Consider the following 57,671-nt stretch of genomic DNA (forward strand, 5'->3'; position numbering starts at 1 on the left):
GACCGCGGCGTGGGGGACGGGGGCGTCCTCGGCACCGCGGATGTGACCGCGAACCGGCACCCCGCCACCGCTGCTGCCCGGGGCGGGAGCGTCGTGCTCCAGCGTCGCCACCGCAGCCAGCCGCTGGGCACCCTGCTGCTCCTGCCCGGCGGGCGAGGTGGCCGCGGTCTCGGAGACCGTGACCTGCTCCCGGGTCTCGGCGACGGCCGGGGCCGCAGCCGTGTCCGCCGGGGCGGACTCACTGCTGGCTGCCTGAGCCAGCGCACCCTGCGTACGCAGCGGAACCTCCTTGATGAACAGAGTGATGAGGAAGGCGACCGCGGCCAGCGCGGAAGCGATCAGGAAGATGTCGGCGATGCCGTGACCGTAGGCGCTCTTCATGACCACGCGCAGCGGCGCGGGCAGGGAGCTCAGGTCCGGCAGGCTGCTCGAGCCGGCGTCGGACCCGGAGGCGAGCTGCGCGTACTTCGGGCCGAGGTCCGCCAGACCGTCCTTGACGTAGTGGGTGATCCGGTTGGCCATGACCGCGCCCAGCGCGGAGACGCCGACCGCACCGCCCAGGGAGCGGAAGAAGGTGACCGTGGAGCTGGCGGCGCCGAGGTCCTTCGGGTCCACCTGGTTCTGGGTGCAGAGCACCAGGTTCTGCATCATCATGCCGATGCCGAGACCCAGCACGGCCATGTAGATGGCGATCTTCCAGTAGTCCGTGTCGTACCGGAGGGAGCCCAGCAGGCCGAGGCCGGCCACGACCAGCAGGCCACCGCTGACCAGCCACGCCTTCCAGCGGCCGGTACGGGTGATGACCTGACCGGAGACGGTGGAGGAGACGAACAGGCCGGCGATCATCGGGATCGTCATGACGCCCGACATGGTCGGGGACTTCTCGCGGGCCAGCTGGAAGTACTGGCTGAAGAAGACGGTGCCGCTGAACATGGCGATACCGACGAAGAGCGAGGCCAGGGACGCCAGCGAGATGGTGCGGTTGCGGAACAGGCGCAGCGGGATGATCGGCTCGGAGGCCTTGGCCTCCGCCAGCACGAACAGCAGGGCGAGGACGACGGAGCCGCCCACCATCACACCGGTCTGCCACGACAGCCAGTCGTACTTGTCACCGGCGAAGGTCACCCAGATCAGCAGCAGGCAGACGGCCGCGGAGATCAGGAACGCGCCGAGCCAGTCGACCTTGACCTTCCGCTTGGTGACCGGCAGGTGCAGGGTCTTCTGCAGCACGATCAGCGCGATCACCGCGAAGGGCACGCCGACGTAGAAGCACCAGCGCCAGCCCAGCCAGCTGGTGTCGGTGATGACACCGCCGAGCAGCGGGCCGCCCACGGTCGCGACCGCGAACGTCGCGCCGAGGTAACCGGAGTACCGGCCACGCTCACGCGGGGAGATCATCGCGGCCATGATGATCTGAGCCAGAGCGGTCAGACCACCGGCGCCGATGCCCTGGACCACACGGCAGGCGATGAGCATGCCGGGGTTCTGCGACAGACCGGCCGTCATCGACGCGAGGACGAAGATGATCAGGGCTATCTGGACGAGCGCCTTCTTGCTGTACAGGTCGGCGAGCTTGCCCCACAGGGGAGTGGCCGCGGTCATCGACAGCAGGGCGGCGGTGACCACCCAGGTGTAGGCGGACTGGCCGCCTCCCAGGTCACCGATGATCCTCGGCAGGGCGTTGGAGACGATCGTGGACGACAGGATCGCCACGAACATACCGAGCAGCAGCCCGGAGAGAGCCTCCATGATCTGCCGGTGCGTCATCGCAGCACCGCCCGGGGCACTGTCCCCGTGCTTGGCGTGAGCCCGCACACCGGCTGGTGTGGTCGTTGCCATGGGCTTCCTTTACTTACGTATGTCTGCGGGTGTACGGGTGGTCTCTTCGGCTACGGGAGCGGCCGCGCGGGCGGTTCCGGTCTCGGCAGCGGCCGTCGTGGCGTAGGCCCGGGCCGTCTGGGACCGGCAGTCGCCGAAGCTGTCGCGCAGCCGCGTCATCAGATGGATGAGCTGGCCGACCTCGTCGTCGCTCCAGTCGCTGAGCCGTTCGGCGAGCAGGCGGGTGGTGCGCCGGGACAGATCACCGAGCCGGTCCAGGCCGGCGGGGGTCAGATGCAGGATGCGCGAGCGCTTGTCCGCGGGGTCCGGCAGTCGGTCGATCCAGCCGCGCTCGGCGGCGTGGGCGACGTGCCGGCTGGTGACCGACATGTCCACGGCGAGTAGTTCGGCGAGCTTGCTCATGCGCATGTCACCGTGTCGACCGAGGGTCGTCAGGACGGCCGCCGAGCCGGCCGGGCAATCGGCCGGCAGGATCCGCCCCAGGTCTCTTTTCACGGCTCCGACGGCACTGAGCTGGCGCGCCAGCTCTTCGTACTGCGCCTGCCCGGCCATCGCACCTCCCGTAGTCGTTGCTTGAGGCAACCATACATGAAACTTGGTTGCCGAAGACAAGCAAACGGGGGGTGTGGGGGCAAAGACTTGGCAAAGGCAAGCATTGCGGCTGTGAACGCCGAGTGTGAGGCGGCCTGCCGTACCGGACGCGGTTCACACCGGCACGCGAACGGCCCCCGGACCCGAGGTGAACGACCCATCGGCGGTCCGGCGACGCGTAGATCGCCCGGCCAACCGGCCGGGGACGGTTCAGTCCTGGGCCCGTTCTCCGGTGGCCGCACGTCGGCCTCCGAACGAGGCGACCAAGGCGTCGGCGACCGCTGCCGCGTCTGTGTCCGCCACGTCTTCCGGGTACTCCGGCAGCAGGTCGTCCCAGACGGGCAGCCACGAGCCGCGCAGCTGGGGCTGGCCCTCGGGGCGGGCGTAGAACCAGAGGTGCAGGTGGGCGGCTCCGTCCCCGGTCCGGTAGACGTGGGCTCGGGAGATGTGCGGCCGTGCTTGGACGTGGCGGACGATGTGCGTGGTGAGCACGCCGAGTTCGGCGGCCGGCTCGTCCGGCAGGTCCGCCAGGTCGTAGTGGTCCCGGGGGAACAGGACCAGAACCAGAGGCACACCGACGCCGCGGACCCGGGCCAGTCTCCAGTGGTCGTCGAACCAGATACCCTCGTCACGGGCGCGGCAGATGTCGCAGTGCGCCGGGTCCTCGCCGTGCCGTTCCGGCTCGGGCAGCACCGGTGGGCGCAGCGGCGCGGCCTTGAGTCCTTGGCGCTCGAACGGGCTGATGTCCCACCTCGTCAACCGCGTGAGCGGAAGACGGAGTTCGCTGTCGGCGGCCGCGCGCGCGTGGTCGTAGAAGTCCTCCGGTCGCAGGGCCATGGCCGGAGGATAGCCCCGAGCCGGCGGTTCCGGACCGTGCCGGTGGGGCGGCGACGGGAAACGCGCACCGGCGGACCGGTGCGCGAGGTCAGGATCCCAGGTCCAGCAGGAGGGCCATCACGCCCACCAGGGTGGCGCTGCTGACGATCTCGCGTCGGCCGATCATGCCGCGGATGCTGCTCAGCGGGATCCACTCCAGGCGGTCGGACTCGTTGCGTTCCGCGGGTTCCGACACGTGCCGCGCGCCGTCCGCGCGGAAGACGAAGTGGCGGGAGTCGGTGATGCCCGCGGCGGGCTGGGCGTGGATCAGTTCCCGCACGGTCTGCGGGCGCCAGCCCGTCTCCTCCTCCAGTTCCCGGGCGGCCGCGTCCGCCGGTGTCTCGCCGTCCTCGACCAGGCCCATGGGCAGCTCCCAGGCCCAGGTGTCGGTGACGAAGCGGTGGCGCCACATCATCAGCACGCGATGGTGTTCGTCCACCGCCGCGGCCACGGCGAGGTCCCGCAGCCGCACGACGTGGTAGTCGGTGCGGGCGCCGTCCGGCTGTTCCACGTCCAGGGAGCGCAGCCGCACCCAGGGGGTGTCGTAGAGGGTGTGTTCGCCGTGGACGGTCCAGCGCATCTCGTGCCTTCTCTCTTCTTCAGGGTTTCCAGGTCTCCAGGGGGCCTCCGGATGCCGCGCCAGCCGTGCCGATACCCATGCGGTGCGGGCGTCCATGCCTGGACCGAACTCGGCCGCGAAGCGGCGTGCATGCCACGTGGTTCGAGGTGCGAGCGCCCAGCGCGCGAGTGCGAAACGTACGCGGCCGAGGCTGGCCCGGGTCCCATCTGCTGGGTCGGTGCCTTCGTCCGGGGAGGAACAGCCGCGCGGCGTCGTGTGCCGTTCAGCGGTGCTGTACTCGGAAGTCGCTAGACGGACAGCGTGGCGCTCACTCCGAGCAACACCTCAAGCTCGGCTACCGTTGCGGCTTCATCCGTCGCGAGGACGGTGGTGATACCCAAAGCTTCGGCAGGTGGCAGGTTCCGAGGGTGGTCGTCGACGAACACGCACGCCCGCGCAGGAAGCCCGAGACGCTCCAACGTCAGCTCATAGATGGCAGGGTCGGGTTTCGCCATGCGGACCTGCTCGGAAATGACGTGCACATCGAACAAGCCCCACACGCCTGTGTGCTCGTACGGGTTGAAGGGATCCGTGCCGAAGCTGTTCGACAGGAGAGCGAGACGGTACCCCGCACTCTTGGCAGCTCGTGCGAGCGCGGCCATGCGCCGAGCTGGGGGCACCGCGGCCCAGGCGCGCCCCATCAGGTTGTCCGGTGCGACTTGCGTACCGAGAAGAGCCGCAGTACGCCTGTTCCACTCCGTCTGGTCGATCTCACCGACTTCCAGCGCCGCATACAACCGCCGGCCTTCAGGGTGGTCGCTGAGAGTGGCACGCCATGCTTCTGGGGGAAGCCCTTCAGACTCGCACCAAGCGCGGTGTGTGGGACGCGGATCTGCGGTCAACACCCCGGCGAAGTCGAGGATGAGCCCATGCTCGGCTTAACGGTCCGTGGCGCCCATGGGTTGCAGCATGCTGCGTGCTCCCTACCTTCGGCCTCACACCAAGACGCTACCGCGCACCGAGTACCGTCAAGCCTCGCACTTCGTCCGACGACTCCGGCCCAACTGACACGTCCCTGGCCGTGCTCCGAGCTGCGGGATGTACACACGCCACTGGCGGGAGTCGTTCACGTACGTCGCAACCGGTCCGGTGCGTCACTGTGCAAGCCGCCCAATCACCCTTTCGTGCTTCCCGGAACGACCACCGGCGTGTCCGGCATGAGAGATCATTTGATGACATGAGTCAGAGTGAGTCGCATGGCTAAGCGCCAACGCCGTCGCCAGCGGGAACAGGCACAGAAGAAGCTGACTGCTCCCTCACCGCTGATCATCGAGTTCCCGCCCGGCGAGCCGCGCATCCGTGCCGTCATCAAGGCCGACTGTCCCAAGCAGGTACAGGAAGTTGCCGTCCAGTACTGGGAGATCACCGAGGAAGGCACCTGGGCCCGCACGGTAGGCAGCATGGGTGACCAGCAATGGGTTGCAGCGACGGCCACGTCCGTCTCCCACGCCGTTCTGCTCAAGTCGCTCTGCCGGAACTGTGATGAGCCCATCCGTGTCAGCAACCGGTCGTGGGCCGTCAAGGTCGGCGGCAAGTACTTGGACCGGCGCAACGACAGGTACCTCTGTCCAGAGTGCAGCGACGTCCAGCGGCAGGACGAGGAACGTGAGCGCGAGCGGAGACTGCAGGCGGCGCGCGCCGAGAAGGAACGGGAGAAGCTGAAGGCCGAGGAAGAGATGCGGCTCATCGCCGAGGCCCTCGCCGACGAAATGGCGAAGGACGGATCAACGAGCCGTCTGCCCTACGGCCGTCCGACCGCTCTGGCCCTGTACCTCGTCCTGGTCAATCACGCCGCCTACAACCCTGGCAAGCCCCTGCCCAGCGTGGCCGATCTGGGCTCGCTCGGATGGACAGGCGACACCGAAAGGGACACAGAGGCCCTTCTCGATCTGTACCGTGCCCACCTGGTCGCCATCGCCTCGCAGACGCCGAGGGAGGCATTCGACGTCTCCGAGGAGGACGGCGAACTCCGCTTCTCCGGCGCGGAGGTGAAATGGCGCCTGGTGGGCGCACATCCGACGGCCACAGCCAACGCGCGGGCTGTCAGGGCACACTTCATGACCGCTCCCGGCCAGGAAGCTCACGACGATCGTCAGGCACTGGCCGAGCTCGTCGACCGCATGGAGGTCATCAACGTCATCTCCTACCTCGACGGGCTTCTGACCAAGAAGTACGACTACCCAGCCGTGCCTGAACGCCGGCGCCAGGAGCTGGCCGACATCGTCAGGAAGGGATTCACGGCGGGATACACGTCGGGGCAAATGATCTGTTTCGCCTGGCGGGCAGCGGACTCGGCGGCGGCTTGGAAAGAACGCAATGCGCACATGGGCCCGCCCGAGGCGTCCTCTGGTGCGGTCACCATCCTCAATAACAAGATCGACACCGCGATCGAGGTCCACCACGCCATCCCGGAGTACGACCCGCCGCGCTGGCACCAACAGCCGCCTGCGCTGGCAGTGCTCAGGCAGTTGAACGCTGAGGTCAAGCGAGTGCGGGACCGCTCCATGATCATCGCCTGCCCCGAGTGCGACCACCAGGGGCTGCGCGAGACGGACACGGGGGCCATGGTCCGCTGTGTTCACACGGCGACCGTCCCTGAGCGGCCTGAATCACAGGAGGATCCGGCCGAAGCCTGATCAGCGCAGACGCGTCTGGGGCCGCGGCGACGAGCACCAGGACCAGCTGCATGGATCCGCCCTCGCCCACCGAGGGGGACGGGAACCGCGGTGGCTCACCATAGGTGGGCACCTGCGCACTCGGCCTTCGCGCGAGCGACTGGCTCACCGCTTGCGCGAGGCGTGCTGCACGTCACATGGAATCGATCTCGCCATGTGGGATGGTGAGGGGGTGAGCGGTCCGATGCGGCACCTGGGTGGCGTGCAAGGCGCTGCTTTTTCGTGACTCAGGGCACGCGGAGGGCACGCCACCCTCACATTGGACTGGGCAACAAACAAACCCCAGGTCACTGACCTGGGGCTTCTCTCTGGAGCGGGTGACGAGAATCGAACTCGCGCTCTCAGCTTGGGAAGCTGATGTTCTACCATTAAACTACACCCGCGCAAGACGCCGACCGAAGTCGGTGCTCGTCGCTCACTGTACCTCATCAACGGCCCCCGGTGCTCATGCCGTGGGGTCTTTGTTGGTTCGCAGCGGGGAGCGGGCCTTACTGGGGCCGGAGTTGGGGCGTACGGTGAGGGGGTGCAGCGGGGGCCCGGCGGGCCGGAGCGTCGCCTGGAGTGTCGTCTCTTTGATCCCGTACTGTGTGCTTTTGTCGTCAGGCGGCAGAGGCCAGACGCGGTTCTGGGGAAGGGACTTTGGGCTTGATGGAGCGCACCGTCGTCCGTTGTGCCGAGGGGCACGTGTTCAGCACCGCTTCGTTCCCGATGCAGCAGGCCGAGCGGCTCGGCCCTGGTCGGCTCCTGCGGTGCCCTCGGTGTGCGCGGCTCCGCAGCGCGGTGCCCGTGAGCGTGGCGAAGCGGTAACAGCAGGCAGCGGAAGCGCTGCCTGGGCGCGTGGGGTCGTCCTGATTGTGGGGGCTCCACGCGCCTTGCGTATCCTCGGGGCGTGCTTCTCTCAGACAAGGACATCCGGGCCGAGATCGACGCCGGGCGGGTGCGGATCGATCCCTTCGACGCGTCCATGGTGCAGCCGTCGAGCATCGACGTGCGCCTGGACCGCTACTTCCGGGTGTTCGAGAATCACCGCTACCCGCACATCGACCCCTCGGTCGAGCAGCCGGACCTGACCCGGCTCGTCCAGCCTGAGGGGGATGAGCCGTTCATCCTGCATCCCGGCGAGTTCGTTCTCGCCTCGACCTATGAGGTCATCACACTTCCCGACGATCTCGCCTCCCGGCTGGAGGGGAAGAGTTCGCTGGGACGGCTCGGCCTGGTCACGCACTCCACCGCCGGGTTCATCGACCCGGGGTTCTCCGGACACGTGACCTTGGAGCTGTCGAATCTCGCCACCCTGCCGATCAAGCTCTGGCCCGGTATGAAGATCGGGCAGTTGTGCCTGTTCCGGCTCAGCTCGCGGGCCGAGGCTCCGTACGGCAGTGAGCGCTACGGCTCCCGTTACCAGGGGCAGCGCGGGCCCACTCCCTCGCGGTCCTACCTGAACTTCCACCGGACCCAGGTGTGAGGGGCACCACCGACATGAGCGACGTACGAGAGAACCTCACCTACGAGCAGTTCGGCACCGCCGTCCGCGAGCTGGCCCAGACCATCGCCGACGACGGCTACGAGCCCGACATAGTGCTCAGCATCGCGCGCGGCGGCGTGTTCGTCGCCGGCGGGCTCGCCTACGCCCTGGACTGCAAGAACATCCACCTGGTGAACGTGGAGTTCTACACCGGTGTGGGGACCACCCTCGAGATGCCGGTCATGCTCGCGCCGGTGCCCAACCTCATCGACTTCTCCGACAAGAAGGTCCTGATCACCGACGACGTCGCCGACACCGGCAAGACGCTCAAGCTGGTCCGCGACTTCTGCATCGACACCGTCGCCGAGGTGCGCACCGCGGTGATCTACGAGAAGTCCCACTCCCTCGTGAAGTGCGAGTACGTCTGGAAGCGCACCGACGACTGGATCGACTTCCCGTGGAGTGTTCAGCCGCCGGTGGTGCAGCGGCGCGGTCAGGTGCTCGACGCCTGAGGTGAGCGGGGCCAGGGCCACCGGGGCCACGGGTGTACGTCGGCCGGGGCTGACGGAAAACGACTGCGGGGCAGGAGGCGGTGGTCGCCTCCTGCCCCGCGGACGTCGTGAGGGCTGGTTGCCGCCTGACGGCTAGACCGTCCCCAGCTTCACGATCGACAGCAGGGCGATCAGCTGGATCGCCGACGCGCCGAGCGCCTTCGGCCAGGGCAGGTCGTGGGAGCGGCTGACCATGAGGGTGAGCAGGGCACCGCAGGCGACCCAGGTGATCCACCCGAGCAGCTGGACGAAGCTCGCGTCGCCGCCGAAGAACATCGCGACCAGCAGACGGGGTGCGTCCGTCAGCGACATGATCAGCATGGACAGGCCGACCGTGGGCTGCCAGGCGCCGTCGCCGCCCAGCTGGCGGGCCAGGGTGTGGGTGACCACGCCCAGGACGAACGAGCTGATCACCATGGCCACGGCCGTGATGGCGACGATCGGTATCGCGTTGGACAGGGTGGCGTTGATCGCGTCCTTGCGGGCGCCGTCGAAGCCGAAGACGGCGAGCAGGCCGTACAGGAAGGTCACGATGAGGGCGGGGCCCCACATCGTGTAGTCCCGCATCTGCAGGAAGGTCCGGTTGGGGGACACGATGATCCCCTTCAGCAGGTCCTTCCAGGCCAGGCGCGGGCCTACCGGGCCCGCCGGGGCGGTGCCGGCGCGGTAGGTCTCGCCATCTCCGTACGGGGCCTCGCCGAGCGCGAAGGCCTGGGTGTGACCGGGGTTGTCGGCCATGTACCGGTCGGGTGCCGGTCCGGTCGTTCCGGGGCCGGGTACGCCGGGGTTGGCCACGGTGGGGCCCGTCGCACCGGGTCCGGGCATGCCGGGGCCGGGCACGCCGGCCGGGCCGCCGTCGCCGAAGTACTCCGGCTCGCCCTCGCCCCCGTAGCCGCCGTGCGGGCCGGGGGCGGCCTGCTGGACCGGGGGCCACTGGGAGGCGCCGGTGCCGGACCGGCCGCCGTACGGCGGTTGCTGCTGCGGGTAGGGCTGCGGCGCAGACGGGTAGCCGTACGACGGCGTCCGGGGCGCCTGCTGCCCGTACGGGGGTTGTTGGGGGCGCGCTTGCGGGGCGCGGGCGTCCCGGCCGCCGCGTCCGATCCTGAATCCAGCCACGTCGTCGAACGTACCCGGTCCGGCGGGTCGTTGTGCCGGGGCCCCGGGTCAGGGGGCCGCTTTTGCGGCCGAGCTGTGACATCCCCTAGGGGGAAGCGTCACTGGAGTCTCCTCCGTGAGTCACAGGGTCTCCTCCGGGGGTTCCTCCGTGAGGAGGGTGGGAGGGGTCTGGGAGAGGGGTCCGGGAGAGGCGGGAGGAGGGGGCGGGTGGGCCGCCGGGGGAGCCGTACGGGGGTGTCCCCGTCCGTCCCGGGGCGGGCGGGGGCAGGATAGGTTCATGAGCGTAGTGAAGATCAACGTGCTGACCGTGCCCCCGGAGCAGCGGGAGACGCTGGAGAAGCGGTTCGCCTCGCGGGCGCACGCGGTGGAGAACTCCGACGGGTTCGAGTGGTTCGAGCTGCTGCGGCCCGTCGAGGGCACCGACACCTACCTCGTCTACACGCGGTGGCGCGACGAGGAGTCGTTCCAGGCCTGGATGGAGGGGCCGATGAAGGCCGCCCATCACGGCACCGCCGGCGGCGAGGGCGGTGAGGGAGGCGAGCGGCCGAAGCCCGCGGCCACCGCCTCGACGCTGTGGTCCTTCGAGGTGGTGCAGCAGGCGGCCCCCAAGGGCGAGTGAGGCGTTCGCCGCGGTCCGAGGGCGTGTGAGGCGTTCCCGGTGTTCCCGGTGTTCCCCGCGAGGGGTGCCTGACCTCCCGAGGACGCTCCCGAGGGCGTGTCAGAGCCTGCGAGGGGGGATCGGGGCGCTGAGGGGCGTGATCGGTGGCCCGGGCGCCCTCATGCAGACGGCGGGCGCCCCCTGTCCCGTACAGACAGGGGGCGCCCGCCGTATCCGCTCACAAGGCCGGGGTCACTTCACCGGCTCCGGCTCCGGGGCGCTCTCGCCGGCGGACTCGCCCGCCGGGTCCACCGGGGCCTTGACCGACTCCAGCAGCAGCTGGGCGACGTCCACGACCTGGACGGACTCCTTGGCCTGGCCGTCGTTCTTCTTGCCGTTGACCGAGTCGGTCAGCATGACCAGGCAGAACGGGCAGGCGGTGGAGACGATGTCGGGGTTGAGGGAGAGGGCCTCGTCGACGCGCTCGTTGTTGATGCGCTTGCCGATGCGCTCCTCCATCCACATCCGGGCGCCGCCGGCGCCGCAGCAGAAGCCGCGTTCCTTGTGGCGGTGCATCTCCTCGTTCCGCAGGCCCGGGACCTTGCCGATGATCTCCCGCGGCGGGGTGTAGATCTTGTTGTGGCGGCCCAGGTAGCAGGGGTCGTGGTAGGTGATGAGGCCCTCGACCGGGGTGACGGGGATCAGCCTGCCCTCGTCGACCAGGTGCTGCAGCAGCTGGGTGTGGTGGATGACCTCGTAGTCGCCGCCGAGCTGCGGGTACTCGTTGGCGAGCGTGTTCAGGCAGTGCGGGCAGGTGGCGACGATCTTCTTCGCCGACTTCGGCTTCTTCGACTCGGGCGTGACCTTGCCCTCGTCGTCCATCTCCTCGCCGAAGGCGGTGTTCAGGGCCATGACGTTCTCCATGCCCAGCTCCTGGAACAACGGCTCGTTGCCCAGGCGGCGGGCGGAGTCGCCCGTGCACTTCTCGTCGCCGCCCATGATCGCGAACTTCACGCCCGCGATGTGCAGCAGCTCGGCGAAGGCCTTGGTGGTCTTCTTGGCGCGGTCCTCCAGGGCGCCGGCGCAGCCGACCCAGTACAGGTAGTCGACCTCGGAGAGGTCCTCGATGTCCTTGCCGACGACCGGGACCTCGAAGTCGACCTCCTTGGTCCACTCCAGGCGCTGCTTCTTGGCCAGGCCCCAGGGGTTGCCCTTCTTCTCCAGGTTCTTGAGCATCGTGCCCGCCTCGGAGGGGAAGGCGCTCTCGATCATGACCTGGTAGCGGCGCATGTCGACGATGTGGTCGACGTGCTCGATGTCCACCGGGCACTGCTCGACGCAGGCGCCGCAGGTGGTGCAGGACCACAGCACGTCCGGGTCGATGACGCCGTTCTCCTCGGCGGTGCCGATCAGCGGCCGCTCGGCCTCGGCGAGCGCGGCCGCCGGGACGTTCTTCAGCTGCTCCTCGGTCGCCTTCTCCTCGCCCTCCATGGTCTTGCCGCCGCCCGCGAGCAGGTAGGGCGCCTTGGCGTGGGCGTGGTCCCGCAGCGACATGATCAGCAGCTTCGGGGAGAGCGGCTTGCCGGTGTTCCAGGCGGGGCACTGCGACTGGCAGCGGCCGCACTCGGTGCAGGTGGAGAAGTCCAGCAGGCCCTTCCAGGAGAAGTGCTCGATCTGGGAGACGCCGAAGATGTCGTCCTCACCCGGGTCGGTGAAGTCGATCGGCTTGCCGCCGGAGGTCATCGGCTGCAGCGCGCCCAGGGAGGTGGAGCCGTCGGCGTTGCGCTTGAACCAGATGTTCGGGAAGGCGAGGAACCGGTGCCAGGCCACACCCATGTCGGTCTTCAGCGCGACCGTGATCATCCAGATGAAGGAGGTGGCGATCTTCAGACCGGCGAAGAAGTAGGTGAGGTTCTGCAGTGTGCCGACGCTCAGGCCCTTCAGCCACGCCACCACCGGGTACGAGATGAAGAACGACGCCTCGTAGCCGTCCACGTGGTGCTGGGCGCCCTCCAGGGCGTGCAGCACGAAGATGCAGACGCCGACGATGAAGATGACGGCCTCGACGAAATACGCCTGGCCGAAGTTGGAGCCGGCGAAGCGGGACTTGCGTTCCGGGCTGCGCGGGTGGCTGAGCTGGCGGATGACGATCAGGGCGATGATGCCGAGCGTCGTCATCGTGCCGATGAACTCGACGAAGACGTTGTACGGCGTCCAGTCGCCGATGACCGGCAGGATCCAGTCGGCCTTGAACAGCTGGCCGAAGGCGTTGACGATCGTCAGCAGCAGCGAGAAGAAGCCCACCGCCACGAACCAGTGCGCCACGCCGACGACGCCCCAGCGGTTCATCCGGGTGTGGCCGAGGAATTCCCTGACCACGGTGACCGTGCGCTGGCCGGGATGGTCGGTCCGCGTCCCGGCGGGTACGGGCTGGCCGAGCCGCATGTAGCGGTAGATCTGCAGGAGGGCGCGGCCGAACAGTGCCACGCCGACCACGATCAGGACCAGCGACACGATGATCGCGGCGAGTTGCATTGGGGCTCCTGTGAGGCGGCCTCGGAAATTACTAAGCGGTAACTTATGCAGTCCGTTCGAGACTACCCCCATCCTCCGTCGCAATGCAGCCGCGCGCGGGGTGATCTGGGTCGCTGAAAGGTGACCGAGCGGGGCGGTGGGGTGGCCCCGATTCTTTCTGGCCTGCGGGGACGGTGCGCACGCGGGCTCGGGCGTGCGGCCCGGGCAGGGTTCCGGCTTTCCGTATCGTCGTCTTCCGATCGTGTTATTCACACTCGATAGCCCGATATGCACCTAATTTAAGAACCGTGCTCTACGGGATCGCCACCGCCATCACCGCCCTGCTCCTGGCCGCCGTGCTCTCGGCGCTGCTCCGGGTGCCGGCGCTGCGCCTCGGGCTGGTCCACCGGCGGCGGGCGCGGCCGGTGCCGCTGCTCGGCGGCGTGGCCGTGGTCGCCAGCACCTGCCTGGTCGCGGCCGCGGGCGGCTGGACGGGGGCCGCGCCGCTCGGGGACGGCGCGGCCCGGCTGCTGGCGGCAGGCGCCGGGGTCGGCGCCCTGGGGCTCGTGGCGGACGTGTGGCGGCTGAAGACACAGTTCCTGCTGCTCGGTGCGGCGGTCGCCGCCGCCTTCGTGGTGCCCTGGGGCGAGCTGGGCGTGCCCGCGGGGATCGCCGCGGTGCTGTGGACGGCCGCCGTGGCCGTGGCCTTCCACGGGCTGGACCACGCCGACGGACTGGCGGGCACGGTCGGGGTGCTCACCGCGTTCGGCGTGGGCGCGTGCGCGGCGGCGGAGGTGATGGACGACCTCGCGGTGCTGCTGAGCGTGCTGGCCGCCGCGCTGACCGGCTTCCTCATGCACAACTGGCATCCGGCCCGGATCGCCTTCGGCGCGTGCGGGTCCCTGTTCACCGGTTTCCTGCCGGCCTGTGCGGCCGTGCTGGTCCGCGCCGGGTACGACGCCGGGACCAGCGGTGCCGTCCTGTTCCCGCTCACCGCCGTCGTGACCGCCGACGCGGTCCTGGTCGTGGTCTCCCGGCGGCTGGCCGGGCGTCCGGTGGTGCGGCACGGCCCCGACCATGTGGCGCACCGGCTGCGCCGGCTGGGGCTGACCACGCCGGGGGCCGTGGTGCTGGTGGGCGCCGCCGCGTTCGGCTCGGTCCTGGTCGGCGTCCTGGTGCACGTCGGCTGGCTGGCGCCGGTGCGCGCGCTGTGGGTGGCGGGTGCGCTGCTGCTGGCGGTGCTCGGACTGCTGTGCGTGCGGGTGTACGTGCCGCGGCGCCCCGGCGGCCCGCCCACCACGGGGGCGCGGACGGCCGGCGCCGGGGTGCACACCACCCGGACGGGGACGGCGCGGACGGCGGCCCACCGCGCGGGAGCGGGGCGCCTGGAGGCGCCCCGGAGGCCAGGCGGGCGCGTGCCGGGCGCGGACGACGCGGGCGGGCGCCATCCGCGCGCCGCGGGCGCCGGTGTGCGCCGGCTGTTCGCGTCGGCCCTGAGCGTCCCGCGCCGCCAGGCCGGGGCGCGCACCCCGGCGGAGCGCTTGCGCGAGGCCACGCGCGCCCCGCACGGCACCGCGTTCGGCCTGCGCGCTCCGGGGGCGCCGCGGGGGCCGCGGCCCTCGTCCCTGACCGGGCTGCCGGTCGCGGCTGCGGGGCCGGAGCCGGCCGGGGCGGAGCCGGGGACGCGGGCCCGCCGCCCCCGGGATCCGGACCCCTTCGACCTGCTGTCGTCCCTGTGACTGTCGTCCCTGTGACGGGTGCCGTCCGGCGACAACGGCAGCCGGCAGGCGGTGAGATGCCGTACGGCTCGGGAACTGGTGGGGTGCCCTACGGCCACGGGAACTGGTGGGGTGCCGTACGGCCACGGGAACTTTCAGAACTTTTCCTCCGCTGGTCCCCGGGTCTGCGCAGCTCAGCGCGGTGTTGCGGGCGGGCGTTCGATAAGAGTTGAGTCAGAGAGGCTCAAGTCTGTTGACCCAGCCCGCGGTGTCGGGCACACTTGAGTCCGTTCCACTCAAGTCAGCTGGAGGAAATCACCATGGCACGTGCGGTCGGCATCGACCTGGGCACGACTAACTCCGTCGTCAGCGTTCTTGAGGGCGGCGAGCCCACCGTCATCACCAACGCCGAGGGCGCCAGGACCACGCCGTCCGTCGTCGCCTTTGCCAAGAACGGCGAGGTGCTGGTCGGTGAGGTGGCCAAGCGCCAGGCCGTCACCAACGTCGACAGGACCATCCGGTCGGTCAAGCGCCACATGGGCACCGACTGGAAGATCAAGATCGACGACAAGGAGTTCAACCCGCAGCAGATCAGCGCCTTCGTCCTGCAGAAGCTGAAGCGGGACGCCGAGGCCTACCTGGGCGAGAAGGTCACCGACGCGGTCATCACCGTGCCGGCGTACTTCAACGACGCCGAGCGCCAGGCCACCAAGGAGGCCGGCGAGATCGCGGGCCTGAACGTGCTGCGCATCGTCAACGAGCCGACCGCGGCCGCGCTCGCCTACGGCCTGGAGAAGGAGGACCAGACCATCCTGGTCTTCGACCTCGGTGGCGGTACGTTCGACGTGTCGCTGCTGGAGATCGGCGACGGTGTCGTCGAGGTGAAGGCCACCAACGGCGACAACCACCTCGGTGGTGACGACTGGGACCAGCGCATCGTCGACTACCTGGTCAAGCAGTTCCAGAACGCCCACGGCGTGGACCTGTCCAAGGACAAGATGGCCCTCCAGCGCCTGCGCGAGGCCGCGGAGAAGGCCAAGATCGAGCTGTCCTCCTCGTCCGAGACCTCGATCAACCTGCCCTACATCACCGCCTCCGCCGAGGGCCCGCTGCACCTGGACGAGAAGCTCACCCGTGCCCAGTTCCAGCAGCTGACCGCGGACCTGCTCGAGCGCTGCAAGATCCCGTTCCACAACGTCATCAAGGACGCGGGCATCTCCGTCAACGACATCGACCACGTCGTGCTCGTCGGCGGCTCCACCCGTATGCCGGCCGTCGCCGAGCTGGTCAAGGAGCTGACCGGCGGCAAGGAGCCCAACAAGGGCGTCAACCCGGACGAGGTCGTCGCCATCGGCGCCTCCCTGCAGGCCGGTGTCCTCAAGGGCGAGGTCAAGGACGTCCTGCTGCTGGACGTCACCCCGCTGTCCCTCGGCATCGAGACCAAGGGCGGCATCATGACCAAGCTGATCGAGCGCAACACCACGATCCCGACCAAGCGCTCGGAGATCTTCACCACGGCCGAGGACAACCAGCCGTCGGTGCAGATCCAGGTCTACCAGGGCGAGCGCGAGATCGCGGCCTACAACAAGAAGCTCGGCATGTTCGAGCTGACCGGTCTGCCGCCGGCCCCGCGCGGCGTGCCGCAGATCGAGGTGTCCTTCGACATCGACGCCAACGGCATCATGCACGTCACCGCCAAGGACCTCGGCACCGGCAAGGAGCAGAAGATGACCGTCACCGGCGGCTCCTCGCTTCCGAAGGAGGAGGTCGAGCGGATGCGCCGGGAGGCGGAGCAGTACGCGGAGGAGGACCACAAGCGCCGCGAGGCCGCCGAGACCCGCAACCAGGGCGAGCAGCTGGTCTACCAGACCGAGAAGTTCCTCAAGGACAACGAGGACAAGGTCCCCGCGGAGGTCAAGTCCGAGGTGGAGGCCGCCGTCAACGAGCTGAAGGAGAAGCTCAAGGGCGAGGACACCGCCGAGATCCGCACCGCCACGGAGAAGGTCGCCGCCGTCTCCCAGAAGCTCGGCCAGGCGATGTACGCCGAGGCCCAGGCAGGCCAGGCCGCGGCCGGCGGTTCCGCCTCCGGGGCCGGTGAGGCCAAGGGCGACGACGACGTGGTGGACGCCGAGATCGTCGACGACGAGCGCAAGGACGGTGCCGCGTGACGGAGGAGACCCCGGGCTTCGACGAGCAGCAGCCGCAGCAGCCCGACGTCCCCTCCGGCGCCGCCTCCGACGACGCCGAGCCGCAGGCCGCCCCCTCGCAGGACAAGGGGGCGGCCCCGGCCGGGGACGCGGCTGACACGGCCGGTCTGACCGCCGAGCTGGACCAGGCGCGCGCGGCGCTCGCCGAGCGCACCGCGGACCTGCAGCGGCTGCAGGCCGAGTACCAGAACTACCGCCGCCGGGTCGAGCGCGACCGGGTCGCGGTCAAGGAGCTCGCCGTGGCGAACCTCCTGACCGAGCTCCTGCCCGTGCTCGACGACATCGGGCGTGCGCGCGAACACGGCGAACTGGTGGGCGGTTTCAAGTCCGTCGCCGAGTCGCTGGAGAGCGTCGCCGCCAAGATGGGGCTGCAGCAGTTCGGCAAGGAGGGCGAGCCCTTCGACCCGACGATCCACGAGGCGCTGATGCACTCGTACGCGCCGGACGTCACCGAGACGACGTGCGTGGCGATTCTGCAGCCGGGGTACCGCTACGGCGAACGCACCATCCGCCCCGCGCGGGTGGCGGTGGCCGAGCCCCAGCCGGGCGCCCAGACGGTCAAGCCCGCCGAGGAGTCCGGCAAGGACCAGACGGCCGAGCAGGACAAGGGCGAGGGCAAGGACAAGGACAACGGTGGCCCCGAGGAGGGCTGACGCGATAACCGACGACGCTGGGAAGGAGGGACGTCGGGGATGAGCACCAAGGACTTCATCGAGAAGGACTACTACAAGGTCCTCGGCGTCCCCAAGGACGCCACCGAGGCCGAGATCAAGAAGGCGTACCGGAAGCTCGCCCGCGAGTACCACCCGGACGCCAACAAGGGCAACGCCAGAGCCGAGGAGCGCTTCAAGGAGATCTCCGAGGCGGCCGACGTGCTCGGCGACCCCAAGAAGCGCAAGGAGTACGACGAGGCCCGCGCCCTGTTCGGCAACGGCGGCTTCCGCCCCGGGCCGGGTGCCGGCGGCTCGTTCAACTTCGACCTGAGCGACCTGTTCTCGGGCGGGCAGGGCGGTTTCGCCGGCGGGCTCGGTGACGTCTTCGGGGGCCTGTTCAACCGAGGGGGCGCCGGCACGCGCACCCAGCCCCGGCGCGGCCAGGACGTGGAGTCCGAGGTCACGCTCAGCTTCACGGAGGCCATCGAAGGGGCCACCGTCCCGCTGCGGATGTCCTCGCAGGCGCCGTGCAAGGCCTGCTCCGGCACCGGCGACCGGAACGGCACGCCGCGGGTGTGCCCGACCTGCGTCGGCACCGGGCAGGTCACTCGCGGCTCCGGCGGCGGTTTCTCGCTGACCGACCCGTGCCCGGACTGCAAGGGCCGCGGGCTGATCGCGGAAAACCCGTGCGAGGTCTGCAAGGGCTCCGGACGTGCCAAGTCCTCCCGGACGATGCAGGTGCGCATCCCTGCCGGGGTGCGCGACGGACAGCGCATCCGGCTGCGGGGCAAGGGCGCGCCGGGCGAGCGGGGCGGACCGGCGGGCGACCTGTACGTGGTCGTGCACGTCGGCGAGCACCCGGTCTTCGGCCGCAAGGGCGACAACCTCACCGTCACGGTGCCGGTCACCTTCGCGGAGGCCGCGCTCGGCGGGGAGGTTCGGGTGCCCACGCTCGGCGGCCCGCCGGTGACGCTGAAACTTCCCCCCGGTACGCCGAACGGTCGTACCATGCGCGCTCGGGGCAAGGGCGCGGTCCGCAAGGACGGCACCCGCGGTGATCTGCTGATCACCGTCGAGGTGAGTGTCCCCAAGGACCTGTCGGGGAAGGCTCGTGACGCGCTGGAGGCGTATCGCGAGGCGACCGCGGGCGAGGACCCGCGGGCGGAGCTGTTCAAGGCCGCGAAGGGAGCATGAGTCAGATGGACGGCCGCCGCCGCAACCCGTACGAACTGACGGAAGACACGCCGGTGTACGTCATCTCCGTGGCCGCGCAGCTGTCCGGACTGCACCCGCAGACGCTCCGTCAGTACGACCGGCTGGGCCTGGTGTCCCCCGACCGCACCGCCGGGCGGGGCCGCCGCTACTCGGCTCGCGACATCGAGCTGCTCCGTCAGGTGCAGCAGCTGTCGCAGAACGAGGGCATCAACCTGGCCGGTATCAAGCGCATCATCGAACTGGAGAACCAGGTCTCCGCCCTGCAGGCCCGCATCGCGGAGCTGGAGGCGGCCCTGGAGGGCGCGGCGGCCGCGATGCGGCAGCGGGAGGCGGCCGTCCACGCCTCCTACCGCCGGGATCTGGTGCCGTACCAGGACGTCCAGCAGTCCAGTGCGCTGGTGGTCTGGCGTCCGAAGCGGCAGCAGAACGACTGACGGCGTCCCCGCACGCGACGGCGAGGGGTCCGGAGAGGTGTCTCCGGGCCCCTCGCCGCGTTCCGGAACGTATCGCGGGGCGGCCGGCCGGACGGGCGCGGTCACGGACCGGTCGCGGGGTGAGGGTCCGGTAACGGGTGTCTGGAGGGGGTTCCGCGAGATTTCGCGAGGTCTTCACAGGGCGACGCAGCGTGGTGTTGTCATCTCGTTAAGTCATTCCGCTTGACGCCGGTGGCGACCTCCGCGTTGTCTTTTCAGACGTCTGGCCGAAAGTTGCGCCCTCGTCCGGAAGGCACCAGAAGTGATCACCTCGAAGCGTCGTATCGCCATGGCCGTGGCCACCTCCACGCTGCCCCTCACGCTCGTCGGCTGCGGCGCGCTCGGCGGTTCGGGGAGCAGCACCTCCGCGAGCCCGTCCAAGGGCGACGACGTGCGGGTCGGACTGCTGCTGCCGGAGACGGAGAACAAGCGGTACGAGAAGTTCGACTACCCCATCATCAAGGAGAAGGTCTCCGAACTCACCCGCAAGCAGGGCGTGGTGGAGTACGCCAACGCCCGGTCCAGCAAGACCCGGCAGGCCGCCCAGATGCAGAAGATGATCGACGACAAGGTCGACGTCATCCTGCTCGACGCCGTCGACGCGCACGCCATCGCGGGCGAGGTGCAGAAGGCCAAGGACGCGGGCATACCGGTGATCGCCTACGACCGGCTCGCCGAGGGGCCCATCGACGCGTACATCTCGTTCGACAACGAGCTGGTCGGCGAGGTGCAGGGCCGCTCGCTGCTGGAGGCCCTCGGTTCGTCCGGCGGCGGCCGGCCCAGGATCGTGATGATGAACGGCTCGCCCACCGATCCGAACGCCGCGCAGTTCAAACAGGGCGCCCTGTCGCAGCTCGACGGGAAGGTGACGGTGGCCCGGTCCTACGACACCAAGGACTGGAAGCCGGAGAACGCCCGGGCGAACATGGCGAAGGCGATCCAGCAGCTCGGCGTGAGCGGCATCGACGGGGTCTACTCCGCCAACGACGGCATGGCGGGCGGCGTCATCAAGGCGTTCAAGGACCTGGGGGTCACCCAGCTGCCGCCGGTCACCGGCCAGGACGCCGATCTGGACGCGGTGCAGCGGATCGTGACGGGCGAGCAGTACATGAGCGTGTACAAGCCCTACCCGACGGAGGCGGAGAACGCCGCCCAGATGGCGATCGCCAAGGTCCAGGGCAAGGACATCGAGTTCGACTCGCTGGCCCAGGACAAGGTCGACAGCCCCACGCAGAAGGACATCCCCGCACAGCTGGTCTCGGTCGTCGCGCTGACGAAGAAGAACATCAAGAGCACCGTCGTCGCCGACGGCATCTACAAGGTCTCCGAGATCTGCACGGCCGCGTACAAGCCGGCCTGCGCGGCCGCCGGCCTGCAGTAGCCGGCGCCCCGAACTGTCCGGAATCACACCGTCCACCGGTGTGCGGAGGCCCGTCCGCCCGACTCCGGTACACACCGGGCGATACCGGTCGCCCCCCGGCCGCGGGCGCCTGGGAGTCGTGTTGCACACCCGGTCCGTGCCGCGCATAGTTGCGCTGCGGAACTACGCGTAAACCGGGGGTGAGACAGGCCATGACCGGGGGCGGGATTCACGGGCGCCAGGAGCATCCGCACGGGGCCGACCGACTGTGCGAGGCGGGGGACCGTGTGTACTCCCGGGCCGTGCGGCGTGGCCGGGTGCCGCGCAGCGACGCCGAGCCGGTGCCGTGCCTGCTGGAGCTGGCCCTGCTGCACCCGGACCCCGACGACATGGACTTCCTGGTGCCCACGGCGCCGCAGGAGGTCATGACCCGGCTGCTGCGGTCGGTGTACCAGGAGGTGAGCGACAGCCACCGGCGGGTGGGGTCGGCCGTGGCCGCGTTCGAGCGGTACGCGGGCCTGGACCGGCGGGTGCGGCGCTCCCCGTCCGCGGGTGAGGGCACCTCGATCCGGGTGCTGGACGGCCTGTCGCGGATCCAGGCGGCCATGGACGAGGCGACCCGGGAGTGCCGCACGGAGGTGCTCACCGTCCAGCCCGGCGGCATCCGCCGCGAGCACGAGCTGTCCGAGGGCCTGCACCGGGCGCTGGAGCTGCGCCGCCGGGGCGTGCGGATGCGCGACCTGTACACCCATGTCGCCCGGCACGGGCAGGGGTTGCTCAACTATCTGGAACTGATGGGCGACGCGGTCGAGGCGCGCACCCTGGACGAGGTGATCGACCGGCTGATCCTGTTCGACCGCACGGTCGCCTTCATCCCCGCCAACGCCGACCGCACGATGGCGCTGGAGCTGCGGCATCCGGCGCTGGTGGAGTACCTGGTGACGGTGTTCGAACGGCTGTGGCGGCTGGCGATCCCGCTCACCGCGCCGCTGCCCGACACCGGGATCGAGGGCATCTCGCACCGTGAGCAGTCCATCGCCGCCCTGCTGGCCGAGGGCCACCAGGACGCGGTGATCGCCGAGCGGCTGGGCATCAGCGTGCGCACCTGCCGGGCGCACATCGCGCGTCTGTCGGAGACGCTGGGCGCGGCCAGCCGTACGCAGCTGGGCGTGCGGATCGCGCAGGCGGGCCTGGACAAGCCGCGCCGGGCCGTCTCGCCGGGCGAGCCCGGCCGGGAGGTGCTCAGCGGTCCCGGTCCAGAAGACCCGATCGCCCGATGAGATAGCCCAGCTGCGCCCGGCTGCCGCTGCCCAGGGCGTTGGCCAGCTTGGCGATGTGCGCCCGGCAGGTGCGCACGTTCATCCCCAGACGGCGGGCGATCGCCTCGTCGACGTGGCCCTCCACCAGGAGTTTGGCGATGGAGTACTGGATCTCCGTGATGCCGTCGAGGGCGGTCTCGTAGGGCGTGGTGGCGCTCAGCGGGACCGCGCGGTTCCACATGAACTCGAAGACTTTGATCAGGTAGCGGATGAGTCCGGGGTGGCGGAGTTCCAGGGCCACCTTCTGGTCGTCGCGGGTGGGGATGAAGGCGACGGACTCGTCGCAGATGATGAGGCGTTCGACCAGCTCGTCGATGGTGCGGTACTCGACCTTGCCGTTGGCGAGGTGGTCGACGTAGGCGAGCTGTTCGAGGTTGTAGCGGACCGTGTGCTGGTACAGGGTGCGGATGCGCACCCCGCGGTCGACCAGGGCCGTGTCCCGCTCCAGGCCTTGCCGGATGGTCCGCTCGGTGAAGCGGTTGCTGGGCTGCACGGTGAGCATCTCGCTCTGGCACTGGGAGGTGGCCAGGTCGAGTGCCGCGTTGATGCGGTCGCTGCCCTCCAGCACCGTGATGGAGTGGGTGGCGGACGCCGTCTGCGTGCTGAGGTGGAGGAACGGCTCGAAGGCGTCGGACAGTTCGATCGAACGCCGCCGGCGTTCGGCTATCTCGTGTTCGAGCGGGGTGAGCCGGCGGGCCAGGGCCACGGCCGCCGGGACGGGGCGCAGCCAGTCCGGGTCGTCCGGATCGGGGTGGAGCAGGGCGAACTCCATGAGGCAGGGGGCCGCTCGGGCGTCGTCCCGGGAGATGCGCCCGGTGCGCAGTGCGTGGGCGTACAGCCGGCTGCCTTCCTCGCACATCTCGGTGACCGCGTGAGGATGTGTCCCCTTAGTCTGATGTACCACCAAATCTCCACCCCCCAGGGTCCTGAACGTGCAGGAACATGATGCATCGATTGTGTGGCCATGATGTGCCCGAATAAGCCATCGTCGTATCGGACGGGGGAAGAGGGGACCTTCGAGTGAGGACGAAGCCGACTATGGGTAAGAGAGCGCTTCGCTCGGTACTTGTCGCCACCTTCTCCGCCGTTGTGGCCCTCGCGGTTCTGGGTGGGCCGTCAGCGACGAAGAGTGTGGACCGGGCGGACAGTAAGTGGCCTGCGGCACCTGTGTCCACGGCTCCTGCGGACACGGCAGACAGTTCCGGGAGCTGATGTGACCAGCCCACCGGACGACCGCTCCTTCCGGCGTGAGATGGCCACCGCCTACCGTTCCGGCTGGCACTTCATCGACCTGGTCACCGCCATCCCCCACAGCGGTGACTCGTTGATGGTGACGGTGTTCGGTGAGCCGGTCGTCGTCACGCGGGACGAGGACGGGGACGTACGGGCCTATCGGTGCCTGCGGCGGCCCCGGGGTGCGCCGCAGCCCGTGCGGTGTGCCATCCGCTATGGAATGATCTTCGTGAATCTCGACCAGCGGGACCACCGCGAGGTGGCGCGGGAACCCGCCGGTCTCCGGACCATCTCAGCCACCCCCCGCAGTGCCTGACGCGATTCCCCCGTCGTAACAGATCGCTCAGGCGCTTCCCCCCGCAGCGGCGTCACCGTGACCTGAACACGGTGACGCCGCTGTCGTGTGCCCGGACGCCGGCCGCTGTCGTCCGCCGGCGACGTCCCGGGTCCTCAGCCGCGGCCCAGGGCGCGGGTCAGCTCGATCTCGATCACCACGCGGTCCGGGTTCGGCGCCGGCGTCCTCCGGTAGCGCTCGGCGTACCGGCGCTCGGCCTCCGCGACCCTCTCCGGCTCGGTCCGGACGAACGCGCGCCCCTCCAGCGTGGCCCACCGCCGGCCGTCCACCTGGCACACCGCCACCGGTGCGCCCCGCTCGCCGGCCGCCCGCACATGCCGCACCTTCGCGCTCGACCGGTTGGTGATCACCCGGGCCAGGCGTGCCCCGGGGTCGTAGGTCACCCCGACCGGGACCACGTGCGGGGTGCCGTCGGGGCGGAGCGTGGTCAGGGTGCACAGGTGCCGCTCCTGCCAGAAGGCGAGGTACGCCGCGTCGGGTGCGCCCGGGTCGAGGGAATACGTGCTGGTGCCCATGGGCGGGAACTTAGCTGCCGCCGCACCTCCCCAGCCGACCTTGAGTGGAATAGACTCAAGTTTGTGTATGTTGGCTGAGTCAGCAGTGGGAGACGTGGCAGACCGCTGACGCCAAGGAGGGAAAAAGCGACCGTGGACGCCGAGCTGACCAACAGGAGCCGGGACGCCCTTCAGGCGGCCGGCAACCGGGCCGTGACCGGGGGACACCCCGACCTCACCCCCGCACACCTGCTCCTCGCGTTGCTCGAGGGCCAGGACAACGAGAACATCATCGACCTGCTGGCGGCCGTGGACGCCGACCAGGCGTCCGTCCGTGCCGGTGCCGAGCGGGTGCTGGCGTCGCTGCCCAGCGTGACCGGCTCCACGGTCGCGCCGCCCCAGCCCAACCGTGAGCTGCTGGCGGTCCTCGCGGACGCGCAGAGCCGTGCCAAGGAAATGGGCGACGAGTACCTGTCCACCGAGCACCTGCTCATCGGCATCGCCGCGAAGGGCGGTGCCGCCGGGGAGGTCCTGAAGCGGCAGAGGGCGGACGCGAAGAAGCTGCAGGAGGCTTTCCAGAAGGCGAGGGGAGGGCGCCGGGTGACCACACCCGACCCCGAGGGCCAGTACAAGGCCCTGGAGAAGTTCGGTACCGACCTGACCGCGGCGGCGCGGGAGGGCCGGCTCGACCCGGTGATCGGCCGGGACCAGGAGATCCGCCGCGTCGTGCAGGTGCTGTCGCGCCGCACGAAGAACAACCCGGTCCTCATCGGTGAGCCCGGCGTCGGCAAGACCGCCGTCGTCGAGGGGCTCGCCCAGCGGATCGTCAAGGGCGACGTGCCCGAGTCCCTGAAGGACAAGCGGCTGGTCGCGCTCGATCTCGGCGCGATGGTCGCGGGCGCGAAGTACCGCGGCGAGTTCGAGGAGAGGCTGAAGACCGTCCTGTCCGAGATCAAGGAGTCGGACGGCCAGATCATCACCTTCATCGACGAGCTGCACACCGTCGTCGGCGCCGGCGCGGGCGGCGACTCCGCCATGGACGCCGGCAACATGCTCAAGCCGATGCTGGCCCGCGGCGAGCTGCGCATGGTCGGCGCCACCACGCTCGACGAGTACCGGGAGCGGATCGAGAAGGACCCCGCGCTGGAGCGGCGCTTCCAGCAGGTGATGGTCGCCGAGCCCGGCGTGGAGGACACCATCGCGATCCTGCGCGGGCTCAAGGGCCGCTACGAGGCCCACCACAAGGTGCAGATCAACGACTCCGCGCTGGTGGCCGCCGCGACCCTGTCCGACCGGTACATCACCTCCCGCTTCCTGCCGGACAAGGCGATCGACCTGGTCGACGAGGCCGCCTCCCGGCTGCGCATGGAGATCGACTCCTCGCCCGTGGAGATCGACGAGCTGCAGCGCGCGGTGGACCGGCTGCGCATGGAAGAGCTGGCCCTGGAGAAGGAGACCGACGCGGCCTCCCGCGAGCGGCTGGAGAAGCTGCGCCGCGACCTCGCCGACAAGGAGGAGGAGCTGCGCGGCCTGACCGCCCGCTGGGAGAAGGAGAAGCAGTCCCTCAACCGGGTCGGTGAGCTGAAGGAGAAGCTGGACGACCTGCGCGGCCAGGCCGAGCGCGCCCAGCGCGACGGCGACTTCGACACCGCCTCCAAGCTGCTGTACGGCGAGATCCCGAGCGTGGAGAAGGAGCTGGAGGCCGCCTCGCGCGCCGAGGAGGAGGCCGCCAAGGACACCATGGTCAAGGAGGAGGTCGGCCCGGACGACATCGCCGACGTCGTCGCCTCCTGGACGGGCATCCCGGCCGGCCGGCTGCTGGAGGGCGAGACGCAGAAGCTGCTGCGCATGGAGGAGGAGATCGGCAAGCGGCTGATCGGCCAGAGCGAGGCGGTGCGCGCGGTCTCCGACGCGGTGCGCCGCAGCCGCGCGGGCATCTCCGACCCGGACCGGCCCACCGGCTCGTTCCTCTTCCTCGGCCCGACCGGTGTCGGCAAGACCGAACTGGCCAAGGCCCTCGCCGACTTCCTCTTCGACGACGAGCGGGCCATGGTCCGCATCGACATGTCGGAGTACAGCGAGAAGCACAGCGTGGCCCGGCTGGTCGGCGCCCCGCCCGGCTACGTCGGCTACGAGGAGGGCGGCCAGCTGACGGAGGCGGTGCGCCGCCGCCCGTACAGCGTGGTGCTGCTGGACGAGGTGGAGAAGGCCCACCCGGAGGTCTTCGACATCCTCCTGCAGGTCATGGACGACGGCCGCCTGACGGACGGTCAGGGCCGCACCGTCGACTTCCGCAACACCATCCTGATCCTCACCTCCAACCTGGGCAGCCAGTTCCTGATCGACCCGATCACCAGTGAGGAGGAGAAGCGGGAGCAGGTGCTGGAGGTGGTCCGTGCCTCGTTCAAGCCGGAGTTCCTCAACCGGCTGGACGACCTGGTGGTCTTCTCCGCGCTGACCAAGCAGGAGCTGAGCCGGATCGCCAGGCTGCAGATCGACCGGCTGGCCCGGCGCCTGCACGAGCGGCGCCTGACCCTTCAGGTCACCGACGAGGCGCTGGAGTGGCTCGCCGAGGAGGGCCTGGACCCGGCCTACGGTGCCCGTCCGCTGCGCCGGCTGGTGCAGACCGCCATCGGCGACCGGCTGGCCAAGGAGATCCTGGCCGGCGAGATCAAGGACGGCGACACGGTCCGCGTCGACCGCTTCGGCGAGGGCCTGCTGGTGGGGCCGGCCACCGGCAAGACCCTGTAGCCCGTTCCGGTCCGCCCACCGGGCCCGTCACCCGCCGGGTGGCGGGCCCGCGCCGCGCCGGGAGCGCGCCGCGCCGGGAGCGCGCCGCGCCGGGAGCGCGCCGCGCCGGGCGTCGTCACCAGCCGGCCCGTCTGCTGCGGACGTGCCTTCTCCGCCGGGTGGGGCCCGCCGCCACCCGTCCGGCCCGATCATGTCAGCCGAGGGCTGACAAGCCCGCTGCGGGGCTTGCCACCCCCCTCCCTGCATGGGGGAGGATGGCAGGATCCGCACGAAGGGAAAAACACGGTGAGCATCGACCCGTCCTCGATTCCGAACTTCGGGGGTCAGCCCAATCCGCAGCCCCAAGGACCGGCGGGCCCCGTCGTCCCGGATCAGGACCTCGTGAAGCAGCTCCTGGACCAGATGGAACTCAAGCACCTGGTCGACGAGGAGGGCGACCTCGTCGCTCCGTGGGAGCAGTTCCGCACGTACTTCATGTTCCGCGGCGAGGCCGAGCAGCAGGTCTTCTCCGTGCGGACGTTCTACGACCGGCCGCACAAGATCGACGAGAAGCCGCAGCTGCTGGAGTCCATCGACGACTGGAACCGCCGCACCCTGTGGCCGAAGGTGTACACCCACACCCACGACGACGGCACCGTCCGCCTGATCGGCGAGGCGCAGATGCTCATCGGCATGGGCGTGAGCCTGGAGCACTTTGTGTCCTCGACCGTGAGCTGGGTGCGGGCCGCCATCGAGTTCGACCGGTGGCTCATCGAGCAGCTGGGCCTGGAGGGAGAGATCAACGACGCCGACCGCCCGCAGGACGACGGCGAGGCGTGACCGTGCCGCCCGCCACGGCGCACGCGTGACGGCGACCGCACGGACACGGGCACCGCGCGCGAACGACAGCCCGGCACCCAGGACACCGGCCCCGCGAGGCCGTATCCCGGGGCCGGGCTGTCGTCATGAGCGGTGCTGCCGGTGGGGGACCGGCGGCCGGGGGCGGCTCACCCGTGGCGCAGGCCCGCCAGCCGTTCGGCGGCCTCCCGCAGCGTCTGATGCCGCTTGCAGAAGGCGAACCGCACGAACGGCGCCCCCTCCTCGCGGTGGTCGTAGAAGACCGCGTTCGGGATGGCCACCACGCCGGCGCGCTCGGGCAGCGACCGGCAGAAGGCGAAGCCGTCGCTCTCCCCGAGCGGGCGGATGTCGGCGGTGATGAAGTACGTGCCGGCCGGCCGGAACACCGCGAAGCCGGCCTTCTCCAGCCCCGCCGCCAGCAGATCCCGCTTGGCCCGCAGATCCTCCCGCAGCGCCGTGAAGTAGTCCTCGGGCAGGTTCAGCGCCTCGGCGACCGCGTACTGGAAGGGCCCCGCCGAGACGTACGTCAGGAACTGCTTCGCCGCGCGCACCGCCGTGACCAGCGCGGGCGGCGCGGTCACCCAGCCGACCTTCCAGCCCGTGTACGAGTACGTCTTGCCGGCCGAGCTGATGGTCACGGTCCGCTCGCGCATCCCGGGCAGCGTGGCGAGCGGCACATGGACGGCGTCGTCGAAGACCAGGTGCTCGTACACCTCGTCGGTGACCACCAGCAGGTCCCGCTCGACGGCCAGCTCGGCGATCGCGGACAGCTCCTCGCGGGTGAGGACCGTCCCGGTCGGGTTGTGCGGGGTGTTGATCAGCAGCAGCCGGGTGCGGTCGGTGACGGCCGCCCGCAGTTCGTCCAGATCCAGCCGGAACGCGCCGTCGTGCGGGCGCAGCGTCACCGGGACACGCCGCCCGCCCGCCATCGCGACGCAGGCCGCATACGAGTCGTAGTAGGGCTCCAGGGCGACGACCTCGTCCCCGGGTTCCACCAGGGCCAGCAGCGACGCCGCGATGGCCTCGGTGGCGCCGGCGGTGACCAGCACCTCGGTGTCCGGGTCGTACGTCAGGCCGTAGCGCCGCTGCTGGTGGGCCGCGATCGCCGTGCGCAGCTCCGGCACGCCGGGGCCCGGCGGGTACTGGTTGCCGCGCCCGTCGCGCAGCGCCCGCACCGCCGCCTCGCGGATCTCCTCCGGGCCGTCGGTGTCCGGGAACCCCTGCCCCAGGTTGATCGACCCGGTCGTGGCGGCCAGGGCGGACATCTCGGCGAAGATCGTGGTCCCGAACTCGGCGAGCCGGCGGTTGAGGATCGGGCGTGCGCTGGAGGTCATGCCGGTCATCCTGCGCCGAAGCCGCGCTCTTCCTCAACCGTGCCCGGCCGTGGCGGCCCGCTTGTGCACGGGTGCCGTAGTCGTGGCCGGAGCCGCGGGCGGCGTGGTGGGGCGAGCCCGGTGAGCACGGTGGCTCAGGACTTGCTCAACTCCGCTTTGGCTGCCGTCGCGGCCGGGCATCACGGCTGCACACACCGATCGAGGCGCCCACGGGGGCGCTGGCGAAGGTACTGACGGGGGAGAGGAAGGGAGCGTGACGCCATGGTGATCTCCATCGCCCTGGCGGTGCTCGCGGTGATGGTCGTGGCTGCAGGGATCGCGGCGATCAGCGGGATGCGCACCAGCACCATCGGCCGGCACAGCAAGCGGCGGCGGGCGAGGTCGTACGGGTCCGGGGGCGGCGGCTGGTGGGCCTCCGGTGACTGGGACTGGGGCGGCGGCGACTCGTCGTCCGGCGGCCACCACTCGGGAGGCCACTCCTCCTGCGGCTCGTCGTGCGGCGGCGGGGGATGCGGCGGCGGTGGCGGGGGATGCGGCGGCGGCAGCTGACCCGGAAGCCGGGGGGTGCCTCTCTGTCTTTCGTCGAGCGAGGCGTCACCTCCTGCGGACCGGACGCGACCCAGACCGTGCTCCAGCTGCACGGCCACCTCGTGCCCCGCACCGCCGGCGACGGCCTCGCCCTCACCGGGCCGCGGCGTCCCGCTTCTCGCCCGCACGATCCGCGGCCGCGATCTGTGACCGGCGCCGCCGGCTGTGTGCGGCGCCCACGCCGCTGGAGCAGCCCGTGGCACCGGTACAGCTCTGAACCGCGTGGTCGCGACGAGGCCCGGCTGACCGCCGGGCCCCGGCCGCCCGGGATCGTGGGCGGCTCGGCGGCTTCTTCCGCGCCGCTCCTGCTTCCGGTCGTCGGACACCACGTGGCCCCATCACATCCGTGATCACGATCGCGGTCACGATCGCGGTCACTGTCCTCAGCCCGCCGACGCGTTCGAGCGCACGCTCTCGCGGTGCCTCCTTCCGGTACTTCGCCGCCGGGGAGGACGTGGCCGTCCGGTTTCCGGCGGGCGACGGCGCAGGGAACCGCACGGCCGCCACGGCCCGCGGCGGCGGGCAGAGCGTCACCGGCCGGGTGCGCCGAGAGGACCGCTCTCCACAGGGGATGCGGGGCCGACGTCCGGGAGGCCGAGCCGGAACCTTCCGAACCGCGCGCCGTCCCTGGCGGCGAAGAACCGCTTCAGCAGGTCCTCCTCCGCGAACGCCCTGTTCAGCCGCTCCCGCACCTTCCGCAGCACCTCCTGCGGGCCCTCCGGGTCACCGACACGCAACAGCTCGGCGCACAGGGCCTCGTCCTCGCGGAGCTGATCCAGCAGCCAGCGGACCAGGTCCAGGCCGGTGGTACAGGGGATCGAACCGGTGATGTGGAGGGAGGGGCCCTCCTCGGTCACCGGGTCGTGCCAGTAGCCCCGTGGCAGGAAGAGCACGTCGCCGGGAGAGAGCACCAGGTCGTCGACGGCTTCGGCGGGCGGCGTGCCCATCGCCGAGTCCCTCGGGTGCATGGAGAACTCGTTGCGCCCGAAGATGCGCCACCGCTTCCTGCCCTGCAGCTGGATGGCGAACACGTCGTGGTCGTCCCAGTGGGCGTTGAAACCGCCGGTGGGCGTCCAGGAGGCGTAGAGATTGAACTCGAAGTCGCTGAGCAACCTGCGCTCGAAGGCTTCGGAGAGCCGCGACAGTCCGGGGTGCATCTCGTCCACGTACCGCAACGCGATGGTGTGGCCGGCGTGCAGCGCCGCTCGCAGTCTCACCGGATCGATGCGGACCCGCCGGCGTCCGCGCCGGGCGATGCGCGCCTCCATGTAGGCGGCCTCAGGGAGTTGCTTGCCGTCCCGCGACAACCGCAACTGCGGGGATCTGAGGTGATGCGTCTCCAGGATCTCGTTCAGGTCGTCCCAGCCGAAGAGGGCCCTGATCTTCTCCGCGGCACCGGGGAACACGCGGTGTTCGCGGTGGTAGACCTGCGACAGGAAGTCGTCGGCCATCACCGTGGAGACGAAGTCGTCCATCGCGCCCGGGAGATCTTTCGTGTGTTCCATGGCTCCTCCGTGATGCACCATCGGCGCACAATCGGCCGGCCGCGGTATTCGCCGCCGCGGAAAAGGGGACACGGCACCGTGCGCCACCACGTTCGAAACATCTCGAGAAGACCGCGGCGACGGCTTCCCGCCTGCCGGCCCGGCCTTCCCTGCGCCCCGGGCCCACTCCCCCGGGGCTGCTTCATGACACCTGGGCCCGGCGCGATGCGGTGCGCACGACCAGGCGCACGGCCTCGTCGCCGTCCCAGGTGAGCGCGGCCCTCCTCATGGCCTCGACACTTGGAGGCACGTCGATGCCCAGGTCCTCGACAAGGACCGTCCTGCAGCGCTGGAGGACGCTCAAGGCACCTGCCGAGTCACCCCGGACGCAGTACACGGCTGCCAGGAGTTCCCACAGGCGCTGCCGGTGCGGCGCTTCCGCGATGATCGTCTCGATGCGGTAGGACAGCATGTCGGTCCGGCCCGCGATGAGCAACGCGGTGAAGAGGTCCTCGTACGTGTCGAGGCGCCCGTTGCGCAGTCCCGTCGCGTGTGCGTCGAACCAGCGCGTCATCGGCAGATCCTGTCCGAACGGACCACGCCAGAGGGCAAGTGCCTCCTCGAACACGGCGACGGCCCTGTCGACCTCGCCCCGCGCCAGGCAGTCGCGGCCCTGCCTGGAAGCCCGGACGAACGTGGGCAGGTCGACTTCTTCCGGCCCGGCCTCGATCCTGTAGCCGCTCTGGGTACCGCGGCACGTCTTGATTCTGTGGCTCAGTCCCGGCAGGGCCCGGTCGAGATCACGCCGCAGTCCGGTGAAGTGACTGCGAATGTTCGCCTTGGCCGACGAGGGCGGATCGTCCCACAGCAATTCGGCCAGTTCCGTCATTCCGATGGGGTGGCCGGACCGTAGGAGCAGGGCCGTGAGAATCGCCCGCCGTATGGGGGAAGGAACCTCGACCTCTTCCTGGACCCGGAGGTGTCCCAGAATTCTGAACAGCATTGCGCCGTCTGCCCCTTTCAGCGGGGCGAACAGCACGTGGCTATGAACAACTCCTTGCTCTTGGGACAAGAGGTCAGCAAAGAGGAGCAGCGTCTCGTGACCGAGGTCATAATTGTCCCCCACAATTCCTCGATGTAGCGATCTGTCCAGGTTGCTCGTGGCGCGGTCTGCGGGAGCCGGGTCCCGGTGGCCGGGCCGGTCACGACGCGGGCCGGCCCGGCGTCGATGGGTGATCGCGTCGTCGCCCGCGATCACCGGCAGCGCGATGCGCGCGGCCAGGGCCGGCGACCGGCGTCCCGGCCGGTCACGGGGAGTTCGGAGTGAAGGCCAGCGTGAGCGCGACTGCCAGGAACATGGCTGGACTCCAATCCATCTGCCTGTGACGGCCGTTGGGAGGCATCGAGCCATGGCGCCCCGTTCGCCCCCGGCCGCTTCGCCCCCGGCGGTACCGGCGGCCGAGGAGAGGAAATCATTCTGGTACCCCACGTGTCCGCATCCGAGACCTGTCAGGAAGTTGCCGGGCAGCTTGTTGCCACGTCAGGCCGGGTGGCGGGACGAACCGGTGTCGCCCGCGGCGGCTGCTGGGCGGCGGAGGCTCTTCCGGCCAACTCCCGTGACGCCGCTGGACCATGCGTACGGAAGTGACGGCACGTCCGGGCATCCCCACCGGACGGCGTCAGCCGCTACGGTGACGACCGTGCAGACTTTTGACAGGAGCACCACCAGGAACGCGCACGTCCACACCTAGATCGTCTACGCGCGTCAACGCCGGGCGGCTCAGACGGGGGAGGAGCACGTGACGGATTTGCCACATCTTGATGAAGAGACACTCGAGGTGTATCGCGCGTTCCTGTTCCACGACGGACAGGACCCGCACGAGCTGGCCGGATTAGCCGACAGTGACCACTACGGCGTCAAGACGGCCATAGCACGGCTCATCGACCTGTCGCTGCTCGTCGCCTCCAAGGATTCGCCCGGGGGACTGAGAGCCGTGCACCCGTCGTACGGGATGAGAGTCCTGCTCCAGCGGGAGCAGAAGGAACTCGCCCGGCGGCAGCACTGCATCCAGCACAACACGACGGTGCTCGACGCCATAGCTGCGGAATACGCCGCTGCCAGGAAATCGGCTCACGCCGACAGCATCGAGCGACTGCACAACAGCGACGACATTCGTACACGTCTTGAGGCCCTGGCAGAGTCCTGCCGACACGAAGTCCTGGCCTTCCACCTCGCGGGAGGACTGACCGAGGAGTCGGTGGAGGACTCCAGGTCCCTGAGCGAGCGCGCCGTCGCCCGCGGCGTGCGCTTTCGTTCCATCTACATCGACAGCAGCATGCACGATCGCGTCATCAGGTCACATGCCCAGTGGATGGTCGAGCACAACTGCGAAGTGCGCACCGCCCCCTCCCTGCCGATGCGGCTGCTGATCGTGGACACGACTGCCGCCGTGGTCAGCGGGCTGCCCGGTCAGGGGACGGCCTCGGCACTGCTCTTCAGCAGCAGGCCGGTGGTCCTTGCCATGCGGGCACTGTTCGAGGCGTACTGGGAACATGCGGACCGGTTCCCTCACGAAGTCGCTCCTTGCTTGACACTGCCCGACGAGATCACACCCCAGGAACGCAAGCTGCTCGAGTTGCTGGCCAACGGTCTCACCGACAGTGCGGTGGCACGGACACTGGGCATCAGCGTGCGCACGGAACGGCGGAAAATGGCCGAACTGATGAAGCGGCTCGGCGCCTCCAGCCGTTTCGCGGCAGGGGTGGAGGCGACTCGCCGGAAGTGGATCTGACGCACAGGACGAATGCCCTCCACACGGTGCCGCCGGCCAGGGAGCCGCTCGGCCGGTGATGCCCGCCGCTGCCCGTCGAACGGTCACGGCAGCGCAGGCACAGGTTGGCCGGGCGTGCGATCCGCACGCCCGGCCAACCTGTGCCTGTGTCCTTCTTCGCACCGGACTCGCATGCGGCCCGCCCGGTGCCGGTTCCCCGGGACGGGCGAAGGCGCGCCCGGCGGACTCGGCCGGAAGCAGGACACCGAGCGCGGGCGGCACGCGGGCCCAGGGGTGTCAGCGGACCGGGTGCGCCTTGTGGGACGCCTTCACCTCCTGCGCACGAGACCGCTCACCGCCGCCTTCACCGGCTTCCCGGCTCGCGGCGATCTGCTCGTCCCACTCCTGCAGGACGTCCTCGACCTCCTCCAGGCTCATCGGGTCGAAGTCCACGACATCCGCGACGGCGCTCACGCCCGAGATCATCGAGATGAACCCGACACGCGAACTCTGCGTGACCATGTTCGCGATCTCCCGCGCCCGCTCCTCGTACTCCTCGCGCAACCGGGTCGGGTCCATGAAGAAGCGCACGTAGGCCAGGATGTCCTTGTACAGCTGGCGGTAGAGGGCGTCGAACCTCTCCAGGGCCTGCTCTTCCCGCCCCTGGTCCCCCAGCGCGGCGTCGAGCGCCCGGGCGGCCAGCCATGCCCCCGAGGTACCCAGCCATACGCCGGAGGAGAACAGGGGGTCGATGAATGCGGCGGCGTCTCCCACCGCGACCCAGCCCGGACCGTGGAACGTGTCGCACACATGGGACCAGTCGCGTGTGGTGCGCAGTTCACCGAGTGCCTCCGCGTCGACCATCGTCTTCGCGACATGGCTGTTCTTCAGGCAGTCGAGGAAGACGTCCCGCTGGGTACGGCCGCCGCGGGTCTGCTCGGCGAGCTTCTCGGCGGACAGCACGTATCCCATGCTCAACCTGGTGTCCGAGAGCGGAATGCCCCACACCCAGCCGCCGCTTGGGATGGCCTCGACGAGGATGTCGTCCTTGTACTCGATGGGCGTGTAGGAGTCGAAGTAGGTCCACACCGCGACATTGCGCAGATCCTCTTGCCAGCTGGTTTGCGTCAGCTCACGGGTCAGCAGGCGGGCCTGGCCGGAGGCGTCCACCACGAAGCGGGCGGTGGCCCGGTGGGTCTCACCGTCCTGCGTGTACGCCACCCCGGTCACTCTGCCGGCCTCGTCCCGGAGGATCCCCGTGACCTGGGCGGCCTCGTGAACCATGGCACCGAGCTTCCTGGCGTTGTCGAGCATCAGCTCGTCGAACTCGCTCCGCGTGACGTGCCAGGCGTGGGTGAAGTGGCTGCCGGCCGAGGAGAAGGCAGCGGAGAAGTCGCTGCGCCAGGGTTCGGGGTCCCTGCCCCACCGCAGGGTGATCCCGCTCTTGTGCTGGAAGCGCGCGTCCAGCTCCTCTATGAGGCCCAGTTCCTCCATGAGCGGAGCCATGCCGGACACCATGGACTCCCCGATGTGGTACCGGGGGAAGGTCTCCCGTTCCAGGATGAGTACCGTGCGGCCGGCCTTGGCGAGCAGGCCTCCGACCGTGGACCCGGCCGGGCCTCCTCCCACGACGACGACATCGACGTTCTCGGTGCGGGACATGTGCTTTCGCCCTCTCTGCTGACGGACAACTCTGTGAACAGGGGATGGGACGGGGCGCGCCCGACCGCGCGTCCCGGGCCGCGCACCGGCTCCTGCGGGCCACGCAGGGCGAGCGGGGGCCCGCCCGGCCGGCCACGCGTCAGGTCAGTCCGACGTCGGCTGCCGACACACCCGTCGCACTGCCGAGGATCTGCAGGAGGTCCTGGGCAGCCGCTTTCGGTCCGTGCGTCTGCGCGACACCGATCGTGTTGAGGACGACCTCGTCCACCCCGGCGGCTGCGAACTCGGCGAGCCGGTCGTGGATCTCTTCCACGGTTCCGTACAGGAAGGCGCCCGCGTCCACGACCCGTGCGGTGTCCTGCGCGTCGCCCTGGCCGGACACCGTGATTCCGGCCTTGCGCAGCGCGTCCTGGTAGTGGGGCGCCTTCAGATGGTTTCCGCACGCCGCTTCGACCAAGGCTGTGACGTCACGGCCCTGGCGTGCGACCGCCAGCGGCACGATGGCCGTGGTGCGCACCGGTTCCTCGAGTGTGCGGTCGGCGCCACGCATCGCCGGGATCAGCGTCTCGGCGAGGTGACCGGCCGGCATGAGCCAGGTGATGGCCCGGTCGGCCACCTCGCCCGCGAGGGCCGCCATCTTCGGGCGCAGCACCCCGAGGCCCACCTCCACCGGCGGCGCCGGACGCTTCGGCAGCCGGGCGGCCACCGAGAAGTACTCGCCCTCGACCATGGCGTCGTCACCCGACACCAGGGCGCGCACGATCGTCGCGTACTCCCGGGAGGCCCGCAGTGGCCTGGCGTACGGCTGCCCCAGGAGGGCGCTCTGGAAGGACACGGGCCCCGGTCCGAACCCGGCCACCACGGAGTGTCCGGTGGCGAGTGCGACCGAGCGTGCCTCGAGGGCCGCCTGGTAGGGCGACCGCAACGGCATGAGGGAGACTCCGAACCCCATCGGGACGCGCACACCGATTCCGGCAAGCCAGGTGGCCAGGTGGTGGGAGTCGAGGATCAGCGACTGCCCCTGCCACAGGCGCTCGGCGGCGGTCCACTGCACGAGGTTCGCGAACAGCACCGCCTGCTCGGGACGGGTCGGCACCACCGGCAGCAGTATCGAATACTTCATCGTGGACTACCGCTTCCGTCGTCGTGCCGACACGGCCAGGGAAATGACGGCGCCGGCCACCAGACCCAGCACGGCACCGCCCCAGTTGTCCTGGCTGAAGGCCACGGCCGCGACGACGACCCCGATGAGCAGGGGAAACGCAGGTGCCATACCGCCCTGCTTGCCTTGGTTCATGACTGGTTCTCTCCTGTCTCCGGTCGTCATCGCAGGACTTCTCTCACGGCGCTCCCGCCGCGCGGCCGCGGCATCGACGGTTCCGGCACGCCGGAGGCGGTCAACGCCACCGGCACGAAGGCCGGTTCCTGACCGTCGAGTGCCCTGTTCAGCATGAGGTCGGTGTGGCCGATGCCCGACCAGCCGAACATGTAGCCCAGCAGCGAGGTCCTACCCGGACAACCGGTGTGGAACCCATGCTTGCGGGCCGCCTCCGCCACGCGGTCCCGGTAGTCGGCCGCCCGTTCGAGCATGGATCGGTCCTCCAGCAGTCGGCTCGCCGCGATCAGCGACTGGATCACGCCGCTGGAGCCGTGGCACACCGACAGGTCCACCGGGCTCTGCTCCCGCAACGACGTCGCCCGGTCCGCCAGTTCTTCGAGGCGTGTGCCGGTCGGTGTCCGCCGCCGGCCCGCCGACGTCAGGATCTCCGCCGCGACCAGCAGCAGCCCCGCGTTGCCGTTGCACCATCCCGGCACCGGCGGCAGCCCCCCGTCGGCCAGGCGTTCCGTCAGCCAGTCCGCGGCCGCGCCGGTCAGGGACGGGTCACCCAGGTACCGGCCGATCCGGGACACGGCCCACTGCATGCCGACATCGCCGTGAGCCACGTCGAACCACGCGCGGTCCCGCCTCGTCCCGGCCTGTGCGAGCACCAGGTCGCACAGGCGCGTCAGCCGCTCCTCGTCCATCAAGGGGTCCTGGCCCGCTTCGAGACGGGCCAGCACGGCCATGAGAAAACCGGCGGGGCCGTTGGCCAGGTCCGTCTCCAGGGTGCCGGCCTCGATGCGCTCCGGAAGCCGCTCCAGCAGCTGGGCCACCCAGGCGCGGTCCTGCCGGCAAGGCCGGGTGAGCAGCAGCGAGGCCGCCCCGGTGAACACGCTCTCCGGGGCTCGCAGCAGAGCCTCCCCGTACACCTCGAGAAGCGCGCTCAGGCCGCGGTCGGCGCTCAGGTACAGCTCTGTCATCTCCGCATCGTGCTGCGCGGCGTCCTGGAGGAAGGTGACGATCCCCCCGTTGTCGTGGAACGACAGGAAGTTCCCCGGGACGATGGTGGGGACACCGCGGCCGGGCCCCACCCCGCCGATCCAGCCGCACTGCGCGCCGTGCTCGTCCTGGTAGGTCACCCGCACGTCCCGGAGCGTGCGTGCCACCCGGGGCCACCATGCCTCGCCCGCGGCGGTGTGCAGGACCGGAGCGAAAACGCTGTGGGAGGACATCACGTCCGGTGCCGCCTCGGCGAGTTCGCCGAAGCACTCCTCCAGCACGAACCGGTGGTGGACGTCGCTCTGCCCGGCGTGGAGCGCGAGGCCCGCCCGGGCGTTGTCCGCCGGTGACGACGGATGGGCTCCCTCGTGCCGGGAGGTGTGCGTGGCCAGCTCGGTGGAGCCGGCCCGCGCAGTGAAGTAGGGCACGTTCCCGGTGTCCAGCGCGACGCGCTCGGCCTCGCCGGCGAACGCGCGGGCCTCGGACGTCAGGTACCGGGGAAACTCTCTCAGCAGCCCCAGGAGCCGCTCGGTCTCACCGGTGTCGCGCAGGTACCGCGGTTGTGTGGCCGCGTCGAGGAAGCGGCCGTACACCATCGTCGAGCGGATCAGGCAGCGCACGGGCAGATCGGCGTACCGGTCGAGGACGTCCTCGATCGCCTTGCGCTGCCGGACGGCTCCCAGGGCGTCGGTGTATCCGGTGACGATGTCGCGGTAGTACCGCACGGACGCCAGTTTCTCCCCGCCGAGCCGCGGCACGTTCTCCTTGTGCCGGTACACGACGGGTTCCCAGGACAGGCGGACGGCGTCCGTGCCACCGTCCTGGATCACGGTCTTTTTCAGTTTGCCGGACACCTGTTCACCGCCGACGCCGACACCCGCCATGATCACGTCGATCGGCGATTCGGGCCTGACGTTCGGGACCAGCATGGTGGAGGCCACGGAGGCCTCGACATGGTTGATCAGCCGGTGTTCCAGTGAGTCGTTCCCGGTCCCGGCGCCCGGCCGCAGCATCATCTCCGTGTCGATGACGCACGGGTGCTCCCCGGCGGCCAGCAGGTTCTCGTCGTGGAGGTCGGACGCGCCGATGGCGCCGAAGAGCGCGCACAGCGCGCCGAAGCGGTAGAAGTACCGGGCCGGCTGGTCCGGCGCGGTCATGGCGTGGGGGGTGACGAACCGCTGCCATCCATGGTCGCCGACGGACAGCGAGGCCGGCACGCATCCGTCGAGGCTGTGGGCGAGATACGGCTCGGCCGCGGCGTACAGGTCGCGGACGAAGTCGTCGGACGCCAGGGGACGCGGTTTGAAGACCAGCTTGCCGCCGCCGGCGAGGCGCAGGACCATGACACGCCGGTTGTCGTTGTGCGGGTCGCCGCCCGTGGTGATCAAAGAGGCGAGCGTGTCGTCCTCGTCCTCCAGCAGACCGCCCGCCACAAGCCGCGGCCGGTCCTGCTGAAAGGCCGTGAACAGGTCGTCGTAGGCGTCGATGAAGTGATCCAGGACCACGGTGAGCCGGCGGCGCAGCACCGGATAACGGTCCAGGATGTCACGGCAGTTGCCCGGATCGTCCAGGTGCCGGCGGAACGTCCGGAGCGCCTCGCCGCTCTCGGCGGACATGGGCAGCCCCTGGGCTTCCCGGAATGCGTGGAACTCCCCTATCAGCACGCGAAGGGAGTGTCCCTCCACGGTGGTGACGAGGTCTTCCCAGATCCGGTCGGTCAGTTCATCCGCGTGCTCGGGCGTGGACACCCGGGACAGGGGACCGTGCAATCGGTCCACGACTGTTCGACGGGGTATGCGGTTCGTGTAGAACGGCAGGAAATCGGCGACTGCCACCTGCGGGCCGGTCACGCTCGCTCTCCCCCCACCAGCGTGTCCTCCCGCTGGTTCTCACCGTACAAGTTCGCGTACAAGTCGTCCTCTCCGAGGAGTTCTTCGTGGGTTCCGGCTTCCCTGATCGTCCCTTTGTCGAGGACGTAGATCCGATCGGCCGACTTCACGGTGGCCAGGCGGTGCGCTATCACGATCTGCGTGGCCCCGATCTCCGAGATGACCTGCATGACACGGCGTTCGTTGATGTTGTCGAGTGCCGCCGTGGCCTCGTCCATGACCAGGATCTTCGGTTGTCCCAGCAGGGCCCGGGCGATGGCGATCCGCTGGCGCTGACCGCCCGAGAAGTTGGCTCCCATGTCGGATACCAGGGTGTTGAACCCCATGGGCAGGTCGTCGACGAAGTCCAGGATCCCCAGCCGGTCGCAGAACTCGCGGACGTACTCCTCGGACAGGTCCTTGCCCAGTGTCAGGTTCTCCAGGATGGTGCGATTGTGCATGTGCACCTCCTGGGGGATGTAGCCGATGGTGCGGCGCAGAGCGGTCTTGTCGTACTCCTCGAGGTCGTGTCCGCCGAACTCGATCGTTCCGCTCGTGGCCTCGTAGAGCCCGCAGATGATGCGGCCGAGGGTGCTCTTTCCCGATCCCGAGGGGCCGACGAGGGCTATGCGTTCTCCCGCACCGATCGTCATCGTGACGTTCCGGACCACCAGGTCGCTGTGTCTGGTGAACCGGAAGCTGACGTTCTTGAGGCTGATGGACGGGGAGGTGAGTTCGGTACGGGTGCCGCCGGGCGTCTCCGGTTCCTCCTCGGAGATCTCCGCCAGCCGGGACACGTACCGGGACACCTCGTTGAACGAGGTGTACGTCTGGAACACCGAACCGGCCAGAGAGAAATAGGTCGCGGAAATCGCCTGGACCGACACGGCGGCCCCGAGGGATATGCGTCCGTCACCGACCAGGTGAAGACTGAACAGCAGCAGGAGCAACGGCCCGAACATCTGCGTCGTGGTCGACAGACCGGCTATCCGGCCCTGCTGGAGACGCATCCGCGTCTTCATCGCGTTCAGCGAGTGGCTGTACGTCTCGTTCCAGCCGTTCAGGAACTCCTGGGCGTAACCGCCCATTTTGATCGCCGGGATCGACACGATGGCGTCGAGCTGGGTTCCCTGGCTCTTGGAGAGATACGCGATCTCCGAGTCGACCGCCTCGGTGACCCGGTACCGCGTCTTCACCAGATACAGGGCGTTGAGCAGGAACATGCCGACGGCGACCAGCCCCAGGCGCCACTCCGTGACCAGCAGGTACACCGTGACGCAGATCAGTGCGCCCACGTCGAGCAGGCCCTGGGCCATCCGGGACGAGATCAGGTCGCGTACCGACGTCACGCTGTTGAGCCGGTAGATCAGTTCGCCGGGCGGCCGTGTGGTGAAGAACTTGAACGGCAGGTTGAGGAGCCTGGTGAACGTCTGGTTCATCAGGTCCTTGCCCAGTACCGCGATCAGCGAGGACAGCAGTACGACCCTCGTCAGGTGCAGCGTGTAGTAGCCCAGGGCGGCGGCCAGCACGGCTCCCAGGAGGAGGGCCGCATCGCCGAGTCCGTGCCAGTGCGCGTACCGGTCGACGGCCCATCGGGTGAGGACGGGGATGCCGAGAACGGTCCCGTACCCGCTGAGCGACAGCAGGGCCACCAGGCCGATGCGCCTCTTCGCGTCCGTCGTGAGCAGCAGGAACTTGCGCCACTCGGAAAACGGCCTGGCGCGCCTCTTCTCGAACCCTTCGGCCGGCTCGGCGGCGAGGACGATCTCGGTGAAGCTCTTCTCCAGCTCCTCGCGGCTGATCCGGCGCCGTCCGACCGCGGGGTCCATGACGACGGCCGTCCGGCCGTCGAAGGTCTCCAGGACGACGAAGTGGTAGTTCTCCCAGTAGAGGATCACCGGTGAGGTGAAGTTCTCCAGGGCGGCCACGTTCCTGACCCGGTACGGCTTGACCCGCATGCCGCGTGATTCCAGGAACTGCGCCAGCTGGCTGGCCGACAGGCCGTCGCGTCCCGCTTCCATGACCTCGCGGGCACTGACGATCTCCTCCGCGCGCCCGTAGTACCGCAGCAGGGCGATGCACGAGCACAGACCGCACTCCGTCTGCGTGACCTGGGTCACGGTCGGCACCCGGCGTGCCGTGGACATCCTCTTCCGGTGGGGTCTGATCACGGTCGACGTCCTCCCACGGTGAGGGTGAGCGGGCACAGGCGCAGGTCCGGATCGATCCGGTTGAGCAGGTGCAGTGCCAGGCCGGCGCTGCCGACCATGAGGCTGTTGGTGTGTGCGTAACGGCTGTCGGGGTCGGCCAGCTTGCGACGGAACACCTCCGGCTGGAGCCATCGGCGCTCCTTCTCCCGCACCTCGGCATGCAGCGGTGCGTCGGCCGGGCCGGCGACGAAGCGCAGGGCGGCGTGGTTCCCCAGGTCGCCGTGGCACCAGGTCAGGTTGCGGCCGAAACCGAGGCGCAGCGTATTGCCGAGCGCCTGGTCCCGCAGGGCCGTGACGTCCTCGCCGCCGGGCACGGTCCCGTAGGCGGACAGGGCCAGTGCGACACCGGTCGAGCCGTGGCACCAGCCCGTCGCGAAGGTTCCCTTCACCGAGGCCCGGGACGACCAGTTCCGCTCGTCCGGGTCGAAGAACACGTCGAGCCGCTTGACGAGTGAGGTCAGCACCGTCTCGACCAGTGGCCGGTGTTCCGTCGGCAGCAGGGGATGAGCACGGCCGAGCGCGTACACCACCCCGCTGATTCCATGGGCGAACCCCGACTGGTCCAGGACCGACCGGGCGAAGGCTCCGTCTCCCCGGATCGCCCGGGCGAGCAGGAGCGTCACCTCGGTGACCGCTTCGGGCGCGTCGGAACCCACGACGGCCGTGAGGCAGTTCAGCACGCCGGCGAGGCCGCTGATGACGTCCAGGGGCAGCTCGTCGGTCGGCTCGGCGCGGATCTGCTCGAGGACCAGGGGCACCGCACCCTGGGCGGCGCGCACCCAGTCGTCCTCGCCGGCCAGGCGGCCTGCCGCCGAGAGGCAGAACAGGACGCCCGCCATGCCGGTGTAGCCGCCGTATCCGGCCTGCCGGAGGCTGCGGTACTCGTAGCGGTGCGAGGCCAGGATGTCGGCGGTCGCCGAGAAGATCTGCCGTGACACGCTCAGATAGCGGTCGTCGTCCAGGACCCGTCCGGCGGCGCCGAGCGTGAGGGCGATTCCGGTCCGGCCGGTGTACAGGTCGTAGCCGAGCACGCCGGGGGGCCAGGGGCGGTCGGCCTCCGCGGACGCCAGCGGTCCGATCCAGGTCCTGGGCAGGTGCGCGAAGCGATCGGGCAGGGAGGTGTCGGCCAGGCCGTCGCAGAGCTCACGCGCGAGACAGACGAGAGCCTGACGCTCACCGGGGTCGGCACCGCCGTGAGCGGGGGCTGCCACGTGCCGTGCGGGAGACAGGTGGTTGTCCGGGAACTGAGCGGTGAACGCCGACCGGATGAGCCGCAGCTGCCGTACGAGATCGGCTTCGCCGAGGCCGGCGGCCTTGTCGAGGGCGAGTTCCAACGGGGAGCGGCTGAGCGCGGCGCCCACTTCCCGGCCGTCTCCGTCGCAGATCCGGGTGCCGGTGGCGCTGACGGTGAAGTACGGGACGTCACGCTCGGCCATCTGCCGGAGCTCGGAGACGACCAGCGGCCGGGCCGAGGTTTTGCTGGCTATGGCGATGCGCTTGAGCAGCGCCAGATAGGTGGCCGGGTCGTCGAGTGCGCTCGGTCCCGTGGTCATGCGCAGGGTCTGGGAGTAGAGCGCGGTGGGGTTGTGGACGTAGCGGATCCGCAGACCGTCGGCGATCGTGCGCAGCAGTGTGGTCCAGGTGCCGCGGGCCGCGAGGACCGCGCGGTACGTCCGTGTGAAGCCGTCGGCCATCGCGCGGCCCAGGCGCAGGATCTCCTCCTCGGTCCGCTCGCCGGCCACGGTCCTGCGTGCCGGCGCCGCCTGTGGCGTGAGGAAGAGACTGATCCGGTCCGTGTACGGCGCGTCGAAACTCATCTGCTTGAACGGGGAGGTGCCGCGCCCCGGACCGCCGAGGAATCCGAGGTCCACATGCCCGCTTTGGTCCTTCTTCCTTCCTGCCATCACCAGCGGCAGGATTCCGACTCCGTAGACCGACTGCCCGATCGTGGTGTACGCGTTCCCCTCGGCTTCCGGAACCGGCCCGACGTGGACACGCTCCGGGTGGAGAAGGGTCTCGAGATCCACCGGAACGGGACCGCGGCGGGTCGGCACGATGTTCTCGAAGTGCATGTCGCGCGCGTTCAGCAGATACAGGACCGCTGCCAGTTCGCCGCTGTCGCGCATGAAGCGCTCGGAGATGTCGGAGACGTCCTCGGCCTCGATGTACTCGACATACCCGTAACCGTCGCGGGCGAGTGTCTTGGCGGTGACGAGACGGGTACCGAAGGCCGTGTTGAGTTCGTCCGCGAGCCGGACGAAGGCGGCCTCGCAGGACACGTCGCGCGGTTTGTAGACCAGGCGTCTGCCGGACTCGAAGGTGAGGACGCAGACGGCCCGGCCATGATGGTGGGTGTCGCCCTCGGGGGTGCCGAAGGAGACCAGTGCGTCGTCCGGCGCGAGACCGAAGGCGTCATGGAGCGCCTCGCGGTCGGCCACCACCCTGGAGCAGAGCTCGACGACTGCGTCGACGGTGCCGGCCAGCAGCACCGGCGTGAGATCCCGCAGTACGGGAAAGCTGAGGCCTCCGGCGGCGGTGAACGAGCTGCGGATCGCCTCGTCCACGAAGTAGCGGTAGCGCTCCTGGGAGTCGTCCCCCTTGAGGAGTTGCTGCTCGCGGGCGTGGTTGATGGCCGCCACCAGCGGACGGGTGTACATCTCGCGGATGCGGGTCTCCGCCCTGCCGAGCAGTTCGACCAGCGCTTCGTCGGGGTCGGCGAACAGGCCGGGGAAGGCGGCCAGCGGATCTCCGTCCGCAGCACCCGCCGCGACCTGTCTGATCACGTGCTGGAACGGGTATTCCTCCGGTCGTGCCAGCCACTCTGTGACGACCCCGGGACGGGTGGGTACCACGGCGGGCTCCCGCGGCTCACCGGTGACAACGGCGAGGACGTGGTCGTCGAACGGTGCGAGCGGAGTGATCGTTTCCCCGATCTCCGTGTCGTCGAACTCCGGGTAGAAGTTGATCGCAGTTCTCATTGCCTGTCCTTCTGCACGCGATGTGAAGTGACCCCCAAAGACGGGGCGGAATGGACCCTTGGGGGTTTCGGTCCATTCCGCCCCGCCCGCTTACACCGGCCTACAGAGCACTCAGCAGTCGTTGGTGCACTTGGTGGTCGGGCAGAAGGCGGCGCTGGCCGCCACCGTCACCGCGATGGAGACCGGCGTCGTACCACCGGTGACGTCGGCCTCGCTCAGCTCGATGAGCTCGGCCTCGTCGTACGCCCCGAGCATGTCCTTCTCGTTCTGCATGATCGCTCCTCTCACCCCTGACAGAGGTCAGCCGGTTCAGCAGTCGTTGGTGCACTTGGTGGTCGGGCAGAAGGCGGCGCTGGCCGCCACCGTCACCGCGATGGAGACCGGCGTCGTACCACCGGTGACGTCGGCCTCGCTCAGCTCGATGAGCTCGGCCTCGTCGTACGCCCCGAGAACGTCCTTCTCGTTCTGCATGACGCTTCCTCTCCCGTCTGCGGCGAAGGTCAGTTGCAGTTGGGCTGGCATTCCTTGGTGAGGGTGCACCAGCCGCCGCTGTTGCCCAGCGCGTCCGACAGCGAGAAGGTGTTCGTGGTGCACGCGCCGTACGCGACGCCGTCGAAGTCCTGCTCTTCGATCTCCTCGAGGAGGGACAGGTCACCCTGGTACATGGGGTTCTCCCTTGTGTGATGGATCCGGACGCCGGACGGTCACCGGCGCCTGGATTCATCGTGGAAGGCGGACATTCGGCCTCCGCATCGCTGATGAGCAAGAGCGCGCATCGGCTGCGCACAAGGCCCGCGTGCGCGGGGCACACGGGCCGCACCGGTGCCGTCAGGCGTCGCGGCGCCGCAGGGCCAGGTAGCCGGCGATCGCCGCGCACGCGGTCCACGCCGCGAGGACCGCGAGCCCGGACCACGCGTTCAGCACGTACCCCTGGGGGGCGTGCCGGTAGAGCACCAGTCCGCCGGCCTGGTCGGGCAGGAACTGCGCGGCCTTTCCGACGCCGGGGATGTTCGTGAGGATCGTCGAGACCGTGAAGAAGAGCGGCACGAGGATGCCCATGGTGATCGTGGAGGAGCGCAGAAGGGCGGCGACGCCCATGGAGAACACGCAGAGCATGGTCGTGTAGAGCACTGCTCCGATCAGGGCAGGCAGCACACCGTCGTCCGTGAGGGACACGCTCTCGTCCCCCATGGTCGCCTGGGAGAGAAGGAAACTGGTGACCGCGGCGGTGACGGACACCGCCAGGGCCGCCAGGCCGCCGGTGAGCATCTTGGCCGTGTAGAAGACTCCGCGCCGGGGCACCGCGGCCAGTGAACTGCGGATCGTCCCGGAGGAGTACTCGCTGGTGACGATCAGCACGCCGAAGACCACGAGTCCGATCAGCCCCAGACGCAGTCCGCTGAATCCCGCGGAGATCGGGTCGAAGGACGAGGGTGCGGGCTTGTGCGCGTACTGGCGCTGTACGACGGCTCCGGTGAGCACGGCGAAGGCGAGACTGAGGACGACGCAGAGGACGAGGCTCCACTGCATGGAGCGCAGGGTACGCACCTTGGACCACTCGAAACCGACGGCCGCGTTCAGGTCGTTCTTCATCGTGCTGCCCCCTGCTCTGCGCGGTACTCGACGGCATCCGCGGTGAACTGCATGAACGCCTCCTCCAGAGAGGCGGTCCTCGGACTGACCTCGTAGACGGCGATCCGGTTCTCGGCGGCGAGGGTGCCCACCGTCCTCGGGTCGGTGCCCACCGCCTCGAGCGAACCGTCGGGCCCGTCGTCCACCTGGATGCCGCGGGTGACCAAAAGGCCGCGCAGGCGCTCGGGTTCGGGTGTGCGGATGAGGACGTAAGACCGGGAGTTGCCCTTGATGAAGTCCTCCACGGAGGTGTCGGCGAGGAGCCGGCCCCGTCCGATCACGACCAGGTGCCCGGCGGTCAGCGCCATCTCGCTCATCAGGTGGCTGGAGACCAGGACCGCGCGGCCCTCGTCCGCCATGCGCTTCATCAGGTCGCGGATCCACTTCACGCCCTCCGGATCGAGGCCGTTGACCGGCTCGTCGAGCAGCAGTGCCGCTGGGTCGCCGAGAAGAGCGGCGGCGATGCCGAGGCGCTGTGCCATGCCCAGCGACAACCCCTTTGCCCGCTTGTCCGCAACCCTCGCGAGTCCCGCCATCTCCAGGACTTCGTCGACACGCCGCAGCGGCAGCCGGTTGCTGCGGGCCAGACCCGCCAGATGTCCCCGCACGCTCCGGCCGCCGTGCACCGCACGGGCGTCGAGCAGCGCGCCCACGGTGGTCAGGGGGCGGGGCAGGTCTTCATAACGCTTCCCGTCGATGAGGACTTCGCCCGAGGTGGGACGGTCGAGACCGATCATCGCGCGGATCGTCGTGGACTTCCCCGCTCCGTTGGGCCCCAGGAAGCCGGTCACCCGTCCCGGCTCGATCCGAAAGCTGAGCCCGTCGACCGCCCGGGTCGTTCCGTAGTATTTCGTCAGCTCTCGCACTTCGATCATCACGCTGAATCTCCCATGATCAACTCCCCGTACAGAGCGTGAGTACTCGGAAGGAAACAGGACGAAGTCCGGCGACCCGTTCGATCGCGCCTCTCAGGGCAATGACGGGGCAAACCAGCCCATAACGGTCACCAATGGGCCGCAGCGGGCCGTTCCGGGCAGGCCGCCCGGGAATCGGACGCGCTGGAGACCTCCAGGAACGCGAAGACGTGAAGACGCGGCCGCGGTCAGTCGGCCGGTCCTGCGGCTTGCGCCCTCGCCGCGATCCGCTGCAGCGCCGCCGCATGCCGCGCGAACGCCTCCCGCCCCTTCGGCGTGAGCCGTGCGAGCGTGCGCCGGGTGCTCGCGCCCACCTGCTTGCGCACCTCGACATACCCCTCGGCGGCGAGCGCCGACAGTTGCTTGGACAGGGCGGAGTCACTCGTGCCGACCGAATCCCGGATGAATCCGAACTCGGTCCATCCCGCGGGCGCCAGCAGGGCGACGATCGTCAGCCGCGGAGCCGGGTGCAGGAAGGCGTCGAAGTCGGCGTCCATCAGTACCGCCGCCCCGCTCGGCGCCGCAGCCGCGCCTCGGCGGCCCGGCGAGCACGGGGCGCCGCCAGCAGACAGGCCCCGACCACCACCGCCGCGGCGATGAGATGAGGCGCCGGCACCCCGCCCCAGGAGAGCGCCGCCGCCAGCCCCCGGAACACCCCGAACGTGGCGATCCCGCAGGCCAGCCCCACCAGCATGGCTCCGGCGCCCGGCCTGCCGCGGACCGGCGCGCCGTACGTGTGGCGGACCGCCATCAGCGCCACCAGCAGCAGCCCCGGGACCAGCACCGCGCCGCCCCAGGGACGGGGCAGGTCGAAGGAGGCGAAGGAGATGAACAGCAGCAGCGCCGCGGTCAGGAGGGAGGAACGGGACATGCCGAACTGCAGTTCGGCCATACCGGACTGCTCCTGCCGCCTGCGGATGTCCTCGAGCGCCGCCCGGGCGTCGGCCGGTGTCACGGCCTGCTGTTCGAGGGGGTCCCTGTCGCGGTTGCCGTCGGGCGCCATCGGCACTCACATCCTCCCGGGGAGCATCGCTACTTTCCTATTGGGAAAGTAGCAGGTATTTTCCTGACGGGAAAGTCGGCTCAGCGCACAGATCAACGAGAGAGGGAAGAAGGAAGGGGAGGGCCCGTGAAACCTCTCGGACTCGAGGGCGTCTCGAAGCGCTTCGGTTCCCGGCAGGCGCTGGACGCACTGACGTTCACAGTGAGACCAGGCGAGATATTCGGCTTCGTCGGCGGCAACGGGGCGGGCAAGACCACGGCCATGCGCATCGGTGTCGGAGTGCTCGCGCCGGACCGCGGACACGTGCTGTGGGGTGAAGTGCCGGTCGGGAGGCTGGAGTCGGCGCGGTTCGGTTACATGCCGGAGGAGCGCGGGCTGTATCCCAAGATGACCGTGGCCCGGCAACTGGTGTACCTCGGCGAACTCCACGGCCTGTCCCGTGCCGACGCCCGCGAGGCGATGCTCCGCTGGACGGAGAGACTGCGGATCACCCAGCACCGCGACAAGCGGGTGGACACCCTCAGTCTGGGCAACCAGCAACGCGTACAGCTGGCCGCCGCCCTGGTCCATGATCCCGAACTCCTCATCCTGGACGAGCCGTTCTCCGGTCTCGACCCGCTCGCCGTGGACGACATGAGCGCGGTCCTGCGCGACAAGGCTGCCCAGGGCGTTCCCGTGCTCTTCTCCAGTCACCAGCTGGAGCTGGTCGAGCAGCTCTGCGACCGGGTCGGAATCGTGCGCGCCGGACGCCTCGCGGCCTGCGGCACCCTTGAGGAGCTGCGGTCCGCGGACACCAGCGCCCAGGTGTACGTCGAGGTCGAGGGCGCCGGCGAGGACTGGCCCTCGGGCTGCGCCGCGGCTGCCGGGTTCCGGACGCACCAGCAGGGCGTCCTGGTGGACCTCGCCGCGGGCTGCACCGAGAACGACCTGCTGAGGGAGGCGGTGCGGCACGGCACCGTACGGCAGCTGCGGCGACAGGTACCCACCCTCGCCGAGCTGTTCCGGGATCTGGTCGAACCGGCCGGGGACCCGCCGCCCACGGACCGCACGGGGACCGGTACTCCGGCTGCGGGGAAGGCCCGTATCACCGACCGGGACGAGGTGGCCGCATGAAGCGCCTCCCCGCCGAGCAGCGCGCCCTGCGCCCCACCCGTGTCCGCCTGGTCTACGTCCGGGAACTGAAGGCGCGGATGTTCACCAGGGGCTACCTCGTCAGCCTGGCTCTGCTCTCCCTCGTCACCTTTGGCCTGGTGATCGGCTTCAACCTGATAGGGCGCAGCACCTCCGCCACCGTGGCCGTCTGCGGCACACCGGCCGCGTCGCTCGGCACCGCGCCACCCGGTGTGCGGGTGACGTCGTGCGACGACATGGCAGAGGCACAAAAGCTCGTCGAGGACAAGGACGCAGACGCGGCTGTGGTCGTCGCCGGGGCCCACGCGTCCCTCCTGGTCCGCGCCGACACCGGTGATCAGGCACGGGCGGGCGCCGCCGCACTGGCCGAGACCTGGGCCGGCAACCAGGCCCTGCTCCGGCAGAAGGTGGATCTGGGGCGCCTGGCACGGGACACCGCGGCCGCCGCGCCCACCACCGTGACCGTCGGGGACTCCGTCGGCACGCTCCAGCTGGGCGCCGCCGCGAGCCTGATCATCATCCTGTTCATGCAGGTCGTCAATCAGGGGTCGGTGATCGCCCAGGGCGTGGTCGAGGAGAAGTCCACCCGTGTGGTGGAGGTACTGCTCGCCACGCTCACTCCGCTGGAACTGCTCGTGGGCAAGGTCTCCGGCATCGTCACGGCCGGAATGGTGCAGGTGGCCGCGATGCTCGGTGCGGTCATGGGGGCGCAGTCGACGATCTCCGAGCAGACCATCGCGATGCCGGCGCCGCGAGCCCTGGTGGCCACGGTGCTCTGGTTCCTCCTGACCTTCGCGATGTTTGCCTCGCTGTACGCGGCGGCCGGATCACTGGCCTCGAGGCCTGAGGACCTGCAGGGCGTGCTGACGCCGGTGATGCTGCTTGCCCTGGCGCCGGTCGGTGCGGCGACCGCGGCCGCCGCCCACCTCTCCGCGTCCTGGGTCTCGGTCGTGCAGTACATACCGCCCTTCTCCGGCCTGCTGATCCCGCTCAAGGCCTCGGTGGGCACGGCGACCGTACAGGAGCAACTCGCTGCCGCCGCCATCCTGCTGGTGGTCACGGCCTGCTGCATGACCCTCGCCGGGAGGATCTACCGCAACTCGGTGCTGAGGGTGGGTGCGCCGATACGGTGGCGACAGGCACTGGCCGCCTGACCCGTGGTTTCAGCCGGCGGGAGGCACGGGTCCGGTGGTGAACCTCCGGGCCCGGCCCTGCCCGGCTCCACGAGCGGCCCGGCGCCGCCACCCCTCGGTTCGGTGTCCGGGAGTTGCTTGCCGAAGACCTGTTTGCCGGCCGGCGTGAGGCCGTGCCCGTGGTAGGCGCTCCTGCCGACGTCCAGGCCGAGGAAGACGCCTGTCGCGTCACTGTCGTTCAAGCCGTCCTCCCGAACAAATGTCGTGCGTGCCGGACTGGGCGTCGGCGCCGTGCGCGCATCCACGTCATGCAGACCTGTCGCCCGCGAGCGGCCGGGCATTGCGCCAGGCGGTAGGCGGACCTCTCATCAGCGTCTCCGACGGCGCCTCTCGGGCCCGGTGGCACCACCCCCCCAGGTCATCCGTTCGACAGGGGGGACCAGCCATGCCGGGCCCGGAGGCCGGCGGCCCTCTTGCAGGACCGCGAAGAAGATGACGGGGAGCGGATGCGGGCCGAGGCGGACGGAGGCCCGGGGGAGCGGACCCGGGTGAGGTGGGTGCGGTTGAGGTCAACGAGGTTTGTTTCCGGACCTGTTGCGTGTCCGGTCGTGGGCGCCGGCACCGGCGGGTCCGGCTCCTTGTGCGCCGTGGGCGCTCGAAGAGGTGCGCCGGAGCGCTCGGTTCGTGCACGCCCTGATGTGCTGTCTGCGCGCCCCCGGCGTGCGCCGTTGTTGAACAGTTGAGCACATAAGCCCTCTGAGGGATGTAAACCTCCCGGACTTGGGTAAAAACGCTGTGAGGACAAGGCTGTTCGTGGTTGTCTTTTGAAGCGCCGACGCAGCCCCCAGGGCGTCCTGCTCATCATCTCTTCGAACCGGACCGACCGGGCTGTCCGCCCTGAGTCGACCGGGGTGCGCCGGCCCGACTCGCCTTCTCTCTTTGCGTGCTAGCGGAGCCGATCCATGCTCACGACCCTCACCACCTCCTACACCGACACGCGCGCGGCGGACCTCGCCTGGGCTCTGGGGCGCGAACCGCTGCCCGCACTGGCCACCCTCGACCTCGAACTGTCCGGCGCGAAAGTGCAGTTGAGGCTGCTCGGCGCCTCCCACCAGGTCCTCCTGGAGGAGCCGTGGGGCACCTGTTCGGAGACGGTCGCGTGCATCCCGGGCTCCAGTACGCCCCTGCCGCTGGGGGTCGCCAAACGGGTCGGCCACTGGGAGTACGAGTTCGCGGCCCGAGTGGAGGTGCTGTCGCCGGGGTCGTTCGCCGGACGCGCCCAGGAGCTGCTGGCCCTCGTCTCCGACCATCCCCACGGCCTGGCCGGCGTCTTCCCGGGCAGCCCGCACGCCTTCACCGCCATGCTGGCGCAGCGTCAGGAAGGTCAGGTGCACTGGCGCACCTGGCACGCCTACCCGCAGGACGGGCAGCTGGTCGCCACCCGCACGCGGGTGGTGACGTGTGCCGGCGCCACACCACCCGCGTACACCGGTAGTCCCTCTTTTCACGCGTGTGGGTGACGAAGCGTGCCCCTTCACTGACGTACCGTCGCATCGTGATCGAACCGCGCGCCCCGGCCCCGCCCCGCTCGGCCCCGCCCTCCGTGGCGGCGTCCGCCGCGAGCGGTACGGCGAAGCTGCCCGTGCGCCCGGCCACCGGCCGGTTCCTCGTCCTGGCCGGCGTCTTCGTCTGCGCCGCCTGCGGGCTCGTCTACGAGCTCGAACTGGTCGCGCTCGCCTCGTACTTGATCGGCGACTCGGTCACCCAGGCCTCCGTGGTGCTGTCGGTGATGGTGTTCGCGATGGGCATCGGCTCGCTCGCCGCCAAGCGGCTGCGCCGCCACGCCGCCGCCGGTTTCGCCGCCATCGAGGCGACGCTCGCGCTGGTCGGCGGGTGCAGCGCGATGGCGCTGTACGCCGCCTTCGCGTGGACCGCCGGCTGGGGCGGGGTGTGGTCGAACGGACCGCGCGGGCTGCTGGTCGCCTTCTCGCTCACCATCGGGCTGCTCATCGGCGCCGAAGTGCCGCTGCTGATGGAGCTGATCCAGCGCATCCGCCGGCAGGACGCGGGCGGTGCGGTCGCCGACCTGTTCGCGGCCGACTACGTCGGCGCGCTCGTCGGCGGGCTCGCCTTCCCCTTCCTGCTGCTGCCGCTGCTGGGCCAGCTCACCGGCGCGCTGCTGACCGGCGCGGTCAACGTCGTCGCCGGCGGCTCACTGGTACTCGGCCTGTTCCGGCGGGATCTGACCCGGCGCGCCCGGTGGATGCTGACGGCCGCCAACCTCGCCGTGCTCGGCCTGCTCGCCACCGGTGCCGGCCTCGTCGGCGACTTCGAACGCGCCGCACGGCACGCGGTCTACGGCGACGACGTCCGCGTGGCGCTGCAGAGCGACGTCCAGGAGATCGTCCTGTCCGGCGGCACCCGCGGCCGCCCGTTCCATCTCTTCCTCGACGGCCGGCTGCGCGTCGACGGCCGGGACGAGCGCCGCTATCACGAGGCCCTGGTGCACCCGGCGATGGCCGGGCCGCACGCGCGCGTGCTGATCCTCGGCGGCGGCGACGGACTCGCCGCGCGCGAGGTGCTGCGCCACACCGGTGTGCGGCGCGTGGACGTGGTCGACCTCGACCCGGCCGTCGTCCGTCTGGCCCGCACCGACCCCGCACTCGCCCGGCTCAACGGCCACGTCTACGACGACCCGCGCGTCCACGCCGTCTGCGCCGACGCGTTCGCCTGGCTGCGCACCGCACCCCGGGCGGCGTACGACGTGGTGATCGAGGACCTGCCCGACCCCGGGATCACGGACAGCACCAAGCTGTACGCCCAGGAGTTCTACGGTCTGGCCCGGCGCGCGCTGACCCCTCAGGGCCGGCTCGTCGTGCACGCCGGTCCGGTCGCCACCCGGCCGCGCACCTTCTGGACGGTGGAGGCGACCGTCCGGGCGGCCGGGCTGCACACCCGGCCCTACCGCGTGGACGGACGCAACTCCCCGTACGCGGCGGGCCCCGACCGCACCCGAGGCACCGACCGGGCCGCCCGCGACTGGGGCTTCGTCCTCGCTGCGCGCACGCCCCCGAGGCTCGCCCTGGATCCCGCGTCCCCGCGTCCGCGCACCCTGACCGCGGCCTCGCTCACCAAGGACGCCCGCGCCGCACAGCGCACCAGGATCACCGGCCTGCCGGTCTCCACCCTGGTGCACCCCCGGTACGCCGGCTGACCCGGCCGGGGAGAAGTGGATCTGCGGACCCGTCACGGTACGGAAGCACCGCACGGCGATGGCCCGTCCCTGCCACCCCCCGGAGCGAGACGGGCCACCGTACCTGCCGGGGCGCTCCCCCTGCTTGTTCCGCACGGACCCCGGACGCTCACCAAGGCTTTGCCGTCCAGGGCCCGTGTCCCCCGTGTTCTCCCTGTCCGGCGGCGTCGTCTTCCTCGCGCCGCCGCGGCCACGGTACGGGCGACGGCGCGGCGGCGGAATCCGTCACCGGGCCGATCTCCCGGTGCACCCACGCGGTACACGCGGCAGGACTCCACCCACCGCGGTACCCCACAGGGTGGACGCCGTGTCGGGCACAGGGATTACGCTGCGGCGATGCGGATCCACCCCCGTGCGGCCGACGGCCTGACGGCGCTGGCCCCGGCCGCCGTCGCCTGTCTGCTCGGCGCCGAGGCCGCCAGTCAGGGATGGCCCCCGCTCGACGCGCCCGGCTGGACGCTCGTCGCCCTGGCCAATCTGCCGCTCGTCCTGCGCGGCCGGGCCCCGGTCGCCGTGTTCCTCTTCGTCCATCTGTGCTGGGCCGTCTACGTGTCGCTCGGCCACTGGCCGGTGGTGAACTCCCCGGCCGCCATGGTGGCCTTCTACACGGTGGCCCTCGCCCGCCCCACCCGGATCACCGCCGGGTGCGCCGCCCTGCTCGGCGGGGTGTGGGTCTACGCCGGGGTGGTCAGCGACTCGGACGCGATGGCGGCCGTGGTGGGCCAGGCGATCGCCTACCCGCTGGTGATCTGGCGGTTCGGGCACAGCGCCCGGCGCACCGCCGAGCTGACCGAGCGGCTGCGCGCCGAGCAGGCCGAGCGGGCGCGGCGCGAGGTCGCCGAGGAACGCGTCCGCATCGCCCGTGAACTGCACGACGTCATCGCCCACCACATCGCGGTGATCAACGTTCAGGCGGGCCTCGCCCGGTACGTCGTCGGCTCCGACACCCGCACCGCGCGCGAGGCGCTCGCCACCATCGGCACCACCAGCTCGGAGGCGCTGGCCGAACTGCGGCGCATGCTCGGCCTGCTGCGCGCGGACGACCCGGCCGGGGAGGTGCGCGCGGACGACCCGGCCGGGGAGACGGGCGACCGCGCCCCACGCGCACCGGACACGGCCGCCGAGGGCGGCGCCGCCGTGGAGCCCGCGCCCGGCCTGGACCGGCTGCAGGACATGATCGACCGGGTCCGCGCGGGCGGCGTGCGGGTCGAGGTCACGGTGGAGGGCGAGCCGCGGCCGCTGCCGTCCGGGGTGCAGCTGTGCGTGTACCGGGTGGTCCAGGAGGCCCTGACCAACGTGCTCAAACATGCCCCCGGCGCCCGCGCCGCCGTGCGGCTGGTCCACCGCGCGGACGAGGTGGAGGCGACGGTCACCGACGACGGAGGCCCCGAGCGGCACCGGAGGGAGACGGATCCGGACAGATCGGCGGCGACAACCGGTCACGGCTTGATCGGGATGCGTGAGCGCGCCAAGCTCTACGGCGGGACGATCGTCGTCGGCCCGCGTCGGGGGGGCGGATTCGGCGTGCATCTGACTCTGCCGGCGCCGCAGCGGTCCGCACGCCGGGAAGACGCCGTCACGGAATGATCAAAGTCCTGGTGACAGACGACCAGTTCCTGGTGCGCAGCGGGCTGGTCGCGCTGCTGCGTGCCGCCCCCGGCATGGAGGTCGCCGGGGAGGCGGCGGACGGCGCGGAGGCGGTGGAGCTGGCCGCGAAGACCCGGCCGGACGTCGTCCTGATGGACATCCGGATGCCCGGCATGACCGGCATCGAGGCGACCCGCGCGATCCTGGCCGAGGCGGCCGGCCCCGCGCCGCGCGTGCTGATCCTGACCACCTTCGACCTCGACGAGTACGTGTACGGCGCGCTGCGGGCCGGGGCGTCCGGGTTCCTGCTGAAGGACGCGGGCCCTGAACGGCTGCTCGCGGCGGTGACCGCCGTGCACAACGGCGACTGCCTGTTCGCGCCCGGCATCACCCGCCGGCTGGTGGAGGCCTTCACCCGGCGCACCGAGGACTCCTCGGCGCGTGCCGCCCAGCCGGCCGCGCTCGGCGCCCTGACCGGACGGGAGGCCGAGGTCCTCGGACTGGTCGCGCGCGGCCTGACCAACGCCGAGATCGCCGGCCGCCTGAGCATCAGCGAGGCCACGGTCAAGACCCACCTGAACCGCACGATGACCAAACTCGGCCTGGCCAGCCGGGCCCAGGCGGTCGTGGTGGCCTACGAGACCGGGCTGGTGCGGCCGGGCGACAGATGACCGCAGCCGGGTACGGCCGAAGGGGGGTAATCCGGGCCGTCACTGGGTAACCTCGGCTGACATGGAGCACGAGGTGTTCGTTCCGGTCCCGGCCCAGCGGCTGCGGGCGGCGCTCGCCGACCCCGTACAGGTGGCCCGGGCGGTCCCCGGCTTCCAGCAGGAGGAGGGCGCCGAGCCCGTCACCGGACGCCTGAGGCTGCGCATCGGCAGCACCTCCATCACCTACCGCGGCACCCTGCGTCTGACAGGCCGCGACGGCGGGGACGTCATCGCCGAGGGCGAGGCGGCGGAGGCCCGGGGCACCGGCACCGTCAAGCTCGCGCTGCGGCTGAGCGTCCGCGGCACCGACGACGGCTCGGTGCTCGCCGTCGACGGCACCGTCGCGGCCGGTGGCCGGATCACCGAGCTGGACCCCGGGGTGGTACGGGCCGCCGTCCTGCGGCTGCTGAACCGTTTCGCGGACCACCTCGGCACCGGGGCGGACCAGCCGCACGACAGTGGCGAGACCGCTCAGTTTCTGGCCACCGAGGACTTCGCCCCGCTGGCGACGGGCGACTTCGAGGCCGGCCCGGACGCGGACGACGCCCCGGTCCCGCCGCAGGCCGGCGCGCCGGCCTCCGAGGAGCCGACCTCCGGCGGGACCGACGAGAGCGGCGGGACGGGCGAGCCGGAAGCCGCCGAGACCGCCGAGACCGGCGAGCCGGAAGCCGCCGACACCGCCGAGCCGGGTCCTGCCGGGACCACCGAGCACGTCTCCGTCTTCGACACCGAAGTCCCGCCGTCCTCCCTCGACCCGCTCGCCGACGACGATTTCGACGACAGCGACGACAGCGACGACAGCGACGTCACCGAGGGCGTCGCGGGGCCGCCCGCCGAGGCGGCGCACGCCCGGCGCACGATGATCGGGCGCAGCGCGGAGGAGGTCGACCACGCCCCGCCGCGCGGCCGCTACGCCCCCGTGCCCGCGCCGCTCACCGTCGCCACCGGCTCTCCGCTGCGCTGGGCGGCCCCCGCCGCCGCCCTGGTGGTGGCCTCCGCGATCGTCGTCGGCCGGGCCGTCCGGCGCCGCCGGTGACCGTGCCCGGCGGCTGCCCCGCCGCCGGACCCGCTGTGCAGCGGACCAGTAGCCTCGTCGCGTGAGCAACGAAGAGATCACGCTGACCGCGGGCGACGCGGAGGCGACCGTCCGGCCGGACAACGGGGGCCGCATCGCCGGGCTCCGGGTGGGCGGCCTGGAACTGCTGCGTCAGGGCGAGCGGTACGGCTGCTTCCCGATGGTTCCCTGGTGCGGCCGGATCCGCGACGGCCGGTTCCGCGACGGCGCCACCGTCCACCAGATGCCGCTCAACTCCCCGCCGCACGCCATCCACGGCACCGCCCGGAACGCCGCGTGGGACACCGCCCGGGTCACCGCGAACGAGGCGGTGCTCACCTACGACCTCGTCAACCCCTGGCCCTACCCGGGCCGGATCACCCAGGTGATCACCCTGGCCGAGGACTCCCTGACGCTGACGATGTCCGTGGAGCCGCGCGAGTCCAGCTTCCCGGCGCAGATCGGCTGGCACCCCTGGTTCAACCGGAACCTCGGCGGCCAGGACGTCCGCCTGGACTTCGAGCCCGCCTGGCAGGAGGAGCGCGGGGCCGACCACCTGCCCACCGGCCGGCGCATCGAC

General features: G+C 70.3%; 48 protein-coding genes, 1 tRNA gene and 2 pseudogenes (1 of these 51 running past the window's edge). 24 read left to right on the forward strand and 27 right to left on the reverse strand.

The window, feature by feature from the left end:
- The 5 genes from IE286_RS22810 to IE286_RS22830 all read right to left on the reverse strand — a co-directional run.
- Window positions 1-1,767 (reverse strand): DHA2 family efflux MFS transporter permease subunit (locus IE286_RS22810; protein ID WP_505014452.1); only part of this gene is annotated, 1,767 nt, incomplete at its 3' end.
- An 81-nt stretch (window positions 1,768-1,848) separates the two neighbouring features.
- Window positions 1,849-2,391 (reverse strand): MarR family winged helix-turn-helix transcriptional regulator, encoded by a 543-nt coding sequence (locus IE286_RS22815; RefSeq protein ID WP_189798648.1) that lies wholly within the window; start codon window positions 2,389-2,391, stop codon window positions 1,849-1,851.
- Between the two features lie 249 nt (window positions 2,392-2,640).
- Window positions 2,641-3,267 carry a hypothetical protein gene (locus tag IE286_RS22820; protein ID WP_189798649.1) on the reverse strand — a complete coding sequence of 209 codons (627 nt, stop codon included), beginning with the start codon at window positions 3,265-3,267 and terminating at the stop codon, window positions 2,641-2,643.
- Between the two features lie 88 nt (window positions 3,268-3,355).
- A complete protein-coding gene (locus IE286_RS22825; protein WP_189798650.1) occupies window positions 3,356-3,886 on the reverse strand; it encodes an NUDIX hydrolase in 531 nt (176 codons plus the stop codon).
- Between the two features lie 287 nt (window positions 3,887-4,173).
- Window positions 4,174-4,788 carry an HAD-IA family hydrolase gene (locus tag IE286_RS22830; protein ID WP_189798692.1) on the reverse strand — a complete coding sequence of 205 codons (615 nt, stop codon included), beginning with the start codon at window positions 4,786-4,788 and terminating at the stop codon, window positions 4,174-4,176.
- Window positions 4,789-5,121: 333 nt separating this feature from the next.
- Here IE286_RS22830 and IE286_RS22835 point away from each other — a divergent pair, with 333 nt between their 5' ends.
- Window positions 5,122-6,561, forward strand: a complete 1,440-nt coding sequence (locus IE286_RS22835) for a hypothetical protein (RefSeq protein WP_229863403.1) — start codon at window positions 5,122-5,124, stop codon at window positions 6,559-6,561.
- Between the two features lie 348 nt (window positions 6,562-6,909).
- Here IE286_RS22835 and IE286_RS22840 read toward each other — a convergent pair.
- A tRNA-Gly gene (locus IE286_RS22840) sits at window positions 6,910-6,983 on the reverse strand.
- Window positions 6,984-7,489: 506 nt separating this feature from the next.
- Between IE286_RS22840 and dcd the strand changes: the two genes are divergently transcribed.
- Together dcd and IE286_RS22850 are read left to right on the forward strand one after the other, a co-directional pair.
- Window positions 7,490-8,065, forward strand: coding sequence for a dCTP deaminase (gene dcd / locus IE286_RS22845; protein WP_125498423.1), 576 nt, complete (start codon window positions 7,490-7,492; stop codon window positions 8,063-8,065).
- Window positions 8,066-8,079: 14 nt separating this feature from the next.
- Window positions 8,080-8,577, forward strand: a complete 498-nt coding sequence (locus IE286_RS22850) for a phosphoribosyltransferase (protein WP_189798651.1) — start codon at window positions 8,080-8,082, stop codon at window positions 8,575-8,577.
- A 132-nt stretch (window positions 8,578-8,709) separates the two neighbouring features.
- On the opposite strand, the gene IE286_RS22855 is transcribed toward IE286_RS22850, so the two are convergent.
- Window positions 8,710-9,732, reverse strand: a complete 1,023-nt coding sequence (locus tag IE286_RS22855) for a Yip1 family protein (protein ID WP_189798652.1) — start codon at window positions 9,730-9,732, stop codon at window positions 8,710-8,712.
- Window positions 9,733-10,009: 277 nt separating this feature from the next.
- On the opposite strand from IE286_RS22855, the gene IE286_RS22860 reads away from it, so the two are divergent.
- Window positions 10,010-10,351, forward strand: a complete 342-nt coding sequence (locus IE286_RS22860; RefSeq protein WP_189798653.1) for an antibiotic biosynthesis monooxygenase family protein — start codon at window positions 10,010-10,012, stop codon at window positions 10,349-10,351.
- A gap of 231 nt (window positions 10,352-10,582) precedes the next feature.
- On the opposite strand, the gene IE286_RS22865 is transcribed toward IE286_RS22860, so the two are convergent.
- Window positions 10,583-12,865 (reverse strand): (Fe-S)-binding protein, encoded by a 2,283-nt coding sequence (locus IE286_RS22865; RefSeq protein ID WP_189798654.1) that lies wholly within the window; start codon window positions 12,863-12,865, stop codon window positions 10,583-10,585.
- A 287-nt stretch (window positions 12,866-13,152) separates the two neighbouring features.
- Between IE286_RS22865 and IE286_RS22870 the strand changes: the two are divergent.
- The 7 genes and pseudogenes from IE286_RS22870 to IE286_RS22900 all read left to right on the forward strand — a co-directional run.
- Window positions 13,153-14,124: pseudogene (locus IE286_RS22870) on the forward strand (MraY family glycosyltransferase); the annotation flags it as partial.
- A gap of 758 nt (window positions 14,125-14,882) precedes the next feature.
- Window positions 14,883-16,730, forward strand: a complete 1,848-nt coding sequence (gene dnaK, locus IE286_RS22875) for a molecular chaperone DnaK (RefSeq protein WP_189798656.1) — start codon at window positions 14,883-14,885, stop codon at window positions 16,728-16,730.
- A complete protein-coding gene (gene grpE, locus IE286_RS22880; protein WP_189798657.1) occupies window positions 16,727-17,422 on the forward strand; it encodes a nucleotide exchange factor GrpE in 696 nt (231 codons plus the stop codon). Before dnaK ends, grpE begins: the two co-directional genes overlap by 4 nt.
- A gap of 39 nt (window positions 17,423-17,461) precedes the next feature.
- Window positions 17,462-18,616 carry a molecular chaperone DnaJ gene (gene dnaJ / locus IE286_RS22885; protein ID WP_189798658.1) on the forward strand — a complete coding sequence of 385 codons (1,155 nt, stop codon included), beginning with the start codon at window positions 17,462-17,464 and terminating at the stop codon, window positions 18,614-18,616.
- 5 nt (window positions 18,617-18,621) lie between these two features.
- On the forward strand, window positions 18,622-19,071 hold the full coding sequence (locus IE286_RS22890; RefSeq protein ID WP_189798694.1) for a heat shock protein transcriptional repressor HspR: 450 nt from the start codon (window positions 18,622-18,624) through the stop codon (window positions 19,069-19,071).
- Between the two features lie 328 nt (window positions 19,072-19,399).
- Window positions 19,400-20,491, forward strand: coding sequence for a sugar ABC transporter substrate-binding protein (locus tag IE286_RS22895; RefSeq protein WP_189798695.1), 1,092 nt, complete (start codon window positions 19,400-19,402; stop codon window positions 20,489-20,491).
- Between the two features lie 191 nt (window positions 20,492-20,682).
- Window positions 20,683-21,750, forward strand: coding sequence for a helix-turn-helix transcriptional regulator (locus IE286_RS22900; RefSeq protein WP_229863408.1), 1,068 nt, complete (start codon window positions 20,683-20,685; stop codon window positions 21,748-21,750).
- Here IE286_RS22900 and IE286_RS22905 read toward each other — a convergent pair.
- Complete coding sequence (locus IE286_RS22905; protein ID WP_229863412.1) at window positions 21,713-22,648, reverse strand: helix-turn-helix domain-containing protein; 936 nt, start codon at window positions 22,646-22,648, stop codon at window positions 21,713-21,715. The two genes, IE286_RS22900 and IE286_RS22905, sit on opposite strands and share 38 nt — an antisense overlap.
- 354 nt (window positions 22,649-23,002) lie before the next feature.
- On the opposite strand from IE286_RS22905, the gene IE286_RS22910 reads away from it, so the two are divergent.
- The gene (locus IE286_RS22910; protein ID WP_189798660.1) at window positions 23,003-23,338 is read left to right on the forward strand and encodes a Rieske (2Fe-2S) protein; all 336 of its coding nucleotides are present in this window, start codon (window positions 23,003-23,005) and stop codon (window positions 23,336-23,338) included.
- A gap of 134 nt (window positions 23,339-23,472) precedes the next feature.
- Here IE286_RS22910 and IE286_RS22915 read toward each other — a convergent pair whose 3' ends face one another.
- Window positions 23,473-23,892, reverse strand: a complete 420-nt coding sequence (locus IE286_RS22915) for a pyridoxamine 5'-phosphate oxidase family protein (RefSeq protein WP_189798661.1) — start codon at window positions 23,890-23,892, stop codon at window positions 23,473-23,475.
- A gap of 132 nt (window positions 23,893-24,024) precedes the next feature.
- Between IE286_RS22915 and clpB the strand changes: the two genes are divergently transcribed.
- Together clpB and IE286_RS22925 are read left to right on the forward strand one after the other, a co-directional pair.
- Window positions 24,025-26,622 carry an ATP-dependent chaperone ClpB gene (clpB, locus tag IE286_RS22920; RefSeq protein ID WP_189798662.1) on the forward strand — a complete coding sequence of 866 codons (2,598 nt, stop codon included), beginning with the start codon at window positions 24,025-24,027 and terminating at the stop codon, window positions 26,620-26,622.
- A 285-nt stretch (window positions 26,623-26,907) separates the two neighbouring features.
- Entirely contained in the window at window positions 26,908-27,441 is a 534-nt protein-coding gene (locus IE286_RS22925; protein WP_125498952.1) for a YbjN domain-containing protein, read from the forward strand.
- Between the two features lie 167 nt (window positions 27,442-27,608).
- On the opposite strand, the gene IE286_RS22930 is transcribed toward IE286_RS22925, so the two are convergent.
- On the reverse strand, window positions 27,609-28,802 hold the full coding sequence (locus IE286_RS22930; RefSeq protein WP_189798663.1) for a pyridoxal phosphate-dependent aminotransferase: 1,194 nt from the start codon (window positions 28,800-28,802) through the stop codon (window positions 27,609-27,611).
- 252 nt (window positions 28,803-29,054) lie between these two features.
- On the opposite strand from IE286_RS22930, the gene IE286_RS22935 reads away from it, so the two are divergent.
- Window positions 29,055-29,342 carry a hypothetical protein gene (locus tag IE286_RS22935; RefSeq protein WP_189798664.1) on the forward strand — a complete coding sequence of 96 codons (288 nt, stop codon included), beginning with the start codon at window positions 29,055-29,057 and terminating at the stop codon, window positions 29,340-29,342.
- Window positions 29,343-29,911: 569 nt separating this feature from the next.
- Here IE286_RS22935 and IE286_RS22940 read toward each other — a convergent pair.
- Window positions 29,912-30,886, reverse strand: a complete 975-nt coding sequence (locus tag IE286_RS22940) for a cupin domain-containing protein (RefSeq protein WP_189798665.1) — start codon at window positions 30,884-30,886, stop codon at window positions 29,912-29,914.
- Window positions 30,887-31,067: 181 nt separating this feature from the next.
- On the reverse strand, window positions 31,068-31,904 hold the full coding sequence (locus IE286_RS22945) for an AfsR/SARP family transcriptional regulator (RefSeq protein ID WP_229863420.1): 837 nt from the start codon (window positions 31,902-31,904) through the stop codon (window positions 31,068-31,070).
- A gap of 760 nt (window positions 31,905-32,664) precedes the next feature.
- Between IE286_RS22945 and IE286_RS22950 the strand changes: the two genes are divergently transcribed.
- Window positions 32,665-33,657: a helix-turn-helix transcriptional regulator gene (locus tag IE286_RS22950; RefSeq protein WP_189798666.1), complete on the forward strand. Its 993-nt coding sequence runs from the start codon at window positions 32,665-32,667 to the stop codon at window positions 33,655-33,657.
- Between the two features lie 276 nt (window positions 33,658-33,933).
- Here the strand turns inward: IE286_RS22950 and IE286_RS22955 are convergent, their stop codons facing one another.
- The 13 genes from IE286_RS22955 to IE286_RS27375 form a co-directional block, all read right to left on the reverse strand.
- The gene (locus IE286_RS22955; RefSeq protein ID WP_189798667.1) at window positions 33,934-35,298 is read right to left on the reverse strand and encodes an NAD(P)/FAD-dependent oxidoreductase; all 1,365 of its coding nucleotides are present in this window, start codon (window positions 35,296-35,298) and stop codon (window positions 33,934-33,936) included.
- 139 nt (window positions 35,299-35,437) lie between these two features.
- Complete coding sequence (locus IE286_RS22960; protein WP_189798668.1) at window positions 35,438-36,421, reverse strand: LLM class flavin-dependent oxidoreductase; 984 nt, start codon at window positions 36,419-36,421, stop codon at window positions 35,438-35,440.
- A 6-nt stretch (window positions 36,422-36,427) separates the two neighbouring features.
- Window positions 36,428-36,595 carry a hypothetical protein gene (locus IE286_RS22965; protein WP_189798669.1) on the reverse strand — a complete coding sequence of 56 codons (168 nt, stop codon included), beginning with the start codon at window positions 36,593-36,595 and terminating at the stop codon, window positions 36,428-36,430.
- 26 nt (window positions 36,596-36,621) lie between these two features.
- Complete coding sequence (gene lanM, locus IE286_RS22970; RefSeq protein WP_308115063.1) at window positions 36,622-39,468, reverse strand: type 2 lanthipeptide synthetase LanM; 2,847 nt, start codon at window positions 39,466-39,468, stop codon at window positions 36,622-36,624.
- Window positions 39,465-41,606 carry a peptidase domain-containing ABC transporter gene (locus IE286_RS22975; protein ID WP_229863423.1) on the reverse strand — a complete coding sequence of 714 codons (2,142 nt, stop codon included), beginning with the start codon at window positions 41,604-41,606 and terminating at the stop codon, window positions 39,465-39,467. Before IE286_RS22975 ends, lanM begins: the two co-directional genes overlap by 4 nt.
- A gap of 47 nt (window positions 41,607-41,653) precedes the next feature.
- Entirely contained in the window at window positions 41,654-44,674 is a 3,021-nt protein-coding gene (locus tag IE286_RS22980; protein WP_189798672.1) for a type 2 lanthipeptide synthetase LanM family protein, read from the reverse strand.
- Between the two features lie 111 nt (window positions 44,675-44,785).
- Complete coding sequence (locus tag IE286_RS22985; protein WP_189798673.1) at window positions 44,786-44,947, reverse strand: class II lanthipeptide, LchA2/BrtA2 family; 162 nt, start codon at window positions 44,945-44,947, stop codon at window positions 44,786-44,788.
- Between the two features lie 36 nt (window positions 44,948-44,983).
- Complete coding sequence (locus IE286_RS22990; RefSeq protein ID WP_189798674.1) at window positions 44,984-45,145, reverse strand: class II lanthipeptide, LchA2/BrtA2 family; 162 nt, start codon at window positions 45,143-45,145, stop codon at window positions 44,984-44,986.
- 29 nt (window positions 45,146-45,174) lie between these two features.
- A complete protein-coding gene (locus tag IE286_RS22995) occupies window positions 45,175-45,339 on the reverse strand; it encodes a plantaricin C family lantibiotic (RefSeq protein WP_189798675.1) in 165 nt (54 codons plus the stop codon).
- 163 nt (window positions 45,340-45,502) lie between these two features.
- A complete protein-coding gene (locus IE286_RS23000) occupies window positions 45,503-46,267 on the reverse strand; it encodes an ABC transporter permease (RefSeq protein WP_189798676.1) in 765 nt (254 codons plus the stop codon).
- Window positions 46,264-47,181 (reverse strand): ATP-binding cassette domain-containing protein, encoded by a 918-nt coding sequence (locus IE286_RS23005; protein ID WP_189798677.1) that lies wholly within the window; start codon window positions 47,179-47,181, stop codon window positions 46,264-46,266. The genes IE286_RS23000 and IE286_RS23005 overlap by 4 nt, the downstream gene beginning before the upstream one ends.
- Window positions 47,182-47,408: 227 nt before the next feature.
- The gene (locus IE286_RS23010; RefSeq protein WP_189798678.1) at window positions 47,409-47,717 is read right to left on the reverse strand and encodes a transcriptional regulator; all 309 of its coding nucleotides are present in this window, start codon (window positions 47,715-47,717) and stop codon (window positions 47,409-47,411) included.
- Complete coding sequence (locus IE286_RS27375; protein ID WP_229863425.1) at window positions 47,717-48,223, reverse strand: hypothetical protein; 507 nt, start codon at window positions 48,221-48,223, stop codon at window positions 47,717-47,719. Before IE286_RS27375 ends, IE286_RS23010 begins: the two co-directional genes overlap by 1 nt.
- A 126-nt stretch (window positions 48,224-48,349) precedes the next feature.
- Between IE286_RS27375 and IE286_RS23015 the strand changes: the two genes are divergently transcribed.
- A complete protein-coding gene (locus IE286_RS23015; RefSeq protein ID WP_229863434.1) occupies window positions 48,350-49,336 on the forward strand; it encodes an ABC transporter ATP-binding protein in 987 nt (328 codons plus the stop codon).
- Window positions 49,333-50,508, forward strand: coding sequence for an ABC transporter permease (locus IE286_RS23020; protein WP_189798680.1), 1,176 nt, complete (start codon window positions 49,333-49,335; stop codon window positions 50,506-50,508). The genes IE286_RS23015 and IE286_RS23020 overlap by 4 nt, the downstream gene beginning before the upstream one ends.
- A 92-nt stretch (window positions 50,509-50,600) precedes the next feature.
- Here the strand turns inward: IE286_RS23020 and IE286_RS23025 are convergent.
- A pseudogene (locus IE286_RS23025) lies at window positions 50,601-50,729 on the reverse strand (IS110 family transposase); the annotation flags it as partial.
- 720 nt (window positions 50,730-51,449) lie between these two features.
- On the opposite strand from IE286_RS23025, the gene IE286_RS23030 reads away from it, so the two are divergent.
- The 6 genes from IE286_RS23030 to IE286_RS23055 all read left to right on the forward strand — a co-directional run.
- Window positions 51,450-52,007: a DUF2617 family protein gene (locus IE286_RS23030; protein WP_229863437.1), complete on the forward strand. Its 558-nt coding sequence runs from the start codon at window positions 51,450-51,452 to the stop codon at window positions 52,005-52,007.
- A 35-nt stretch (window positions 52,008-52,042) separates the two neighbouring features.
- Window positions 52,043-53,701 (forward strand): polyamine aminopropyltransferase, encoded by a 1,659-nt coding sequence (locus tag IE286_RS23035; protein ID WP_189798681.1) that lies wholly within the window; start codon window positions 52,043-52,045, stop codon window positions 53,699-53,701.
- Between the two features lie 375 nt (window positions 53,702-54,076).
- The gene (locus tag IE286_RS23040) at window positions 54,077-55,327 is read left to right on the forward strand and encodes a sensor histidine kinase (protein ID WP_189798682.1); all 1,251 of its coding nucleotides are present in this window, start codon (window positions 54,077-54,079) and stop codon (window positions 55,325-55,327) included.
- Window positions 55,324-55,998 carry a response regulator gene (locus tag IE286_RS23045; protein ID WP_189798683.1) on the forward strand — a complete coding sequence of 225 codons (675 nt, stop codon included), beginning with the start codon at window positions 55,324-55,326 and terminating at the stop codon, window positions 55,996-55,998. Before IE286_RS23040 ends, IE286_RS23045 begins: the two co-directional genes overlap by 4 nt.
- A gap of 61 nt (window positions 55,999-56,059) precedes the next feature.
- Complete coding sequence (locus tag IE286_RS23050) at window positions 56,060-57,073, forward strand: SRPBCC domain-containing protein (protein ID WP_189798684.1); 1,014 nt, start codon at window positions 56,060-56,062, stop codon at window positions 57,071-57,073.
- A gap of 61 nt (window positions 57,074-57,134) precedes the next feature.
- Window positions 57,135-57,671, forward strand: the 5' portion of a protein-coding gene (locus IE286_RS23055; protein WP_189798685.1) for an aldose epimerase family protein. The gene runs 252 nt beyond the window's last position; 537 of the gene's 789 nt are visible here — the first part of the coding sequence; the start codon lies at window positions 57,135-57,137; the stop codon falls past the right edge of the window.

The organism is Streptomyces thermodiastaticus, assembly GCF_014656135.1.
GTDB lineage: Bacteria > Actinomycetota > Actinomycetes > Streptomycetales > Streptomycetaceae > Streptomyces > Streptomyces thermodiastaticus.

Coding starts and splice junctions, on each gene's coding strand:
- IE286_RS22835 (WP_229863403.1), top strand. CDS start 5,122: ATGGCTAAGCGCCAACGCCGTCGCCAGCGGGAACAGGCACAGAAGAAG.
- IE286_RS23045 (WP_189798683.1), top strand. CDS start 55,324: ATGATCAAAGTCCTGGTGACAGACGACCAGTTCCTGGTGCGCAGCGGG.
- IE286_RS23010 (WP_189798678.1), bottom strand. CDS start 47,717: ATGGACGCCGACTTCGACGCCTTCCTGCACCCGGCTCCGCGGCTGACG.
- IE286_RS22985 (WP_189798673.1), bottom strand. CDS start 44,947: ATGCAGAACGAGAAGGACATGCTCGGGGCGTACGACGAGGCCGAGCTC.
- IE286_RS22960 (WP_189798668.1), bottom strand. CDS start 36,421: ATGAAGTATTCGATACTGCTGCCGGTGGTGCCGACCCGTCCCGAGCAG.
- IE286_RS27375 (WP_229863425.1), bottom strand. CDS start 48,223: ATGGCGCCCGACGGCAACCGCGACAGGGACCCCCTCGAACAGCAGGCC.
- IE286_RS22980 (WP_189798672.1), bottom strand. CDS start 44,674: ATGAGAACTGCGATCAACTTCTACCCGGAGTTCGACGACACGGAGATC.
- dnaJ (WP_189798658.1), top strand. CDS start 17,462: ATGAGCACCAAGGACTTCATCGAGAAGGACTACTACAAGGTCCTCGGC.
- IE286_RS22995 (WP_189798675.1), bottom strand. CDS start 45,339: ATGTACCAGGGTGACCTGTCCCTCCTCGAGGAGATCGAAGAGCAGGAC.
- IE286_RS22820 (WP_189798649.1), bottom strand. CDS start 3,267: ATGGCCCTGCGACCGGAGGACTTCTACGACCACGCGCGCGCGGCCGCC.
- dnaK (WP_189798656.1), top strand. CDS start 14,883: ATGGCACGTGCGGTCGGCATCGACCTGGGCACGACTAACTCCGTCGTC.
- IE286_RS22895 (WP_189798695.1), top strand. CDS start 19,400: ATGGCCGTGGCCACCTCCACGCTGCCCCTCACGCTCGTCGGCTGCGGC.
- IE286_RS22815 (WP_189798648.1), bottom strand. CDS start 2,391: ATGGCCGGGCAGGCGCAGTACGAAGAGCTGGCGCGCCAGCTCAGTGCC.
- IE286_RS22890 (WP_189798694.1), top strand. CDS start 18,622: ATGGACGGCCGCCGCCGCAACCCGTACGAACTGACGGAAGACACGCCG.
- IE286_RS22905 (WP_229863412.1), bottom strand. CDS start 22,648: ATGTGCGAGGAAGGCAGCCGGCTGTACGCCCACGCACTGCGCACCGGG.
- IE286_RS22930 (WP_189798663.1), bottom strand. CDS start 28,802: ATGACCGGCATGACCTCCAGCGCACGCCCGATCCTCAACCGCCGGCTC.
- IE286_RS23040 (WP_189798682.1), top strand. CDS start 54,077: ATGCGGATCCACCCCCGTGCGGCCGACGGCCTGACGGCGCTGGCCCCG.
- IE286_RS23005 (WP_189798677.1), bottom strand. CDS start 47,181: ATGATCGAAGTGCGAGAGCTGACGAAATACTACGGAACGACCCGGGCG.
- IE286_RS22935 (WP_189798664.1), top strand. CDS start 29,055: ATGGTGATCTCCATCGCCCTGGCGGTGCTCGCGGTGATGGTCGTGGCT.
- IE286_RS22900 (WP_229863408.1), top strand. CDS start 20,683: ATGACCGGGGGCGGGATTCACGGGCGCCAGGAGCATCCGCACGGGGCC.
- IE286_RS22965 (WP_189798669.1), bottom strand. CDS start 36,595: ATGAACCAAGGCAAGCAGGGCGGTATGGCACCTGCGTTTCCCCTGCTC.
- IE286_RS22955 (WP_189798667.1), bottom strand. CDS start 35,298: ATGTCCCGCACCGAGAACGTCGATGTCGTCGTCGTGGGAGGAGGCCCG.
- IE286_RS23000 (WP_189798676.1), bottom strand. CDS start 46,267: ATGAAGAACGACCTGAACGCGGCCGTCGGTTTCGAGTGGTCCAAGGTG.
- IE286_RS22850 (WP_189798651.1), top strand. CDS start 8,080: ATGAGCGACGTACGAGAGAACCTCACCTACGAGCAGTTCGGCACCGCC.
- IE286_RS22860 (WP_189798653.1), top strand. CDS start 10,010: ATGAGCGTAGTGAAGATCAACGTGCTGACCGTGCCCCCGGAGCAGCGG.
- IE286_RS23050 (WP_189798684.1), top strand. CDS start 56,060: ATGGAGCACGAGGTGTTCGTTCCGGTCCCGGCCCAGCGGCTGCGGGCG.
- IE286_RS22915 (WP_189798661.1), bottom strand. CDS start 23,892: ATGGGCACCAGCACGTATTCCCTCGACCCGGGCGCACCCGACGCGGCG.
- IE286_RS23020 (WP_189798680.1), top strand. CDS start 49,333: ATGAAGCGCCTCCCCGCCGAGCAGCGCGCCCTGCGCCCCACCCGTGTC.
- IE286_RS22990 (WP_189798674.1), bottom strand. CDS start 45,145: ATGCAGAACGAGAAGGACGTTCTCGGGGCGTACGACGAGGCCGAGCTC.
- IE286_RS22940 (WP_189798665.1), bottom strand. CDS start 30,886: ATGGAACACACGAAAGATCTCCCGGGCGCGATGGACGACTTCGTCTCC.
- IE286_RS23030 (WP_229863437.1), top strand. CDS start 51,450: ATGCTCACGACCCTCACCACCTCCTACACCGACACGCGCGCGGCGGAC.
- IE286_RS22865 (WP_189798654.1), bottom strand. CDS start 12,865: ATGCAACTCGCCGCGATCATCGTGTCGCTGGTCCTGATCGTGGTCGGC.
- IE286_RS22825 (WP_189798650.1), bottom strand. CDS start 3,886: ATGCGCTGGACCGTCCACGGCGAACACACCCTCTACGACACCCCCTGG.